This is a genomic window from Streptomyces sp. NPDC046379, assembly GCF_055587785.1.
In genome coordinates this window covers 115344-172612 of record NZ_JBVJFP010000002.1, presented here as the reverse complement: position 1 = coordinate 172612, position 57269 = coordinate 115344, and the positions used below count along the sequence as shown (strand labels likewise).

At 71.6% G+C, this 57269-nt stretch carries 50 protein-coding genes (2 of these 50 cut by a window edge); 13 read left to right on the top strand and 37 right to left on the bottom strand.

Features of this window, described 5'->3' with window-relative positions; translation table 11 throughout:
- The 14 genes from ACZ6KF_RS04765 to ACZ6KF_RS04700 all read right to left on the bottom strand — a co-directional run.
- Window positions 1–219, bottom strand: the 5' portion of a protein-coding gene (locus ACZ6KF_RS04765) for a nucleotide pyrophosphohydrolase (RefSeq protein WP_356637006.1). It extends 126 nt beyond the left edge of the window; the window shows 219 of its 345 coding nt (coding positions 1–219); the start codon lies at window positions 217–219; its stop codon lies beyond the left edge, outside the window.
- A gap of 438 nt (window positions 220–657) precedes the next feature.
- Window positions 658–1053 carry a cell division protein SepF gene (locus tag ACZ6KF_RS04760; protein ID WP_356637008.1) on the bottom strand — a complete coding sequence of 132 codons (396 nt, stop codon included), beginning with the start codon at window positions 1051–1053 and terminating at the stop codon, window positions 658–660.
- 326 nt (window positions 1054–1379) lie between these two features.
- Window positions 1380–1799, bottom strand: coding sequence for a nuclear transport factor 2 family protein (locus tag ACZ6KF_RS04755; RefSeq protein WP_469237294.1), 420 nt, complete (start codon window positions 1797–1799; stop codon window positions 1380–1382).
- A 474-nt stretch (window positions 1800–2273) separates the two neighbouring features.
- Window positions 2274–3911, bottom strand: coding sequence for a serine/threonine-protein kinase (locus ACZ6KF_RS04750; protein ID WP_469237292.1), 1638 nt, complete (start codon window positions 3909–3911; stop codon window positions 2274–2276).
- Between the two features lie 195 nt (window positions 3912–4106).
- The gene (locus tag ACZ6KF_RS04745) at window positions 4107–4454 is read right to left on the bottom strand and encodes a MerR family transcriptional regulator (RefSeq protein ID WP_356633291.1); all 348 of its coding nucleotides are present in this window, start codon (window positions 4452–4454) and stop codon (window positions 4107–4109) included.
- 23 nt (window positions 4455–4477) lie between these two features.
- Entirely contained in the window at window positions 4478–5416 is a 939-nt protein-coding gene (locus ACZ6KF_RS04740; protein ID WP_469158320.1) for an aldo/keto reductase, read from the bottom strand.
- 118 nt (window positions 5417–5534) lie between these two features.
- On the bottom strand, window positions 5535–6284 hold the full coding sequence (locus tag ACZ6KF_RS04735) for a class I SAM-dependent methyltransferase (protein WP_356633287.1): 750 nt from the start codon (window positions 6282–6284) through the stop codon (window positions 5535–5537).
- The gene (locus tag ACZ6KF_RS04730; protein ID WP_469158322.1) at window positions 6253–7575 is read right to left on the bottom strand and encodes an MFS transporter; all 1323 of its coding nucleotides are present in this window, start codon (window positions 7573–7575) and stop codon (window positions 6253–6255) included. The genes ACZ6KF_RS04735 and ACZ6KF_RS04730 overlap by 32 nt, the downstream gene beginning before the upstream one ends.
- The gene (locus tag ACZ6KF_RS04725) at window positions 7568–8812 is read right to left on the bottom strand and encodes an ATP-grasp domain-containing protein (RefSeq protein ID WP_469237290.1); all 1245 of its coding nucleotides are present in this window, start codon (window positions 8810–8812) and stop codon (window positions 7568–7570) included. Before ACZ6KF_RS04725 ends, ACZ6KF_RS04730 begins: the two co-directional genes overlap by 8 nt.
- A gap of 37 nt (window positions 8813–8849) precedes the next feature.
- Window positions 8850–9872, bottom strand: coding sequence for a cysteine synthase family protein (locus ACZ6KF_RS04720; protein WP_469158324.1), 1023 nt, complete (start codon window positions 9870–9872; stop codon window positions 8850–8852).
- Window positions 9869–10768 carry a GHMP family kinase ATP-binding protein gene (locus ACZ6KF_RS04715; RefSeq protein WP_356633279.1) on the bottom strand — a complete coding sequence of 300 codons (900 nt, stop codon included), beginning with the start codon at window positions 10766–10768 and terminating at the stop codon, window positions 9869–9871. The genes ACZ6KF_RS04720 and ACZ6KF_RS04715 overlap by 4 nt, the downstream gene beginning before the upstream one ends.
- 118 nt (window positions 10769–10886) lie before the next feature.
- Window positions 10887–11957, bottom strand: coding sequence for an ABC transporter substrate-binding protein (locus tag ACZ6KF_RS04710; RefSeq protein ID WP_469237289.1), 1071 nt, complete (start codon window positions 11955–11957; stop codon window positions 10887–10889).
- Window positions 11954–12799, bottom strand: coding sequence for an ABC transporter ATP-binding protein (locus ACZ6KF_RS04705; protein ID WP_469158325.1), 846 nt, complete (start codon window positions 12797–12799; stop codon window positions 11954–11956). Before ACZ6KF_RS04705 ends, ACZ6KF_RS04710 begins: the two co-directional genes overlap by 4 nt.
- On the bottom strand, window positions 12800–13993 hold the full coding sequence (locus ACZ6KF_RS04700; RefSeq protein ID WP_469237287.1) for a FecCD family ABC transporter permease: 1194 nt from the start codon (window positions 13991–13993) through the stop codon (window positions 12800–12802).
- A 245-nt stretch (window positions 13994–14238) separates the two neighbouring features.
- Here ACZ6KF_RS04700 and ACZ6KF_RS04695 point away from each other — a divergent pair, with 245 nt between their 5' ends.
- Window positions 14239–14955 (top strand): hypothetical protein, encoded by a 717-nt coding sequence (locus tag ACZ6KF_RS04695; RefSeq protein WP_469158326.1) that lies wholly within the window; start codon window positions 14239–14241, stop codon window positions 14953–14955.
- A gap of 196 nt (window positions 14956–15151) precedes the next feature.
- Complete coding sequence (locus ACZ6KF_RS04690) at window positions 15152–15757, top strand: sigma-70 family RNA polymerase sigma factor (RefSeq protein ID WP_469237285.1); 606 nt, start codon at window positions 15152–15154, stop codon at window positions 15755–15757.
- 164 nt (window positions 15758–15921) lie between these two features.
- Here the strand turns inward: ACZ6KF_RS04690 and ACZ6KF_RS04685 are convergent, their stop codons facing one another.
- The 4 genes from ACZ6KF_RS04685 to ACZ6KF_RS04670 form a co-directional block, all read right to left on the bottom strand.
- The gene (locus ACZ6KF_RS04685; protein WP_356633267.1) at window positions 15922–16944 is read right to left on the bottom strand and encodes a LacI family DNA-binding transcriptional regulator; all 1023 of its coding nucleotides are present in this window, start codon (window positions 16942–16944) and stop codon (window positions 15922–15924) included.
- A gap of 79 nt (window positions 16945–17023) precedes the next feature.
- Entirely contained in the window at window positions 17024–17857 is an 834-nt protein-coding gene (locus ACZ6KF_RS04680) for an ATP-binding cassette domain-containing protein (RefSeq protein ID WP_469237283.1), read from the bottom strand.
- A complete protein-coding gene (locus ACZ6KF_RS04675) occupies window positions 17854–18855 on the bottom strand; it encodes an ABC transporter permease (protein WP_469237281.1) in 1002 nt (333 codons plus the stop codon). Before ACZ6KF_RS04675 ends, ACZ6KF_RS04680 begins: the two co-directional genes overlap by 4 nt.
- Before the next feature lie 180 nt (window positions 18856–19035).
- The gene (locus ACZ6KF_RS04670) at window positions 19036–20058 is read right to left on the bottom strand and encodes a substrate-binding domain-containing protein (RefSeq protein ID WP_469158328.1); all 1023 of its coding nucleotides are present in this window, start codon (window positions 20056–20058) and stop codon (window positions 19036–19038) included.
- 234 nt (window positions 20059–20292) lie between these two features.
- Between ACZ6KF_RS04670 and ACZ6KF_RS04665 the strand changes: the two genes are divergently transcribed.
- Window positions 20293–21255 (top strand): carbohydrate kinase family protein, encoded by a 963-nt coding sequence (locus tag ACZ6KF_RS04665; protein WP_469237279.1) that lies wholly within the window; start codon window positions 20293–20295, stop codon window positions 21253–21255.
- A gap of 229 nt (window positions 21256–21484) precedes the next feature.
- Window positions 21485–24049, top strand: a complete 2565-nt coding sequence (locus ACZ6KF_RS04660; protein ID WP_469237277.1) for a GH32 C-terminal domain-containing protein — start codon at window positions 21485–21487, stop codon at window positions 24047–24049.
- A gap of 368 nt (window positions 24050–24417) precedes the next feature.
- On the opposite strand, the gene ACZ6KF_RS04655 is transcribed toward ACZ6KF_RS04660, so the two are convergent.
- The gene (locus tag ACZ6KF_RS04655; RefSeq protein WP_356633255.1) at window positions 24418–25143 is read right to left on the bottom strand and encodes a glycoside hydrolase family 11 protein; all 726 of its coding nucleotides are present in this window, start codon (window positions 25141–25143) and stop codon (window positions 24418–24420) included.
- Window positions 25144–26898: 1755 nt separating this feature from the next.
- Here ACZ6KF_RS04655 and ACZ6KF_RS04650 point away from each other — a divergent pair.
- Complete coding sequence (locus ACZ6KF_RS04650) at window positions 26899–27654, top strand: PIN domain-containing protein (protein WP_469237274.1); 756 nt, start codon at window positions 26899–26901, stop codon at window positions 27652–27654.
- Between the two features lie 206 nt (window positions 27655–27860).
- Here the strand turns inward: ACZ6KF_RS04650 and ACZ6KF_RS04645 are convergent, their stop codons facing one another.
- From ACZ6KF_RS04645 to ACZ6KF_RS04630, 4 genes are all read right to left on the bottom strand, one after another.
- Window positions 27861–30359: a S8 family peptidase gene (locus ACZ6KF_RS04645; RefSeq protein ID WP_469237581.1), complete on the bottom strand. Its 2499-nt coding sequence runs from the start codon at window positions 30357–30359 to the stop codon at window positions 27861–27863.
- Between the two features lie 133 nt (window positions 30360–30492).
- Window positions 30493–31479, bottom strand: a complete 987-nt coding sequence (locus ACZ6KF_RS04640; RefSeq protein WP_469237273.1) for an AAA family ATPase — start codon at window positions 31477–31479, stop codon at window positions 30493–30495.
- A gap of 331 nt (window positions 31480–31810) precedes the next feature.
- Window positions 31811–33184 (bottom strand): class I SAM-dependent RNA methyltransferase, encoded by a 1374-nt coding sequence (locus tag ACZ6KF_RS04635; RefSeq protein ID WP_469237271.1) that lies wholly within the window; start codon window positions 33182–33184, stop codon window positions 31811–31813.
- Window positions 33185–33377: 193 nt separating this feature from the next.
- Window positions 33378–35411, bottom strand: a complete 2034-nt coding sequence (locus ACZ6KF_RS04630; RefSeq protein WP_469237270.1) for an APC family permease — start codon at window positions 35409–35411, stop codon at window positions 33378–33380.
- Between the two features lie 499 nt (window positions 35412–35910).
- On the opposite strand from ACZ6KF_RS04630, the gene ACZ6KF_RS04625 reads away from it, so the two are divergent.
- Together ACZ6KF_RS04625 and ACZ6KF_RS04620 are read left to right on the top strand one after the other, a co-directional pair.
- Complete coding sequence (locus ACZ6KF_RS04625; RefSeq protein WP_356633249.1) at window positions 35911–36582, top strand: potassium channel family protein; 672 nt, start codon at window positions 35911–35913, stop codon at window positions 36580–36582.
- Window positions 36582–37259: a potassium channel family protein gene (locus ACZ6KF_RS04620; RefSeq protein ID WP_356633247.1), complete on the top strand. Its 678-nt coding sequence runs from the start codon at window positions 36582–36584 to the stop codon at window positions 37257–37259. The genes ACZ6KF_RS04625 and ACZ6KF_RS04620 overlap by 1 nt, the downstream gene beginning before the upstream one ends.
- Window positions 37260–37444: 185 nt before the next feature.
- Here the strand turns inward: ACZ6KF_RS04620 and ACZ6KF_RS04615 are convergent, their stop codons facing one another.
- The 7 genes from ACZ6KF_RS04615 to ACZ6KF_RS04585 form a co-directional block, all read right to left on the bottom strand.
- A complete protein-coding gene (locus ACZ6KF_RS04615; protein ID WP_356633245.1) occupies window positions 37445–38239 on the bottom strand; it encodes a DUF3159 domain-containing protein in 795 nt (264 codons plus the stop codon).
- 3 nt (window positions 38240–38242) lie between these two features.
- Window positions 38243–38641 (bottom strand): OB-fold nucleic acid binding domain-containing protein, encoded by a 399-nt coding sequence (locus ACZ6KF_RS04610; RefSeq protein WP_356633243.1) that lies wholly within the window; start codon window positions 38639–38641, stop codon window positions 38243–38245.
- 191 nt (window positions 38642–38832) lie between these two features.
- A complete protein-coding gene (locus ACZ6KF_RS04605; RefSeq protein WP_469237269.1) occupies window positions 38833–39546 on the bottom strand; it encodes a response regulator in 714 nt (237 codons plus the stop codon).
- Complete coding sequence (locus ACZ6KF_RS04600; RefSeq protein WP_469237267.1) at window positions 39540–42083, bottom strand: sensor histidine kinase; 2544 nt, start codon at window positions 42081–42083, stop codon at window positions 39540–39542. The genes ACZ6KF_RS04605 and ACZ6KF_RS04600 overlap by 7 nt, the downstream gene beginning before the upstream one ends.
- 204 nt (window positions 42084–42287) lie before the next feature.
- Window positions 42288–43061, bottom strand: a complete 774-nt coding sequence (locus tag ACZ6KF_RS04595; RefSeq protein WP_356633237.1) for a DUF3710 domain-containing protein — start codon at window positions 43059–43061, stop codon at window positions 42288–42290.
- A 1-nt stretch (window position 43062) separates the two neighbouring features.
- Window positions 43063–43614, bottom strand: coding sequence for a dUTP diphosphatase (dut, locus tag ACZ6KF_RS04590; protein WP_356633235.1), 552 nt, complete (start codon window positions 43612–43614; stop codon window positions 43063–43065).
- Window positions 43611–44195: a PaaI family thioesterase gene (locus tag ACZ6KF_RS04585; RefSeq protein ID WP_356633233.1), complete on the bottom strand. Its 585-nt coding sequence runs from the start codon at window positions 44193–44195 to the stop codon at window positions 43611–43613. The genes dut and ACZ6KF_RS04585 overlap by 4 nt, the downstream gene beginning before the upstream one ends.
- 58 nt (window positions 44196–44253) lie before the next feature.
- Between ACZ6KF_RS04585 and ACZ6KF_RS04580 the strand changes: the two genes are divergently transcribed.
- On the top strand, window positions 44254–44721 hold the full coding sequence (locus ACZ6KF_RS04580; RefSeq protein WP_356633231.1) for a DUF3093 domain-containing protein: 468 nt from the start codon (window positions 44254–44256) through the stop codon (window positions 44719–44721).
- An 87-nt stretch (window positions 44722–44808) separates the two neighbouring features.
- Here ACZ6KF_RS04580 and ACZ6KF_RS04575 read toward each other — a convergent pair whose 3' ends face one another.
- The 4 genes from ACZ6KF_RS04575 to ACZ6KF_RS04560 form a co-directional block, all read right to left on the bottom strand.
- On the bottom strand, window positions 44809–45756 hold the full coding sequence (locus tag ACZ6KF_RS04575; protein ID WP_356633229.1) for a hypothetical protein: 948 nt from the start codon (window positions 45754–45756) through the stop codon (window positions 44809–44811).
- Window positions 45757–45769: 13 nt separating this feature from the next.
- A complete protein-coding gene (locus tag ACZ6KF_RS04570; RefSeq protein ID WP_003993510.1) occupies window positions 45770–46066 on the bottom strand; it encodes a DUF4193 domain-containing protein in 297 nt (98 codons plus the stop codon).
- Window positions 46067–46461: 395 nt separating this feature from the next.
- Window positions 46462–47694, bottom strand: coding sequence for a sensor histidine kinase (locus ACZ6KF_RS04565; protein ID WP_356633227.1), 1233 nt, complete (start codon window positions 47692–47694; stop codon window positions 46462–46464).
- A 4-nt stretch (window positions 47695–47698) separates the two neighbouring features.
- Complete coding sequence (locus ACZ6KF_RS04560; protein ID WP_356633225.1) at window positions 47699–48352, bottom strand: response regulator transcription factor; 654 nt, start codon at window positions 48350–48352, stop codon at window positions 47699–47701.
- 414 nt (window positions 48353–48766) lie between these two features.
- Between ACZ6KF_RS04560 and ACZ6KF_RS04555 the strand changes: the two genes are divergently transcribed.
- Window positions 48767–48940, top strand: coding sequence for a hypothetical protein (locus ACZ6KF_RS04555; RefSeq protein ID WP_356633223.1), 174 nt, complete (start codon window positions 48767–48769; stop codon window positions 48938–48940).
- Between the two features lie 108 nt (window positions 48941–49048).
- On the opposite strand, the gene ACZ6KF_RS04550 is transcribed toward ACZ6KF_RS04555, so the two are convergent.
- Together ACZ6KF_RS04550 and ACZ6KF_RS04545 are read right to left on the bottom strand one after the other, a co-directional pair.
- A complete protein-coding gene (locus tag ACZ6KF_RS04550; protein WP_356633221.1) occupies window positions 49049–49864 on the bottom strand; it encodes an inositol monophosphatase family protein in 816 nt (271 codons plus the stop codon).
- A 121-nt stretch (window positions 49865–49985) separates the two neighbouring features.
- The gene (locus ACZ6KF_RS04545; protein WP_469237265.1) at window positions 49986–51122 is read right to left on the bottom strand and encodes a ferrochelatase; all 1137 of its coding nucleotides are present in this window, start codon (window positions 51120–51122) and stop codon (window positions 49986–49988) included.
- A 139-nt stretch (window positions 51123–51261) separates the two neighbouring features.
- On the opposite strand from ACZ6KF_RS04545, the gene ACZ6KF_RS04540 reads away from it, so the two are divergent.
- The 3 genes from ACZ6KF_RS04540 (at window position 51262) to sepH (ending at window position 55284) form a co-directional block, all read left to right on the top strand.
- Window positions 51262–52500 carry an MFS transporter gene (locus tag ACZ6KF_RS04540; protein WP_469237263.1) on the top strand — a complete coding sequence of 413 codons (1239 nt, stop codon included), beginning with the start codon at window positions 51262–51264 and terminating at the stop codon, window positions 52498–52500.
- On the top strand, window positions 52460–53779 hold the full coding sequence (locus tag ACZ6KF_RS04535) for a D-arabinono-1,4-lactone oxidase (RefSeq protein ID WP_469237261.1): 1320 nt from the start codon (window positions 52460–52462) through the stop codon (window positions 53777–53779). The genes ACZ6KF_RS04540 and ACZ6KF_RS04535 overlap by 41 nt, the downstream gene beginning before the upstream one ends.
- Window positions 53780–54240: 461 nt before the next feature.
- Window positions 54241–55284 (top strand): septation protein SepH, encoded by a 1044-nt coding sequence (sepH, locus tag ACZ6KF_RS04530; RefSeq protein WP_356633213.1) that lies wholly within the window; start codon window positions 54241–54243, stop codon window positions 55282–55284.
- Between the two features lie 100 nt (window positions 55285–55384).
- Here the strand turns inward: sepH and ACZ6KF_RS04525 are convergent, their stop codons facing one another.
- Window positions 55385–56236: a sulfurtransferase gene (locus ACZ6KF_RS04525; protein ID WP_469175224.1), complete on the bottom strand. Its 852-nt coding sequence runs from the start codon at window positions 56234–56236 to the stop codon at window positions 55385–55387.
- 373 nt (window positions 56237–56609) lie between these two features.
- On the opposite strand from ACZ6KF_RS04525, the gene ACZ6KF_RS04520 reads away from it, so the two are divergent.
- On the top strand, window positions 56610–57269 hold the 5' portion of the coding sequence (locus ACZ6KF_RS04520; RefSeq protein ID WP_356633209.1) for a VOC family protein. It continues 144 nt past the right edge of the window; 660 of the gene's 804 nt are visible here — the first part of the coding sequence; the start codon lies at window positions 56610–56612; the stop codon falls past the right edge of the window.

Genomic DNA, 57269 nt, shown 5'->3' with positions numbered 1-57269 from the left:
GGCGACCTCGTCCCGCACCCGGTGCGCCGTGCCGGGGTCGTCCATCACCCGCGCCGACTCCTCCGGCGTCAGCCACTGGAAGATCTCGACCAGTTCGGCGGCCTCCACACTCAGGGCGGAGACGAGGTTCTTGGGGGTGTGGTACGGCTGCCAGTCGCGCGCGGCGGCGAACTCGGCCAGTCGGCGCCGGAGTCGGTCCAGGTCGGAAGGTTCTGTCACGGCTTCAGGTGTACCACCGTCACGTCGACCTGCTCCGCGCACCGGGAGCCGTCGCTCACCGCGCCGACGCACCGGATGTGCCCCGCTCCCCCCGTCCGCGAGGACGTCGACGACGGGCCCGGCGCAGCCGGCGCGGACCCGGCGGTTGCCGGGCCGCCTGCACGGCCCCCCGCCCGGGGTCGCGCAGCGCCGTCGCCGGCAGCACCAGGCCGCCCGCCGACGGCCGCTCGCCGACGTTGCGCAGCTCGGGCTCCGCCTGTACGGCGGCGTCGAGCCGGACCGGCCCTCGGGGCCCGTCGGCCGTGCACCGATGCGGAACCCTCGCCGTCCGTGCACGTCGGGCGGGCACGGCGCCCTGGCGGACGCCTCGGCCGACGCACGGACCGCCGGAGCCTCCGCCCGCCGGGCCTCGGTCGCCGGGCCTCGGTCGCCGGCGTCTCAGTCGCCGGCGCCGGGGATCCCCGCGCCCTCCATGAGCCCCTGCACCTCGGTGCCGGGCGGGGTCAGCAGGAACACGTTCCGGTCCACCCGGTGCATCCCGCTGCCCAGTCCGAAGACGACGCCCGTGCTGAAGTCCAGCACCCGCTTGGCGACCTCGTTCTCGGCGCCGGTCAGGTCGAGCAGCACGGGGATGCCCGACATCAGTGTCTCGGCGACCTCGCGGGCGTCCGCGAACACGTTCACCCGGAGCACGACGAAACGCCGCCGCGTCTCGGTCTCCGCCTCCGGCAACGCGCGGTGGTTCACCGCCGACGGCCAGGCGTCCCGGCCGCGCAGCGGAACGACCTGGGCGAGCCCTTCCCACTGTTCATCGGTGACGTCGTGACCGTTCACCGGCTCCCCCGATCTGACTCGCTCATCGCCTGCACCGGCCAATTCTTACGCGACGTCACCCGTTCGGCCGAACAGCGACACGGTCCGCGACCGGAAGCGCCCGTTTCCTCCCGAAACATCGAGGGCAAGACCGTCGAATCTCGCTCGTCCGAGTGATTCCGCAAGGTGTCGGGTGATGAGGCCGGATGTCAGGTGATGACGCTGGGTGTCAGGTGATGGTGCCGAGTGTCAGGTGATGGTGCCGGGTATCAGGTGATGGCACTGCGTTCACCGGCATCCGCAGCTTCGGCAGAGGTCCGCGAGTACGGCCGGACGCGGCCCGCCGTTCACCAGTCCCTGGCGACGGCACGCAGGGCGATCCACGTGTCGCCCCTGTCGCCCGCGTCGCCCGCGTCGCCCGCGTCGCCCGCCTGCCGGTACTCCATGGTCAGTTGAAGACGCCGTTCCGCACGCGTGCCGTGCACGGTCGCGTCGGCGACGACGCGGCCGACGAGACGGGCCGTATCGCCGTCGATCCCGACGGTCACGGTCTTCTCCTCGACCCCGTGGTACGCGCACTCCCCGCCCCCCACCTGGGCCAGCCACACGGCTTTCGGCTGCTCCTCGCCCGTGGGGTGCGTGAGCGTGAAGCCCTCGTCCAGGAGGGCGTCGAGGGCGCCGGCATCGCCGTCGATCATGGCGCGCAGTTGGGCCCGGTAGGCCTCGATGACCTCCTGGCGCGTCTTCAGGGCGAGTGAGGCGTTCATGGGGTTACGCGGCTCCTGACGTGATGACGCCTGCTGGGACCCGGCGGGTGCCGGTCAGTTGATCATGCGGGGTACGCCGTCCCACCGCCGTCCGCCGCGCCGGACGCTCCGGAGCACCTCGCCGAATGCCGCGTCCCGCCCGAAGCCTGTCGTGGTTCAGGGACACGACACGCGCCTCCCTGAACCACGACGCGGATGCATCGCTCCCGATTACCAGGGACGCCACGGGTGAATACCGCCCACGGGACACCTCCTCACCAGCCGGTGACCGCCGTCGCGGTCGTCTCACCGTGAGCATCGGCCACCGGGGCGATGGTGAACGGCCCCGCAGCGCAGGCCGGTTGACGGATCGTGCACGCCTGCGGGCGCCACGGCCGGAACCGGGCGTCACGGCAGTGCGGCGGCCACCGGCAGGCGTCGCGGGCTCATGAGCGACGCCGTGCGGGCAACCCGCACGCCGCGCAGGGGACCTCGTCAAAGGCGTTCACCAGAGGCGGGCGCCGGATCGTCGTGGCCGGCCGCCGCCCTGGGGAGGGCCGGGGCGGTGGCCGGCCACGACGGCAGGGCGGGGGCCTCGGACCCGAAGCGGGTGCAGCGGCCCGACGGGCTGCTCGCCGGGGGGTGGCACTGGAGCACCGAGTCGGCGGGGTCCGTGGACAGATAGCGTCCGAAGCAGCTGTTGGCCGTGGTCCTGCCGCGCTCGGCGCAGAAGGCGAGCGCCGCCCTGCCGTCGCTGAACGGACCCGGCGCGTAGATCACCCAGTGGCCCCGGCGCAGCGAGGCGTAGTCGTCGCTGCGGAGGTACTCGGCCTCGGGGACGGTTTCGCGGATCTTGGCGAGCCGCCGGTCGCGGACGCCGGCGCCGGAGCCGACGGGCTCGGACAGGAGCTGGGCGATCCACCGCCCGGGGGCCGGCGGCGGGGCGGTGCTCGGGGTGACCGACCTGGTGACGGTCACCGTCGGCGTCGGCACCGGCGTGGGAGTGGGAGCGGGCGTCCGGGTCGGGGCGGGTGTGGGCTGCGCCGTGGGGGTGGCCGGGGCGCTCGTGCCCGTCCCGCCGCGGGTGCCGTCCGCGGTGTCCCGGCCCGCGTCGTACTGGGTGAGGGCGAGCGCGGTGGCGGCCACGACCGCGACGGCCAGGGCGATCACGGCGACGACGACGGCGGTGGTACTGCGCTGCCGTGCCGGTGCACCGCCCGGCGGCTGCGGAAGCGTCGGCCGTGGGCTGTCCAGTTGGGTGGGAACCACCGGCGCCGGCGTCGGCGCGACCGGGCCCGTCATCGTCGGCAGGGCCCAGTGCGGAGCCGTCCCCGCCTCCGCCTGCGCCAGCATCGCGTCCAGTCGCACCGCGTCGGGGCGCGCCGCGGGGTCCCGTACGAGCAGGGCCTGGAGCACGGGGGCGAGGGGCCCCGACCGCACCGGGGGCGGCACCGGGTCGTCGAGCACGGCGGCCAGCGTGGCCAGGGTCGACTCCCGGCGCAGTGGACTGACGCCCTCGGTGCACACGTACAGCACCAGCCCCAGTGACCACAGGTCGGACGAGGGACCGCTGTCCCGGCCGCGCGCCCTCTCCGGCGCGATGTACTCGGGGGAGCCGATCAGCTCGTTGGTGGCCGTCAGGGAGACGGATCCCTGGAGCGCCGCGATCCCGAAGTCGGTGAGCACCGCGGTTCCGTCGGGTCGCAGCAGGATGTTGGCCGGTTTGACGTCCCGGTGCAGGATGCCGACGGCGTGCGCGGCGGCCAGCGCGGAGAGCACCTGCCGGCCGATGCGAGCCGCCTCCGCCGGCGGCAGCGGCCCCTGGGCGGCGAGCCGGTCCTGGAGCGAGGAGCCGGGCACGAACTCCATCACGATCCACGGATGCGGCTGGGCGTCCACGATGTGATGGACCGTCACCACGTACGGATGGCTGAGGCGGGCAAGGGCCCGGGCCTCGCGCAGCACGCGCTCGCGCACGGCGTCGCTCGCCGCCGCGTCCGATCTGACCGCCTTGAGGGCGACATCGCGGTGGAGCACGGTGTCGCGGGCCCGCCACACCGTGCCCATGCCTCCGCTGCCGAGCCGCTCGACCAACTCGAACCGCTCGTCGACCAGCTCCCCCGGCACATTCATGGCGCCAGGTTAGGAGAAGCCGGGGCGCCGTGTCCGCCGTCTCCCCCTCGGCGCAGTCGCTGCGCCGCCGGCCCGACGACGCCCTGCGGGCCGCGGGCGTAGCGGAGCAGCTGGCCTTCCCCGAACCGGGGCACGGCGCCGACGAGTTCGGCGGCCGCCGTCGCCGGGACGGCACGGCGAACCTGCTCCCGGCGCTCAGCTGTAATAGGCGATCTTGTCGTCGAGCACGTCCATGGCCCGGCGCAGTGCCGTCACCCGCTGCTCCAGGGCGGCCCGGCGTTCGTGGAGGAAGGCGACCCGCTCCTGCGGAGAGTGCTCGGCGCGCAGGATCGCGACGAACTCCCGCAAGTCCGCGATGCCGAGGCCGGCTTCGCGGAAACACGTCACCAGGCCGATCCAGAAGACGTCGTCCTCCGTGTACTCCCTTCGCCCTCCGGCGGAGCGCCGGATCGGGCCGATGAGCCCCTCGCGTTCGTAGTAGCGCAGCGTGTCGATGGAGACGCCGGTGCGGTCGGCGGCCGCCGCGGGGGTCAGGATGGTCATGACGATTCCTCCGGTGAGGGCCGCTACCGCGCTTCGGCGAACCGCGTCAGATGCTCGTCGCCAAGTCGCACAGCGCGTGCGTCAAGTGCCTGTTCGACGTGCTCCACCCGGCTGGCGCCGACGATGGGATCGATCCCCTGTCGCATCAGCCATGCCAGGACGACCTGGTTCCTCGTGGCCGAGAGATCGCCGGCGACGTCGTCCAGGGCGTCGAGCACCCGCGTGGTTCCGGGATGATCATAGGTGGACGGCAGCGGCTTGTCCGCGCGCTCGTAGGAGCCCCACAGCAGCGAGCTGTACGACCACACGGCGAGCCCTTCCGAGCGCGCGAGGTCGAGGTCCTCGGCGGTGAGCATGCGGTGGCCGGCCTCGGCGAGGGGAGTGAGCGGGCGCGGCTGGACGAGCGAGTGGCGCAGTTGCAGGGCCGTCCACGGTTCCACGCCCCGCTCCCGCGCGAGTGACCGGGCGCGCTCGACCCGCCAGGCGGCATGGTTCGCCGCCCCGACCCGCAGGGCCGTCCCCTTCGCCACCAGCTCGCCGAAGGCGGCGACCGTCTCCTCCAGCGGCACGGCACGGTCCTCGGCGTGGGCCCACAGCAGATCGACGTGATCGACTCCCAGCCGTTCCAGACTCGCCTCGACACCGGCGTGGATCGCGCGCGCGGAGAGCCCTTCGGCGCTGTCCGGCCAGGAGTGGGCGACCAGCGGATTCTGCCGGACCTTCGTCGCGATCCGCACCGAGTCGCGCGCACCCGGACGGGCGCGAAGCCACGCCCCGATGACGCGCTCGCTGGCGCCGCCCACGCCACTGGGGTCGTTCCAGAAGGAGTAGCAGTTCGCGGTGTCGAGCCAGACACCGCCGCCGGCGACGAAGGAATCAAGGATCGCGAAGGCCTGGTCGGGTTCGACGCGGGTGCCGAAATCCATGGTGCCCAGGACGATTTGGGGTTCGGTGGTTTCCACGCCGCCATCCTGGGACCTGGAGCGCGCTCCAGGTCAAGCCCCGGCCTCGACCGGCTGGGCCCGGATGCGGGATCGGTCCCGCAGCCCGGATGACCGTGAGACCGTCCCGCGCTCCCCCTCACTCCCCCCGCATCCCCCGCAGCACCAGGCGCTCGGCGTTCTCGTCGTAGGGGCGGCCGTCGAAGCCGCCGAAGATCTCCACCCGGCCGAACCCCGCCTCGCGCGCCATGTGCCGCAGTTCCACCGCGCTGTACACGAACCACTCCAGCGTGGCCCGCGTCACCCGCTCGCCGCGCACCAGGACCCAGTCGCTGCGCAGCCGTGCCCAGTCGTCCAGGACGGTGTCGGTCTGCACCACGAGGTCGTCGCCGCGGTGCACCACCTTGGGCGGGGTGACCCTGCGGGCCAGCAGTTCCTTGCCTGCCAGGTCCAGGATCAGGGTGCCGCCGGGGGCCAGGCAGTCGTGCATGGTGCGCAGCACGCGGGCGTTGTCGGCGGGGTCCTCGAAGTATCCGAACGAGGTGAACATGTTGAGGACGACGTCGAAGCGGCCCGGCGCCTCGTAGTCGCGGGCGTCGGCCCGCACGTACGTGACCCGGGCGCCGAGGCCGGCCGCCCGTTCGCGTGCCCGGTCCAGCATGGCCTCACTCAGGTCCACCCCCGTCACGTCGTACCCGCGGCGGGCGAGCGGCACGGTGAACACGCCGGGTCCGCAGCACAGGTCCAGCACCCGTGAGCCGGGCGGGAAGGACAGCAGGGGCGAGCCGTCCAGGAGTTCTTCGGCCTGGTCGTGGCGCTGCTCGGAGAAGAGGAAGTCGTGGAACTCGGTCCAGAAGTCATCGTCCTGGAATCCGCCCGTCCGTGTCATGCGGTCTCAGTGCTCCTTCGTCGTCGAGGGGAGGTGGTTTCGTCGCGCGACCGCGCAGTACCGGCAGCAGCAGGGGGAGCAGCAGGCACTGCGCGGCGGCCAGCAGCCAGAACCGGCCGGTGTTCCCGGCCCCTTCGGCAAGGCCGTAGAACTGCCCGCCCACGAGCCCGCTCAGGCCGGCGCCGAGTCCCGCGGCCAGCCGCTGCCGGCCGAAGACGACGGCGTCGGAACGCGCACTGCGGCGCAGCGCTTCCAGGTCGTTCTTGAGGAACAGCACGATGTCGCCGAGAGTGATCAGCGCTCCGCCGGCCAGCAGGGCCGGCCGGTTGCCGACCGCGAGCACGGCCAGGCCGGCCGCGAGGCCGGTGAAGCCGACGGCGAGGGCGGTGGCGTAGGGCATGCGCCGGATCAGGCCGGACGCGAGCGGCTGCACGACGATCACCAGGGTGAAGCAGAGCAGCAGGACCAGGCTGTAGAAGGCGCTGGAGGCCCGCTCGACGGCGTACACCGCCAGATAGTGCTGGAAGTGGAAGTACAGGTAGAAGGCAAGGGCGTTGGCGGCGAAGGGCAGCACCGCCACCCCGGCGAACAGGCCCCCGCCCCGACCGTCCGTCCCCGGCCGCCCCGGCGGCGTGGACCGCCCGTCCGCGGCGGCCGGCCGCGACGCCTGCTGCGGGTCCGGCTCGTGCGCGGCCCCGGCGTCGGGGAGCCGGGCGTGGCCCGCGGTGACCACGACGAACAGCGCGGTGACGGCGACGAACAGCCCGCCCGGTGCGGACAGCACGAACGGCCCGGCGATCAGCGGGCCCACCGCCATGCCGGCGTTGAGGGCCGCGTTGCCCGCCGACAGGAAGGCCGGACGGCGTTCGTCGTCGACTCCGTGGATCAGATACGCCTTGTTGGCGGGCAGGTACAACGCGGCGCCGCAGCAGGTGAGGATCAGCGCGCCGACGGCCAGGGGCGGCCAGCGCAGCGCCAGGAGCAGTCCGACGAACCCGGCCGTGCGGACGACCAGCGCCCACAGCATGGTGCGGCGCAGTCCGATCCGGTCCGCGAGGGCGCCGCCCACGATCCCGCCGGAGAACTGCACGAAGGACGCCGCGGCCAGCACGACACCGACCGTGCCCAGCCCCATGCCGAGCCGTTCGTGCAGGAACACCGACATGAACGGCAGGACCATGAAGCTGCCGAGCGGGATCAGGAACGAGCTGAGCAGCAGGAAGCGCAGCGGTCCGTCGACCGTGGCCAGCGCCGCCCGCAGCCTCGCGCCCACCGCGGCGCGTTCACCCACCGGGCGCCTCGGGGGCCGGGAACGGCTCGGTGAGCACGCGAACGGCGTTGGCGGCGGCCACTGCCCGGTGCGTGGCGAGTTCGGCCGTCTCGGCCTCGGCGTAGACGATGCCGGCGTAACCGCGGCTGTCGTCCAAGTGCTCGACGGGGGCGCCGAGTTGTTTGACCGGGTACCAGGCCGGCGCTCCCGGCATGTCCGCCAGCCGGTCGAGCCCGGCCACCCCGGCGTACAGGCCGGGGGCGGCCGGGTAGCCGAGGACGAAGGCGACGGCGGGGCCGCCGGGCAGGTCCGCGTCCATGAGGCCGGGGCGGCGGCCCAGCGCCGTCTCGATCATCGCCTCGTACACGTTGACGCCGAGTGCCCGGCACAGTCCCTCGCCCACCAGGGCGCCCCCGATCCGGGGGTTGATCTCCACCACCTCGGGGCCGCCGGAGGTGAGGACGAACTCCACGTGCGCGAAGCGGTCCGTGTAGCCGACGGCCGCGAGCACCTGCCCGAGCCACTGCTCCAGTGCGGCCCTGCGGGGTGCGGGGAACGCCACGGGGAAGGCGGTGATCTCCTCCCGGAAGTGCGGCTCGGGCGACATCAGCCGGCTGGAGACGCCGAGCAGTCGGGTGTCGCCCGCCCAGGTGAGGGTCTCGGCGCTGTACACCGGGCCGCTGAAGTAGGGCTCGGCGAACAGCCGTCCCTTCAGGTCCCGGCCGGCCGCTTCCGCCAGCGCCGCGTCCAGTTCGGTCTCGTCGCGGACCAGCCAGACGTTCTGGCTGCCGGTGCCCGCGGTGTCCTTCAGGATCGCGGGCAGGCCGGTCTCCTTGAGCAGCAGCTCCCGCATTCCGGCCCCACCGGGCGTGGGCTCGGCGGCCCGGCCGCGCGTGAGCCCGGCCCGGTGCAGCAGATTGCGTACGGCCGCCTTGTCGCGGGTCAGCCGCAGCACGGCCGGGTCGAGGCCGGGCAGCCCGAAGCGGGCGGTGAGGTCGGCGCCGACCAGCGTCCAGGTGTCCGTCGAGCTGATCAGTCCGCGCAGGTCCGGCGTGCGGTGCAGGGCCTGTGCGACCTGCTCGGTGTCGAAGGTGTCCGTCACGACGACGTCGAGGGCGTCCGGGGCCAGCCGCTCCAGCTCGTAGGCGTAGTAGCCGGGGTCGCGGGTCAGCAGGATCAGGCGTTCACCGAGCGCGTCGGCGGCGCGGACCAGGTGACCGAGTCCGAAGGTCAGGGACTCCAGGCAGACGACGCTCATGCCGCTCGTTCCTTCCGGTGCGCCGGGCAGGTGGTGCTCATGCCGCCTGCTCCTTCCAGTGCGCCGGGCAGGCGGCGCGTCGCCAGGCCATCGTCGACCAGGGCATGGTCATCTCCTCGGGTGCGGCGATCTCGACGGGCTTGAGCGCCGCCGGGTCGAGGGCCTCCCCGTGCCGGGCGAAGACGCGCTCGACGTAGCGGTGGCCGGTGTCGGCGCCGATCACCAGGTGCAGCCGGTCGGGGTGGCGGCGGGCCTCGTGCGTCGCGGCCAGGTAGGCGGCGCCGGTGGACAGGCCGGCGAAGACGGCGTGGTGGCGCAGCAGGGCGACCGTGCCGGCCATGGCGTGGGTGAAGTCCAGCCAGTGCACGGCGTCGTAGAGGTGGTGGCGGACGTTGTCGAAGACGATCGACGACCCGATGCCGGCGATGATCGCCTCGGGGTCGTGGTGGTCCTGGCTGCCGAAGGTGACGCTGCCGAAGGGCTGCACGCCCACCAGCCGCACCGAGGGGTCGGTGGCCCTCATGCGCTGCGCGAGGCCCCCGGTGGAGGCTCCCGAGCCCAGGCCGCCCACCACGGTCAGCGGCCGGCCGGGGAACGCGGCGGTGACGCGGTCGGCGACCTCGTGGTAGCCGAGATAGTGCACGTCGTCGTGGTACTGCCGCATCCAGTGGCAGTCGGGGTGCCGGCCGAGGATCTCCTTCACCCGCCGCACCCGCAACTGCTGGTCGAGTTTGAGGCTCTGCGACGGTGCGACCTGTTCGACGGTGGCGCCGAGGATCTCCAGCTGGGCGCGTGTGGTGGTGTCGACGGTGGTGGACGCCACGATGTGACACCGCATGCCGTAGCGGTGGCAGGCGAGCGCCAGGGCGTAGGCGTAGATGCCGCTGGAACTGTCGACCAGGGTCTGCCCCGGGCGGATCGTGCCCCGGTCCAGCAGGTGCCGCACGGCGGCGAGCGCCGAATATATCTTCATCGACTCGAACCGGAGCAGCACCAGGCCGTCGGTGAGCCGGACCAGGTCGGGAACCTTCAGGGCGTCGGCGATGTGGGGGTGGATCACCCGTAGCCTCCTTGGGCGAATGAGCACTGGTGGCCGAGCGAGTGGAAGAACGCGGACAGTTCGGACTTGACCTCGGCGCCGGGCCGGCGCCGGAAGAGGTAGCCGATCAGGGAGCCGGTGTGGGCGACGAAGATCCCGTCGGCGCCGAAGCGCTCGCGGTGCGCCAGCACGTCGTCGAACGTCGACTTGGGCAGGACGCGCTGGGACAGTGCGGCGCTGGTGGTCGCCGCCCGGGCGACGACGGCCGGGTCGGCGGAGGCGAAGCCTTTCAGCAGGTCCGCCAGGCAGTGCTCGTACTCCTCGCCGTGGCGCCGGTAGTGGGCGAGCAGCAGGCCGGTGACGGCCGCGGTGTCCACCGTGCCGGGCTCGACGATGTAGGCGGTGTGGAAGCCGATGCCGGTGCCCAGCCGCCGGACCACGCGGTGCCGGCCGCTGAGGTGAAGCGCCCATTCGTCCAGGAACACGCTGTCGGCCCGCTCGATCGCCGCCAGCACGCCGAGCACCACCTCCGGGTCGTACGGCAGGTCGAAGAGGCGGAACAGGCAGCGCAGCGTCGCCACGATGTCGGCGGTGGAACTGGCCATGCCCACCCCCACCCGCAGATCGGAGTGGGCGGTCCAGCGGCCCGGCGGCAGGGTCAGCCCGAAGTGCTCGAGGAACAGCCGGGCCGCCGTCGCCGACTTCTCCCCGGTCGGCGGCGGCGTCGGCGCGTGCGGGCCCCGCGTGAAATGCACCCACGTGTGGCGGTCCACGGGGAAGGACACCAGCGCGATGTCCGGGTCCGGCCCCGCCCGCAGGGGGCCCTGGTACAGCTCGCCCAGCGTGCCGTGGCAGACCCCGGACACGCTGGGGGCCGCCCGGTGCGGTGGCGGGGAGCCTTCGGCGAGGGTCAGCATGGGGAGCCCCGTTCGTGCCGGTGGACAGGGGTGGCGGGTGCGGGTGCAGTGACTGCGGCTGCGGCTGCGGCTGCGGCTGCGGCTGCGGCAGGGGCAGGGGCGCATGGGGAGGCCACCGTCACCGCCCGATCGATCGCAGGTAACGGCCGAGGTTCTCGGCGCCCGTGACGTTGCGCGGGCCGCTGACGGCGTCGCCGTAGGACATGACCAGGAAGCGGTCGTTCTTCACGGCCGGTACGGCTCTGAGGCTCGGCAGCGACTTGAGGTGGGCGATCTTGTCCTTGGCGGGCTGGTCGGCGTAGTCGATGATGACGATGACCTCGGGCTTGGCCCGGATCACCGGCTCCCAGCCGACCGTCGTCCAGCCCTTGTCGAGGTCGCCGAAGATGTTGGTTCCGCCGGCGGCCTTGATGATGTCGTTCGGCGCGGCGTGACGGCCCGCGGTGTAGGGCTGGTCGGTGCCCGAGTCGTAGACGAACACCCTGGCGGGGTCGCCCTCGGCGGGCCAGGTCTTCTTCAGCGCGGCGATGCGGTCCTTGAGGTCGGCGACGAGTTCGGCGGCCCGCTTCTCGACGCCGAATATCCGCCCCAGGTTGTCCAGGTCGGTGTAGAGGGCCTCCAGCGGTGCCACGTCGACGCCGCGGTCGTCGTAGCTCCAGCAGGTCTCGGTGTGGAGGTAACTGGCGATGCCGACGTCCTCGAGGAGGGCCGGGGTGATGCCGCGTTCCTCGCTGAAGCCGGAGTTCCAGCCGGCCAGCACCCAGTCGGCCCTGGCGTCGACGACGATCTCCCGGGTGATGCGCTCGGTGCCGAGCCGCTCGACCGAGGCGTAGTCCTCACGCCAGGGGGAGCCCTTGATGGCGGGGTCGCCGAGCTTGTTCATGACGTAGCCGCGCATCCGGTCGGCCAGCCCGAGGGCGAACATCTTCTCCGCGCCGCTGACGTCGTAGGCCACCGCCCGCTCGGGGACGGTGTACGTGACCTCCTGCCCGCAGTTGGAGACGGTGACCGTGCCGGACGGGCCGCCCGCAACGGGTTCGACCTCGGCGCCGCAGCCGGTGGTCAGCAGCAGCGCGGCGGTCAGCAGCCCGGCGGCGAGGACGCGGGGGGAACGGGGGCGGGTCCGGGAGGATCCGGGTGCGCTCGCGGGCGAGCGGGGTGTGGTCTGGGGAGAGCGGGATCCGGTCACGAGTGGGGTCCTTCGGCGAGTGCGGGAGCGTCGGCGGATGCGGGAGCGTCGGACGGGGACGGAGCGAAGTCGTAGAGCAGCTGGGGAACGCCGGTGCGCGGATGGGGCACGACCGTGGCGTCGACGCCGAACACCTTGCGGACCAGCTCGGGGGTGAGGATCTCGGCCGGCGCACCGCAGGCGACCAGGCGGCCGGAGCTGAGGACGGCGACCCGGCCGCAGACCTGGGCGGCCAGGTTCAGGTCGTGCAGGGCGGTCAGCACGGTCAGCCCCGACCCGTGCAGGAAGGACAGCAGCTCCACCTGGTGCCGTACGTCGAGGTGGTTGGTGGGCTCGTCCAGGACCAGGACGCGGGGCTCCTGGACCAGCGCGCGTGCGACGAGGACCCGCTGGCGCTCGCCGCCGGAGAGGGTGAGCACGCTGCGGTCCGCGAGGTGGGCGACGTCCAGCCGGTCCATCGCCCGCCGGCACAGCTCGCGCTCCCGAGCCGTCAGGGGGTGGTTGCCGCGGGCGTGCGGCGCCCGGCCCAGGGCCACCACCTCCTCGACGGTGAAGTCGAGTTCGGTGTGACTCTCCTGGGTCAGGGCGGCGATCGACCGGGCGCTGTCGCGCAGTTTCAGGGAGGTCAGATCGGCGCCGTCGAGCAGGACGGCGCCCGAGGTGGGCCGCAGCGCCCGGTAGACGCATCGCAGCGCGGTCGACTTGCCGCTGCCGTTGGGGCCGACGAGCCCGACCACCCGCCCGGCGGGCACGTCGAGGTGCAGCCGGTCGACCAGGGCGCGCCCGGCTGCCACGACCGACAGGCCGCGCAGGGAGAGAACCGTGGAGTCCGTCCCGACCATTCACCGACCTCCGAAGAGATAACCGCGGCGCCGCATCAGCACCACGAAGACGGGGACGCCGATCAGCGCCGTGATGACCCCGAGCGGCAGTTCCTCGGGTGCGAAGGCGGTACGGGCCACCAGATCGACCCACACCATGAACAAGGCCCCGGCCAGCGGGGCGACCGCGAGCACCCGCCGGTGCGTGGAGCCCACCCAGATCCGCACGACGTGCGGCAGGACCAGTCCGACGAAGCCGATCGCGCCGCTGACCGCCACGATCAGCCCGGTGACGGCCGCCGTGAGCACGAACAGCCCGCGCCGCAGCGCGTCCGCGTCCACACCCAGGCTCGCCGCGGTCTCGTCCCCCAGGGACAGCACGTCCAGGGACCGGCTCTGCCGCAGCAGCACCACCACCGCGGCCAGGACCGCGCCCGCCACCAGCGGCAGCGACTCCCAGGACGCGGACCCCAGACTGCCCAGCAGCCAGAACAGCATGGTCCGGGCGGCCTGCCCGTTCGGCGCGAGGAAGACCAGGACGCTCATCAGCGCCTGGAAGCCGTACGCCAGCGCCACCCCGGTCAGCACCAGCCTCAGCGGCGTCAGCCCCAGGGGTCCGCGCGCGGCCATATACACCAGCACCGTCGCGCCGAGGGCGCCCAGGAACGCGGCGGCCGACAGGGCGAAGACCCCCAGGCCCGCGAAGATCCCGAACACCACGACCGCGGTCGCCCCGACCGAGGCGCCGGAGGAGATTCCCAGCACGAACGGGTCCGCGAGGGCGTTGCGCACCAGCGCCTGGATGGCGACGCCCACGACGGAGAGCCCTGCCCCCACGACCGCCGCCAGCAGCACCCGGGGGGTGCGCACGTGCCAGACGATGGAGTACCCGGTCACCTCGTCCGCTCCGATGGCGCCCCCGGTGAGCGCCGCGTACAGAAAACGCACGACGTCGCCCGGCGGGACGACCGTCGGCCCCAGCGCGATGCCGGCCAGGACGGAGACGACCAGCGTCACGGACAACGCCACCAGCGTGACCGGCAGCCGACCGCGACCGGCGGCACGCGTTCGCGGCTCCCGGCCGGGCGGGGACGCGCCCGCCGGCCCGGACGAGGACGCGCCCGCCGGCCCGGACGAGAACACGCCCGCCGCTCCGGGCGAGGAGACGACGACGGCGGGACCTGTCGGCGGCGGTGTCGGTGCGGCCTCGGCCATGAGGTCTCCTGCTTCGGGGTCGGTCGGTCCACGGTGCTTCAGGGCGGTTGGTCCACGGGATGCCCGAGCGCCGCCTGCTGCCCAGTAGTCGGCCACGACGGCCCGATAGTTCCCGCGGGTTCGGGGAAGTTCCGGGCCGACGGCGGAACTCCCGCACGATGAGGGGACGTTGGGAAGGCTGCGCGGTTTCTGTCGCCGCACGAGCCCTGTGACGGAGGGGGTTCCGGTGCGAGGATGAGGCCGCCATGACGGTTGGACGGAGTTCCCGCGCGCTGAGGGCCGCCGTGTTCGCGGTCATCAGCGTGCTGTTCGCTGTCCAGGGGCACGTGATGATGTCCCATGCCGCGGTGCCCCGTTGGGCCTTGATCGCCGGTGCGGTGGTGACGGGCGGGGCGGCCTGGCGCCTGGCCGGCCGCGAACGCGGACCCGTCGTGGTGGGCTCGCTCGCGGTCGCCGGACAGGCGGTCCTCCACGCGTTGTTCTCACTCGCCCAGGCGGGCGCGGCCGTGTTACCGGGGGAATCGGCCGGGGCCACCGCTGCTCATGCCGCGGGCCACGGCAGGGCGGGCACGTCCGCCGCGCACTCCATGACGCCCACGGGCTCCACGTGGTCCATCGTCGCGAGCACCGGCGTGGACGGCGGTACGTCCCCGGACGCACCGGCGCCCGCGGGCCACGCCATGGACGGCATGTCCCCGACCGGCATGGTCGCGGTCCACCTGGTGAGCGCCCTGCTCTGCGCCCTGTGGCTCGCCCACGGCGAACGCGCCGCCTTCCGCATCCTGCGCGTCCTGACCGGCTGGCTCGTCGCACCCCTGGGCCTGCTGCTCCGACTGCCCGCTCCGCCGTACCGCCCCCGCGTCCGCGCCCGCCGGCGGGGTGCGCAACGCGCCCTGCGCAGGCTGCTCCTCGTCCACGCCGTCACCTCTCGGGGCCCGCCCGCCGGGCCCGCTGTCGCCTGACGACAGCCGGTTCCCCGAGGCCCGTCACGAAGCGCCGCCAACGGCCCTTCCCGCCTCGGGCATCGGCCGCGCCCTCCCGTGCGCGCGCCGTACGCCATGTCACTCGACACGTCACTCGACATGTCGCTCGACACTCACCGGAACCGCCGGTTCGCGCCGCGCCCGCGCGGTTCCAGGACCCCGAGAAGGACATCAGGTGCCCACTTCCACCCCGCGCGTTTCGCCGCGCCCGACCGACGAGTCGATCACGTTATGGGCGCTCGCCGCCCGCGGCGGCGACACCGAGGCCGCCGAGAAGCTCGTCCGCGCCCTGCACAGGGACGTCAGCCGTTACATCACCTACCTCGGCGCCGACCCGCAGTCCGCCGACGACCTGACCCAGGAGACCTTCCTGCGCGCCCTCGGCAGCCTCCACCGCTTCCAGGGCCGCTCCTCGGCGCGCAGCTGGCTGCTGTCCATCGCACGCCGTACGGTGATCGACAACTTCCGGCACGCCGCCGCCCGGCCCCGCCTGTCCCCCACCGCGGACTGGCAGTCGGCGGTCGAACGCGCCCAGCCGCGCGGCCTCCCGGGATTCGACGACGGCATCGCCCTCGCCGAGCTGCTGGCCGCACTCCCCGTCGGACGCCGCGAGGCGTTCGTCCTGACCCAGCTGCTGGGACTGTCCTACGCGGAGGCGGCCCTGGTCAGCGGCTGCCCGGTCGGCACCGTACGCTCCCGCGTGGCCCGCGCGCGGACCTCCCTGCTGGAGTCCCTGCACGAGGCCGAGGGACACCGGATGACGGCAGCGGCGGCTGCTTGACCGGTTGCCCGTCCGCGCGCCGCCCGGCGTCCTCACCGGGCGGCAGTCGGCATGGGCAGCCGAGTCCCGATCGGTCCCGGCCCGCGGACACCGACGACCGGCCCGCTCCCGGCCGGCCCGGTCCGCGAATCCCTCGCGGGCCGGGCCGGCGGCACCGGGCTTCCCTACCGCCCCGGCGCCGGCTGTTCCCCCGATCCGCGGGCGATCAGGCGGGTGGGGACGGTGATGCTGCGGGCACGGGAGCGGTCGCCGTCCAGGCGGGCCAGTGCGGTGGTCGCCGCAGCCCGGCCGATCTCCCCGGGGTTCTGGGCGACGACCGTCAGCGCCGGCTCCAGCGCCTCGGCGAGCTCCACGTCGTCGAAGACGACGACGGCGACGTCCTTCCGCCCGCGGCGGGCGAGTTCGGTGACGATGCCCAGGCCGACGATGTTGTTGCCGGCGAACAGCGCGGTCGGCGGATCCGCCAGGTTCAGCAGCCGGGAGGTCACGGCGGACGCCTCGCCGAGGCCGTGGGCGTCGACGACGAGGGACCGGTCGTACGCGATGCCGGCGTCCTGGAGGGCCGTGCGGTACCCGGCCAGACGCTCGCGGCGGGTGTACAGCTTGGCGGGGAGGTCGCCGACGAAGCCGATGCGCCGGTGTCCGTGGGCGATCAGGTGGGCGACGCCGTCCTGAGCGCCGGTGCGGTTGGAGCTGACGACGCTGTCCGTGGTCAGGCCCGCGCCCGGCCGGTCGAGGAAGACGACGGGCAGACCCCCGGCGCGGTGGGTCTTCAGAGCGGAGTGGTCGGCGCCCACGGACGGCACCACCATCAGGACGCTGACGCGGCGGGCCAGGAACTTGTCCGTCAGGGCGCGTTCGCGGTCGGGGTCGTCCGCGGACGAGCCCATCAGCAGGGTCAGGCCGCGGTCGCGGACGGTGTCCTCGATGCTCTGGGCCACGGCTCCGAAGAAGGGGTTGCCCAGGTCGGGGACGACCAGCCCGATGGTGGTGTCGGGCCCGCCGACCCGGATGTTGCGGGCCATCAGGTTCGGCTGGAAGCCGAGCTTGGCCACTGCGGCCAGCACCTGTTCCCTGGTGCGGGCCGAGGCGGGCCCGTCCTCGTTGAGGACACGGGAGACGGTCTTGGCGCTGACGCCCACTTCTCGGGCGACGTCGGCCAGGGTGGGGCGGCGGTTCGCTGCCATGGACGGTCTCCTGTGCCGGGCGGATCCGGCCGCGGCCCCGGCCGGAATCCGTCGAGTGTCGAGTTGTCGGGTGATGCGGTCAGGTGGCGCGGACGCCTGCGGCCTTGGCCGCCTCGGAATCCGCCACGACAGTATCCCCGCCCGCGTCGACGGTGAGCGCCCCGGTCATGATGGCGACGACTTCGGCCATGGAGTAGTCGGAGGGCTTGATCACGGCGGCGCGCCGGCCGAGCCGGTGGACGTGGATCCGGTCGGCGATCTCGAAGACGTGCGGCATGTTGTGGCTGATCAGGACGACCGGCATGCCCTTGTCGCGGACGCGGCGGATGAGTTCGAGGACCTGGCCGGACTCCTTGACGCCGAGGGCGGCGGTGGGTTCGTCCATGACGACGACGCTGCGGGCCCAGGCGACCGAGCGGGCGACGGCCACGGCCTGCCGCTGGCCGCCGGAGAGGGTCTCGACGGCCTGGGTGAGCGAGCGCAGGCCGATCTTGAGGTCGGCCATGTGCTCGGCGGCCTCCCGGCGCATGCGCTTCTTGTCGAGCATGCGCAGGACGCTGCCCAGGACGCCGGGGCGGCGCAGTTCGCGGCCGAGGAACATGTTGGAGGCGATGTCCATGGAGGCGGCGACGGCGAGGTCCTGGTAGACCGTCTCGATGCCGTGGGCGCGGGCGCTCTGCGGTCCGGAGAAGTGGACGGGTTCGCCGTTGAGGCGGATCTCGCCCGCGTCCGGGACGAGTGCTCCGGTGAGCGCCTTGATCAGGCTGGTCTTGCCGGCGCCGTTGTCGCCGATGACGGCGAGCACCTCGCCGGGCAGCAGGTCGAAGTCGGCGCCGTCGATCGCGGTGACCTGGCCGTACCGCTTGACCAGGCCGCGGGCCTGCAGGACGGGGGTGGGGGCGGGGGTGGTCATCGGGCCTTCCTCCGGGAGATCTGGTCGACGGTCACCGCGAGGATGACCAGGATTCCGGTGATCAGGGTCTGGTAGATGGAGGCGACGCCCATCAGCTGCAGGCCGTTGCGGAAGACGCCGACGATGAGGACGCCGATGAAGGTGCCCAGGACCGATCCGCGTCCGCCGAAGAGGCTGGTGCCGCCGAGGACCACGGCGGTGATGCTGTCGAGGTTGTCGGTCTGGCCCGCCTGCGGGTCGCCCACTCCGGTGCGGGAGATGAGCAGGAGGGCCGCGACGCCGTAGAGGAGGCCGGCGACGGTGTAGACGCCGATGGTCAGGCGGGAGGTGCGGATGCCGTTCAGGCGTGCCGCTTCCGGGCTGTTGCCCAGGGCGTAGACGTGCCGGCCCCAGCCGGTGCTGCTCAGGGCGTAGGCGAACAGGAGGAAGAGGGCGATGGTGACCAGGGAGCCGTAGGTGATGTCGGTGTTGCCGAGCGGGAAGGTCTGCCCCAGGGCCGTCAGCGGGCCGGGCAGGTCGGTGACGGTCTGTTCCTCGGAGTAGATGTGGGTCAGGGCGAACGCCACGTTGAGCATGCCGAGGGTGACGATGAACGGCGGCAGCGGGATCTTCTGCACCAGGAGCCCGTTGAGCAGGCCGAAGCCGCCGCAGACGACCAGGCCCAGGGCGATGGCCGCGAGCGGCGGCAGGGAGCCCTCGGCGGCCATTCTGGCGATCACGATGCTGCCGAAGGCCATCACGGCGCCGCACGACAGGTCGATGCCCGCCGTGAGGATGATCAGGGTCTGTCCGATGGCGAGCGTGCCGACGACCATGACCTGCTGCACGATCAGGGAGAAGTTCCCGCCCGTGAGGAACCGGTCGGTGGAGAGGGAGAAGAACGCGCAGGCCAGAAGGAGAGCGGCCAGCGGTCCGGTGGTCGGTGCCGTGAGCAGTCTGCGGGCCGCGGACGGAGCTTTCAGCCCGGCGTAGGGCGAGGGCGTGGACGTGGCGGTCATGCGAAGTCCTTGTCGGAAGACAGAAGTCCTTGTCGGCCTTGTCCGCCCTCGGCCGGACCGGGCAAAGGAGCGCCGGGCCCGGGTCGAGGGCGGAAGGAGGCGGCCGTCCCCGGTCGGGGAGGAGGAGCCGGCCGCCCCACCAAGGAGGTCGAACGGTGGTCGGGATCGGCGGGCGGCGGCTCAGCCCCAGCAGTTCTCCAGGCCGAAGGCGGTGTCCTTGGAGGTGACGCCCGTCTGCGCCTTGTCGGTGATCAGGGTGACGCCGGTGTCGGTGTAGCCGGACGCCTTCTTGCCGTCCTTCGCGTACGCCACCACGGCCTTGACGCCCTCGGCGGCCATCTTGAGCGGGTACTGCTGGGACGTGGCGGCGATCTTGCCTTCCTGGACCGCCCGGGTGCCGGTGCAGCCGCCGTCGACGGAGACGATCAGCACGTCCTTCTCCCTGCCCTTCGCCTTCAGCGCGGTGTACGCGCCCAGCGCCGCCGGCTCGTTGATGGTGTAGACGACGTTGATGCCCGGCTCCTTCTGCAGGCAGTTCTCCATCGCCGTCTGGCCCTTGGCCTGGTCGCCGCCGGTGTCCTGGGAGCAGACGACGGCAGGGCTGCCGCCGTCGACGCCGAAGCCCTTGAGGAAGCCGTCGTGCCGCTGGACGCCGACGGAGACGCCGGGGGCGAGGTCGAGGGTGGCGATCCTGGCCTCCTTGCCCTTCATGGCGGCCTTGGCGTACTGGCCGATCAGCTCGCCGGCCTTGAAGTTGTCGGTGGCGAAGAGGGCGTCGGAGGCGCTCTGCGGGTCGGTCGGGGTGTCCAGGGCGATCACCATCACGCCCTTCGCCCTGGCCTTCTCGATCGCGGGCACGATCGCCTTGGAGTCGCTGGGCGTGATCAGGATGCCCTTCACCCCGGCGGCCACCATGTTCTCGATGGCGGTGACCTGACCGGCGTTGTCGCCGTCGAACTTGCCGGCGGCGGTCGACAGCTGGACGCCCTCTTCCTCGGCGGCCTTCTCCGCCCCCTCCTTCATCTTCACGAAGAACGGGTTGGTGTCGGTCTTGGTGATCAGGCCGACCTTGACGGCTTCCGAGCCGGATCCGGAGCCGTCCGTGCCGGCGCCGGAGCCGCAGGCCGTCAGGGTGAGGGCTGCCAGGCCGGTGCACGCGGCGGCCCGCAGGAGGGCCGAGGGCAGGCGAGAGGTGCGAGACATGAACGACTCCAGCGGGATCGTGGGGTGGTGCGGCGGCATCGGATATTGCCGTCCCGGAGTGTCATCGATGACTTATGTCATCGTTGACACTCGCTTGCCGAGGATGATGGACTCCCCGTCCCGGCAACGTCAATGCCTTGCCTCCGACACAAGTTCGTAACGGCCCGGCGAGCGCCCGGTCCGTGCACGGTGCGCGCCCGCAGCCGCCCGTGCCTTCGCAGAGAAGAGCAGCCCATGAGCCCGAGCCAGATCACCGTCCTGGGGGAATGCATCGCGGACGCGTTCACCGAACCCGCCGGCGCCTCGAACGAGCTCGCCCTGCGCGTGCTGCCGGGCGGCGGACCTGCGAACACGGCGGTCGCGCTGGCCCGCCTCGGCACCCCGGCCCGTTTCCTGGCGCGACTGTCGGGCGACGTGTTCGGCCGCCTGTTCCGGACGCGTCTGGAGGCGTCCGGGGTGGATCTGTCGAGCGCCGTCGAGGCGGCGGAGCCCAGCACCCTGGCCGTCGCGGAACTGGACGGACAGGGACAGGCCGCCTTCTCCTTCCACGCCCAGAACACGGCCGACTGGCAGTGGACGGCCGGGGAACTGGCCCGGGTGGACCTGACCGGAGCGGTCTGCCTGCACACCGGATCGCTGGCCCTCGTCCGGGAGCCCGGGTCGGCGGCGGTGGAGGACTTCCTGGCCGCCGCGGCCCCTCGGGCGACCGTCAGCATCGACCCCAACGTCCGGCCGCTGCTGGTGGACCCGGAGGTCTACCGTGCGCGGATGGCCCACTGGTGCTCCCTCGCCGATGTGCTCCGGATGAGCGAGGACGACCTGCAACTGCTGCTGCCGGGCACGCCCCCCGAGCAGGCGTGCGACATCTGGCACCGGGCAGGGGCGCGGCTGGTGGTGATCACGCGCGGCTCCGGCGGCGTCCTGGCCTCGCTGGACGGCGAACGGGTCGAGGTGCCGGCCGTGCGTGCGCGGGTCGTCGACACGGTGGGGGCCGGGGACTCCTTCACCGCCGGACTGCTGCACCACCTCGGGGACCGCGGCCTCCTCGGCGGCCGGCTGACGCGGCTGCGGCTCGACGACGTCGCCGAAGCCTGCCGGTTCGCGGTCCGGGTCGCGGCGCTGACCTGCTCGGTCTCCGGCCCCAACCCGCCGTGGCGGACCGAGGTGGAGCGGCTCGCGACGGGCGGGAACGGCTGAGCAGGTGGACGGTTCGCGCGGTGATTCGATGCCGGGCCGTTGACGTGACGGCCGAAGAGCCCCCATCATCGGGCCCTCGATGTCATCGATGACACAAGTCGTCGACCACATTCCCTCACCGTCTCGACGGGCGCCGTGGACGACGGCGCCCGTCAAGGCATCACCCCTCCGTCCGTGCCGGGCAGCAGGCCCCGCAGTGTGGACGGCCGCAGCAACCCACGGAGATCCCATGAGCTCAGGACGTGTATCCCGTCATGCCCGCATGCGGCTGATCGCGGCGGTGGCGACCGTCTGCGCTCTGTCCTCGGCCTCGCTCGCCCCTCAGGCCGCCGGCGCCGAGACCCCGCCGTACTCCGAGACCCACCGGCCCCGGTTCCACTTCACCCCGGAGAAGAACTGGATGAACGATCCCAACGGTCTCGTGTACTACCAGGGCGAGTACCACCTCTTCTACCAGTACAACCCGAACGGCGACTCCTGGGGCGACATCTCCTGGGGCCACGCGGTGAGCAAGGACCTCGTGCACTGGGAGGAACTTCCGGTCGCCATCTCGCACGACGACGAGGAGATGGCGTTCTCCGGCAGTGCGGTCGTCGACTGGAAGAACACCACCGGCTTCGGCACGGAGAAGAACCCGCCCATGGTGGCGGTCTACACCAGCGCCTCCAAGAAGGACGGCACACAGGCCCAGTCGCTCGCCTACAGCACCGACCGCGGGCGCACCTGGACGAAGTACCAGGACAACCCGGTGATCGACATCGGCTCCAAGGAGTTCCGCGATCCCAAGGTCCAGTGGCACGAGCCGACCGGGAGCTGGCTGATGACGGTGTCGCTGTCCACCGAGCGCAAGGTGCGGTTCTACTCGTCCAAGAACCTCAAGGACTGGGAGCTGCTCAGCGAGTTCGGCCCGGCCGGCGCCACCGGCGGCGTGTGGGAGTGCCCCGACCTCTTCCCGCTCGCGGTCGACGGGGACGAGAACAACATCAAGTGGGTCCTGGTCGTCAACATCAACCCCGGCGGCATCGCCGGAGGCTCGGCCGCCCAGTACTTCATCGGCGACTTCGACGGCACCACCTTCACCGCCGAGGACAAGGGGACCTACACGCCGCCCGCCGGCACGGTCCTTGAGGACTTCGAGAGCGGCGACTTCGGCGGGTGGACGACCACCGGCACGGCCTTCGGCGGCGGACCGTCGGCCGGGTCCCTGTCCGGTCAGCTCCCCGTCGAGGGCTTCGAGGGCAAGGGCCTCGCCAACAGCTTCCACGGCGGGGACGGCGCCACCGGCACCCTCACCTCGCCCGAGTTCACCGTCGACAGCCCCTACCTGAACTTCAAGGTGGGCGGCGGACGCCACCCGCACGAGCCCGGCACCGTCATGGAGCAGGGGCCGCCGCCCGCCGGCACGGTCCTCGCCGACTTCGAGGGCGGCGCCTACGGCGACTGGACGAAGACCGGGGACGCCTTCGGCGACGCGCCGGCCCCCGGAACCCTCCCCGACCAGCAGGAGGTCTCCGGTTTCCTCGGCAGCGGCCTGGTCAACAGCTTCCTGAACGGCGACGCGACGACCGGCACCCTCACCTCGCCGGCGTTCACCATCGACAGGAAGCACATCAACTTCCTCATCGGCGGCGGCAACCACCCCTCCGGCTCCTCCGATCCCACCGCCCTCGAACTCCTCGTCGACGGCAAGGTCGTCCGCAGCGCCACCGGCAGGGACGGCGAGGCGCTCAACTGGGCGTCGTGGGACGTCGGCGACCTCGCCGGCAAGGAGGCGCGGATCAGGATCGTCGACCAGCACACCGGCGGCTGGGGTCACATCAACGTCGACCACATCATGCTGTCCGACACCGCCGCCCGGCGGGTCTCCCAGGAGACCTCCGTCAACCTGATCGTCGACGGCAAGGTCGTCCGCAGCGCCACCGGCGCCAACAGCGAGACCCTCGACTGGGCCTCCTTCGACACGCGCGCCTACGCCGGGAAGAAGGCGCGTCTCCAGGTCGTCGACATGAACACCGCCGGCTGGGGCCACATCCTCGTCGACCGGTTCACCGCCGCCGACGCACCCGCCCGCTCCGTCGTGGAGCGCGCCGACTGGGCGGACTACGGCAAGGACTACTACGCGGCCGTGTCCTGGGAGAACACCCCCGGCGGCAAGCGGCACATGATCGGCTGGATGAGCAACTGGGAGTACAGCGGCGCCGTCCCCACCTCCCCCTGGCGCGGCGCGCAGAGCGTCCCCCGCGAGATGGCCCTGCGCACCGTCGACGGCCGGATCCGGCTGACCAGCGAGCCGGTGGGCGCCCTGAGATCCCTCAGACGGCAGAGCGGACCGGCGACGGCTGCCGGCGTCACCGTCACGGACGGCGTCAAGCCCTTGATCGGCCCGGCCGCCGAGGGCGAGACCCTCGACATCGAGGCCAGGTTCTCCCTGAAGGACGCCGAACGCTTCGGCCTGAAGGTCCGCACCGGCGCCGACGGCGAGGAGACGGTCATCGGCTACGACGCCACGACCGAGGAGTTGTACGTCGACCGGACCCGCTCGGGCACGGCGGACTTCAGCACCACCTTCCCGGGCGTCCAGCGGGCGCCGCTGAAGGCGAAGGACGGCAAGGTGAGACTGCGGATCCTCGTCGACCGGTCGTCCGTCGAGGTCTTCGGCGGCAGCGGTGAAGCGGTGATCACCGACCTGATCTTCCCGGACCCCGACAGCCGGGGGGTGAAGGTCTTCGCCGAGCACGGCTCGGTGAAGCTGGACCATGCCCGCGTCTGGCACCTCGGCTCCTACCGCGACTGACAGGGGACTTCGTCGCGGTCGCGGCGATCGCGGAGCACATCGTTCGGGGCCGGCCCGCCTCCGCGGGCCGGCCTCGGCCCACCGTTGCGGCGCAGCCGACACGTGACGCCGTCGCCTGCGTCGCCGCCGAAGTCGGCGTGCCCCCGGCCGTGGTCTGCGCGGCGCTCGTGCACGACAGGCGGGCCGCCCACTCTCGGTGTCCGGCCGACGGCGCCCCCTGGGTTCACCGGCCAGGTCCTGGCGGTCGGCACGGCGTGCCGACCATGCCATGGGCGACCGGAAGACTCCCACGACGGTGCCGGGAGTGTCATGGCTGCGGGCCCCGCCACGAGGACGGAGCCCGCAACCGGTCGTTCGCCGGCCCTACGTCAGCCGCTGACCGTGATGCTCGAGCTTCCGCTGCTCTGGTAGCCCTCGGTGGCCATGATCATGTAGTACCTGAACTGTCCCAGGTTCATGCCCGCGCGCGCCCAGGCGTCGAAGTGGTTGCCGGTGGTGATGGTGCCGGAGCCACTGGTCACCTTCGTCTGCCGGACGCTCCAGTACTGGTCGAAGGTGCGGGTGCCCTCGACGGAGGGGGCGTTGTACCGCGTCGTCCGGTAGATGTCGTACGTGCCGCCGTCGCTGTAGACCGTGCCCCTGTGCTGGCCGGTGGGCCGGTAGCTGCCCCAGTTGTCGACGATGTAGTACTCCACCAGCGGGTTCGACGTCCAGCCGTAGAGGCAGCCGTAGCCGTTGCCCGACGGGTTGAACCAGCCGGTGTAGCGGACCGTCCTGCGCCCGCCGGTGTTCCAGCCCTTGCCGGCGACGAAGTTGCCGCAGTTGGTCCACCGGGTGCTGTAACTGCCGCCGCCGTTGAGCGTCATGGAGACGGAGCCGCCGCCGTCGGTCCAGAACGAGTAGTACATGCCGTCGTACCCGGTCTGGTTGGTGGTGATGGTGGTGGCGGCGTGGGCGGTGCCGGGCAGCAGCAGTCCCGACGCGGTGGCGATCGCGACGGTGCCGGCGCCGCCGAGGAAGCCACGTCGGCTCAAGCCGCTGAAGGGAGCGGGGTTCTGCTGGATCTGGTGCTGCTGCGTGCCGTCCTGGTGCATGCGTCCTCCCGATGAAGGCTGGTGGGGGCGGGCGACTCCTGCTGCCCGCCGGCCTTGCATGGAACACGGCGGGGGTCGCCCGTCGTCGTGCCGCAACGACCGACCGCCATCCCCGGTACAGGGGAGAGGGGACGACGGTCTCCTGTCGTTCGGTGGCGACAGTTTTCGTAGAGCGCCATGAGCCTGTCAACAGTTTCGACAGGCTTTCGGAAACAACTACGCAATCAGGAGAGGACTCGGCGAATGCATCGCCGCTGGTCAGACCTTTCTTCGCGCGGACCGCCACGGGGGATTGAATGAGATGAGGAGTGGCGGCAACGCAAGCATGAGCGCCCTGTTCGAAAGTTTCGAACCGGGGTGGCGGGACTACGGCGCCCTCACTGGAGCGACCGTGCGCGAACGGCCGGGCATGAGACACCAACGCCTCGGCGGCGTCCGGCGGTGCGAGCGCACCATCCGGAGCACAACGGCCTCGCGTCGACGCCGCTCGGAGGCACGGGCGTACCCACCGGCGCCAGAGTGTCCAGCCCTCGCCGTACCGCGGAGGGGACCTCCTCATGGAGCAGATACGAGCGGGACAGGGCCGTTTTCCTGTTCGCCCTGCTTTCCTTCACCGGACCCGGACAACAGTCGAAACTCTGGCCCGCTTACGCCGTAATGACCGATCAATACAACCGGCTTCAGGGAACAACCCATCGACAGAGGGGGAAGATCCAGGCAGAGAATCACTATCCCCACCCGCCGCGACCGTAATAATCAAGTCAAGGGAGGACGTTACGAAATCTCGTCACGAAGCCGCCGACAGCCGCACCCGACACCCCGCTGACCTCGACCTTCGACGCGACCGCACGGCCGCCACGACTACAGCAGCCGACACCCGAACCAGCACTCCCGAGGTCTCTTTTCGGTCATTCCTCGGCGCGTACGTCACCTCTCAGCGAAGCCGACTCGCACTGCGATCGTAGTGGTCCACGGAGCCAATCCGGCGCGCTCGACTAACCCCTGATTGACAGTGACGAGTTGCTGATTGGTCTCACCAGCGGAAGCCGGCTGTCCTTCGACACCCGCTCGACCGAACGGGGAAAGCGTAGTGCGACCCCAGGGAAATCCGCTCGTGCGGCATATCTCCATCGCCTCCGCGCGACGTCCGCCTCTCCAGCCAGCCCTGTTGATTTCGGTGATTTCCAGCTCGCTCGCGCCGAGGGACTGAGGTCGCAGGCGCTGCGTCGACCAGGTGCGGACGGGGCGTGGGTCGAACAAGGGGCAGTAGACCTCGATGCTGCGTCTGGCGCGATCGATGTCCCAGCGCGACCACTGCCTTCGGTAGGTAAGACCCCGATCGCTTGCTCGCCTGGGGTGCCCCATTTTTTTCCTACGTGCCCGCCCCTAGACAAGTCCCATCGTTGCAGGTCAGGCGCACTCTATGCCTTTCCGGTCGCTCATCGGGCCCTCACGCAGGATCGGGCTAGTTGTCGTCCCAAACCACATGCGACGGCCGTCATCGAGATGCCACAGTATGGCTATGCTCGTAAGCCCCCTGCCCGGCGTCGACCGGAAGCACCTGCACCAGACACTCGACGCTGTGCGGGTAAACGTCTCGAACCTCTTCACCAACGGCCCTCGTGAGTATTACGAGCGGCTCTTGGCATACCTCGACTGGGCGGCCGACGCCGTTGGTCAGCTGACACGCTCATCAGCAGCGCCGACCTTGACCGGCTCGTCCTCACGAAACGGCACGACCAGTTGCTAGCTGGGTTGGACAACTTCACCATCGGGACGACCCAACGGCTCGTCAACCAATTGGTGTACACCGAACTGCGGCAGCGGATGGAAGCGTTCGGGGCCGCCGTCGAAACGCTGGCGCAGGAATTGCAGCGCTGGCAACTGCGCGGGGTGCCGGTGGTGGCCGACAGCAGTTTCTACATCAAGCACCCCGAGAAGTTGGAACAGGTCGACTTCGGCATGCTGCTGGATGTGACACAGCACCCCGTTCATCTTGTGGTGCCGATGGTCGTGGTGGACGAGCTCGACCAGCTCAAGGAGAGCAAGGACAAGCACGTACGTTGGCGGGCGGGGTACACACTGGCTGTACTCGACCGGTTGTTCCAGCAGAACACCGAGCACGCAGTACTGCGCGAGGCGAACGCCCTGGTACAGCGACATACCGGCCTACGACGCGGCGAAGTAACCGTTCAGCTCATGTTCGACCCACCCAGGCACACGCGGCTGCCGATTAACGATGACGAGATCGTCGACAGGGCACTTGCGCTAGAGCCGCTGTCGGGTCGAGAGGTGACCGTACTCACCTACGACACCGGCCAGGCAACGCGTGCGCGCGTTGCGGGCCTGCGTGACGTCAAGCTGAGCATCCCGGTGGGCGACGAGCCAGAGGAGCAGACGCCCACCACGAAAAAGCCCCAGGCGAAAGACCGAGCACTTCAGGTGCCAGTCAGCCGTAAGAATGAGCGGGCAGATTCAAGCGCGAACGGTACGGGGCGCAGAGCGCGCTAACCTCGCCCGATAGTCCTCTTCGCCTGGAATGCGCCTCTGGAGCGTACGGGAAAAAGAACCTAGATAATCCTCATTCGCACTGGTCAGAGGCACTTGCACAGTCGTGCCAATCCAGCCGCGCATTGGTGCTGCCCGAACGGACAGCACCGCTGTGTCTTGTAGGCGGGTCCCAGTGAGACCGAGCCTGGGGCGGCCTGCCTGGTCACCTACCAGCCGAATTCCATCTGGATGGGGATGCCGTCCACGATCTCGGTCTGCGTGTGTGGAGTGACCTCGACCGGCACACCAAGCTGGGTTGCGATGGGGGTGTACAGGTCGGTGGAGAGCTCTGGGGTGCGCAGGGAAATCAGGAGAGCGTAGCTGACAGGGAGACCGATCCGGTCATTGCGCTTGTTCGCCTTCCACCAACCGCCGACCGGGTAAACCGCGAGCGTGCCGCAGTCGGCGAGTTCGGCCGCTGATCCGCGCCAGATGTCTGCGTGAAGGGAGCCCAGATTGCGGAATCGTGGGCCGACGAGCCAGCGGCTGTGGGACTCGAACGCCTTCGAGTTGCCGATCCCATCACTTTCGTGCTCTGCCTGTTCAGCCAACCGTCTCTGGAAGGCGTCACCTGATTCGGTGGAGCCCTTGATGGCGAAGCGCAGACCGTGCGATGCGTAGCTGTAACGACCGAGCATGCCACGTCGGCCGGGGTTGGGTTCGATCATGTAGGCGAGCGTCACGCGCAGGTCCACAGTGGTCTCGGCCAGCTCCCGAAGTTGCTCCAGCGGCCACGGCAGTTCGTGCAGCTTGAGTTCCGCCATCCGGACCTGCCCGCCCTTTACCCTCTTGAACGGCACCAGGGTGTTTTGAATGATCATCGTGACGGCGTTGGAGGCGCTGCTGCGGATGCGCTCAGCGGTCGGCACGCCCCAGCCGTAGCGGCGGATCACCTGCCGCATGACCTCACCCTTGGCCAGTTTGGGAGTCCCGGTCTTCTTGAAGAGGCCCTGTTCCACCATGGCCGGCGTCCACTGGGCTTCGTGGACGAGCAGGGCGCGAACCGCCTCCGGCCGTAGTCCGGGATAGGTGCTCATCGCCGTCGCAGCCAGTGCTGCCGCCTGTGCGGTGGCAGCACTGGTGGCGTTCGTCCACGTCAGCTGACGGGCGGGGTCGTGGTGGGTCGTTGCGATGCTCACCAGCTCGTGCTCGTCCAGGAAACTGTCGTCTGGCGCGACGAGCATATTGCCGCCTTCCAGGACGATGTCGGGCTTAGTAATGGCTGCGTTTGTCAGCGCCACCGAGGTTCGGCTGAACGGCGATAGGCCGCCTTGGACGACAAGCGGCCGATACCCACGGAACAAGGGGGTGTCCGGGACTCTATCCAGGTGCGTGCAGGCCCCCACGGTGAGCACGTTGTGCGCCTGGGCAGGTTCCTCGATACGCGACAGGTCAGAGAGCAGCAGGGGATCCAGCGTGCCTTCCTCGGTGCGCATCTGATGGGGAACGGCACCGCGGACGTTGCCTGCGCTGACGATGATCAGCCGTGACGCCTCTGCATCCGGTGCGCCGATCAATTCGATGCGGTCGTCTCGCACGGTCACATCCGTACCCGCCGCCAGAGCATCCAGGGTGGCCGACCACAGGGTCGCTGTGCCATCGACACCGTTCTCGCCTGCGCCAGACTGCCGGGTGACGGCCATCGAGAAGACCCGGGCGGACGGCATGGGTCCACCATTGCCTATTTCGGCGGTCGCTACAGCGTTCGCAGTAGTCTCGGCGCAGGTCCGCGGCGACGTTGCCGGCGCGTAGCTGTCGTCGAGGATCTTCACGGACTCCAGACCGTGGCTGAGAACCACTGGACCCTGCGACTCAAGAGCGGCAGCGAAGTCCCCGAACAGGGCGAGCCCGGCCATCTGCGTGCCGTGTCCGCTGCGGTCGGCCGGCGTGCTGCCCGGCAGGACGCTGTACGCGCGCTCGTGCAGTGCGGGCTTGAGGAGTGAGTGCTCTTGGGCTATGCCCGTGTCCAGGATGCACACCGCGGGAGCCTGCGGGTCGGCCGGCTCGATGCGCTCCGCCAGATCTTCGACGAGGTCCACGCGGAAGGCGCGGTCGACGGCGTACAGGCCCTCAGCAAAGGCCGGCCTGCGGATTTCGGCCGGGCAGGCGTTCGTGGCCAGCAGGACCGTCAGCTCCTCGCCGGTCGTCGCAACGTGCGCGACAAGGCGCTCGCCCACATGAATCGCCCGGTCGCTCATGCGCCACTGTCGCTCGCCAGCCAGGGCACGCAGGGTGTCAACCGGATCTGTCGGCGAAATCCCCGGATCAAACCACAGCTCCCACCAACACTCCTCGTCCATAGGTGGCAGGTCCTGCCGCTCCTGCCAGAGGTGTTCCAGAAGCGCTCGGTGAATTCGCTCCATGTTGGCCACCAACGGGGCCTGCTTGGGGTTGCCCCCGTCGGTGTCCTCGGTGAAGGCGTGAATCCGCTGCGTGAACGAGGCGACTTTGTCGAATGGGATCCAAACCAGCGCATCCTGCGGACCGTCGTCGGTCTGCGGATGGCTGCTCATGAGGGTCAGGCCCGAGCCGTCGAGACGCTCCAGCGACAGGGGGTGGTCACGCGCTGCCTCGATCCGCACGGCGAAGCCGTCAGGTTGAAACGCGTCGGGGGTCTCGTTGATGAGCTGGGCCGACTCCCGTTTGGCCGTCTCAAGGCCGTCCACCAAGGCAGCAGCGTGCGCGTGACGGTCTTCACGCTGGATCAGGTCCGGTCCACCTCCGCTCGAGGGTTCCGAGCGCGGGGTCAGCGTGGCAGCCCGCCAGGGCACCACCAAGTGTGGGGTCGCTCTTGCTGGCTTAGGCATGGTGGGAGGCGTGTCGCTCGCGCAGCGCTTCCAGCAGCAGCTGCTCGTCCACCACGTCTCGGTCAGCCAGGATGGCACGCTTGGCTGCTGCTTCCGCTGCTTTGACAAGCTCGGCATGGCTCAGACCGAATGCACTGTCTGTCACGGCGTCCCACCGTACTGTGCCTGTATCGATTCCGGCTAGCCGTCGGCGCATGACCTGCACGGCCTGCTCGGGCGTGGGTGGGCCGTACGTAGCGATCATGTCGAAGCGGCGGAAGAGCGCCCGGTCCAGAAGCTGGTTATGGTTGGTGCCGGCGACGACCAGGCTCTCAGAGGGAGCCTCGTCCAGGAACAGCAGGAACGAGTTCAGGATCCTGCGGGCCTCGCCGACGTCGTTGCCTGCCGCTCGCTCAGCGCCAAGTGCATCGAATTCGTCGAACAAATAGACGGCGCGGGTCTGAGCAACAGCATCGAAAACAAGACGCAGCTTGGCAGCGGTCTCCCCCATAAATCGGCTGATCAGACCGTCCAGGCGAATGGTGAACAACGGAAGCTTCAGCTCGCCGGCCAATGCCGCGGCGGTCATGCTCTTCCCGGTTCCTGGAGGGCCAGACAGCAGGATTCGGTGGACTGGAGTGAAGCCGAAACGCTCCAGTCGGGCGCGCTGACGCTGCTCGTGCAGCACGCGATCCAGAGACGCTCGTAGCCCCGCGTCCAAGGTCATGTCGTCGAGTTGGGTGTCCGGGTAGCCCGCTGTCAGAAGACTGGTGAGCTCGCCACGTGGCTGCACTACGGGGGTTGCCGCACTCCGGCTGCCAGCTCTGCTCTGCCTCTGCTGCGCAGTCTCCACCAGCTCGCGCAGTTCTATAGCGAACCTTCCTTGCCCCTGGCGAGCAGACTTCGCCGCTACCTGCAGGGCGACGCTATAGAAGAGGTCGTCGTTGGCTTCGGCGTGCGCTCGCACGAGAGCTTTCAGGTGCTCGGCGTTCGCCGCCATACGCCTGTCACCCTTCCGATGCCAGCTATCTGTGAGAGAGGTCTACCCAGGAGCCGATGGGCACCTGCGCCGCCTGCATCGTACGGCTCGCGACGGCAGGGTGTGGTCTGGACGTTCCCGCGCACCGCCCATAACAGCGCGCGCTCGAGCAGACCCATGCGGCCAGACCGGTCCCAACGGTATGGCCACCAGAGTGCCTGAGCAGCGACGCAAGTGACCCTGACACCCCATCAGAACGAGCGTCAAAGGAGCGTCACGAGCGTCATTTCAGCATCAAGATATCGCCCGTAACGCCCACACCGCACATAATCCGCACACACAAAACCGCAGGTCAGGAGCCCTTCCCCGCCGGTTCGAGGATCGCCACGCACTCCACGTGATGGGTCATCGGAAACAGATCGAACACCCGCAGCATCCGCACCCGATACCCCCCGTCCCGGAAGTACCCCAGATCCCGGGCCAGTGCCGCCGGATCGCACGCCACGTACGCGATCCGGCGGGCTCCCAGGGAGGCCAGATGTTCGACCGTCCTGCGGCCGGCGCCCGCTCGCGGTGGGTCGAGGACGATGAGGTCGACCTCCGTGATCCCCGTGCGCGGCAGCACGCTCTCGACCTTGCCCTGCTCGATGCGGACGCGGTCGAAGTCGGCCAGGTTGTGCCGGGCGTCCTCCACCGCGCGCTTGCCGGACTCGATGCCGAGGACCGCGCCCGCCTCGCCGACCCGGTCCGCCAGGGCGCCCGCGAAGAGGCCGACGCCGCAGTACAGGTCGAGCGCCATGTCGCCCTTGCGCGGCAGCAGGCCCTGCATGACCGCCGTGACCAGGGTGTCGGCGGCCTTCGGGTGGACCTGCCAGAAGCCGCCGCTGCCGACGCGGTAGGTACGGCCGTCCGCGCGCTCCCGGACGAAGGGCCGACCGTGGACGCGGTGGACGCCGCCGTCCTTCTCGCCGACCCGCATCACGGAGACCGGGCGGTCCAGCTCGACGATCGGCAGGCGGGCGCCCGGCCTCGGGGTGAGGATGACCTGCCGGTCCTGCGAGCCCGTCGCCGCGATCGCCTCGACCGACTCCATGCCGGTCCAGTCCCGCTTCTCGACGCCCAGCTCGCTGACCCCCTCGGCGGCGATCATGCAGTGGTCGATGTGCTCCACCTCGTGCGAGCGGTGCCGGCGCAGTCCCGCCCGCCCCTCCGCGTCGACGGCGTACTGCACTCGCGTCCGCCACTGCGGTACCTGACCCGCAGGCAGCTTGTCGCCCTCGGCCGGCATCACCGTGCCGTCCCAGCCGGCCTCCTCCGGCGTGAGACCCGCCAGCCGCCTGAGCTGCTCGGCGACGACCTCGCCCTTGAGCCGGCGCTGGGCCCCCGGCTTGGCGTGCTGCCAGTCGCAGCCGCCGCAGCGGCCGGGGCCGGCGTAGGGGCAGGGGGCCTCGATGCGGTCCTTGGACGCGTCCAGTACCCGTACCGCGTCCGCGCGCAGGAACCGGGCGCCCTCCTCTCCCTCGGTCACCCGGGCCACGACCCGCTCGCCGGGCAGCGTGTGCCGGACGAACAGCACCTGGCCGGCGTCGGTGCGGGCGATGCAGTGGCCGCCGTGCGCGACGGGGCCCACCTCCACCTCGTACTCCTCGCCGACCAGCGAGCGACCGGCCGGCGCCTGCCCGGCCCGTACGTGCCCCGACTGCGGATTCTTCGGTTCTGCCTGCATGGCGGGGTGGCTCCAGAGATGAGAGGGAGGGTACGGCCGTCCGGCCCCAGGGCTGTAACGGCTGTACGGCCGGACAACAGCCCACCAGTCTACGTCGGCGCCGCCCGGCCGTTCACCAGCCGGCAGCCGCCGCGCCCGCGTCCGCGCGTCTGCCCCAGCCCCAAGCCCCAAGCCCCAAGCCCGAGCCCCGGCCTCAGCCCTTCGGCCGCTCCTGTGCAGGCCCCCGCCGCACCGAGCCCGGCGCGACCCACTCCGCCTGCTTGCGGGCCCGCTTCTTCGCGATCTCCGACGAGGCCAGCTGGTACGGCACCGACGTCACCATCACCCCCGGCGTGAACAGCAGCCGGCCCTTCAGGCGCAGGGCGCTCTGGTTGTGCAGCAGCTGCTCGTACCAGTGGCCCACGACGTACTCGGGGATGATCACCGACACCGCGTCGCGCGGCGATTCCCGGCGCAGGTTCTTGACGTACTCGATGACCGGCCGCGTGACCTCGCGGTACGGCGAGTCCAGCACCTTCAGCGGTACGTCGATCCCACGCCGTTCCCACTCCTCGCGCAGCGCCTTGGTCTCGGCCGGGTCCACGTTGACGCTGAGCGCCTCCAGGGTGTCCGAGCGCATCAGCTTGGCGTAGGCCAGGGCCCGCAGGGTGGGGCGGTGGATCTTGGAGATGAGGACGACGGAGTGGACTCGGGAGGGGCGCACGCTGTCGTCGCTCGGGCCCTCGGGGGCGGCGAGTTCCTTGGCGACGTGGTCGTAGTGGCGGCGGATCGCGGTCATCACGCCGTAGAAGATGACCATGCCGAGCAGGGCGACCCAGGCGCCGTGGGTGAACTTGGTGCCGAGGACGACGACCAGGACCAGGCCGGTGAAGAAGGCGCCGAACGCGTTGATCGCGCGGGAGCGGACCATGTGGCGGCGCTTGGCGGGGTCCCGCTCGGTGGCCAGGTGCCGGTTCCAGTGCCGGACCATGCCGGTCTGGCTGAGCGTGAAGGAGACGAACACGCCGACGATGTACAGCTGGATCAGCCGCGTCGAGTCGGCGCCGTAGATCCACACCAGCAGTCCGGCGGCGCCGGCCAGCAGCACGATGCCGTTGGAGAAGGCGAGGCGGTCGCCGCGGGTGTGCAGCTGGCGCGGGAGGTAGCGGTCCTGGGCGAGGATCGAGCCGAGGACGGGGAAGCCGTTGTACGCGGTGTTCGCGGCGAGGAACAGCACCAGCGCGGTGGCCGCGGCCAGCACGATGAACAGGAGGCTGTCCTTGCCGAAGACGGCCTGGGCGACCTGGGAGATCACCGGGTTCTGGACGTAGTGCGCGCCGACCGGGACGCCGTTGTCGAGCAGGTCGTGGGCCGGGTTCTCGGCCATCCGGACCTTGGAGACCATGGCCAGGCCGATGATGCCGCAGAACATGGTGACGGCCAGCAGGCCCATCAGCGCCAGGGTGGTGGCCGCGTTGCGGGACTTGGGCTTGCGGAAGGCCGGCACGCCGTTGGAGATCGCCTCCACGCCGGTGAGCGCGGCGCAGCCCGAGGAGAACGCGCGCAGCAGGAGGAAGAGGAGCGCGAATCCGGCGAGGCCCTCGTGCTCGGCCTTGATCTCGTACCCGGCCGTGGGCGCCCGCATCGTGTCGTCCAGCACCAGCCCCCGGAACGCCCCCCACGCGATCATGAGGAAGACGCCCGAGACGAACACGTACGTCGGGATGGCGAAGAGCGAACCGGACTCCTTGACGCCGCGCAGGTTCATCACCGTCAGCAGCGCGATCACGGCGATCGCGCACATCACCTTGTGCTCGACCACGAAGGGGATCGCGGAGCCGAGGTTCTCGATGCCGGAGGAGATGGAGACGGCGACGGTCAGGACGTAGTCGACCAGCAGGGCGCTGGCGACGGTGAGGCCGGCCTTGGGACCGAGGTTGGTGTTGGCCACCTCGTAGTCGCCGCCGCCGCTCGGGTAGGCGTGGACGTTCTGCCGGTAGGAGGCGACGACCGTGAACATCAGCACGACCACCGCGGCGGCGATCCAGGGGCTGAAGTGGTACGCCGAGACGCCCGCGACGGACAGGACCAGCAGCACCTCGCCGGGCGCGTAGGCCACGGAGGACAGCGGGTCGGAGGCGAAGACGGGGAGTGCGACGCGCTTCGGCAGGAGCGTTTCGCCCAGCCGGTCACTGCGCAGTGCGCGCCCGATCAGGATCCGTTTGGGCACGTCGGTCAGTTTGGACACAACTGAGGATCGTAAGCCTTCGAACTGAGGGGCGCCTCCGCGCCACCCGACCTATACGCGACCTTGACGCGGACCCATACGCGACCTTGACGCGGGCCTCTACGCGACCTCGACGCGGTGAGGCTCCGGGGGCGCACGGACATCTGCTCCCCGAGTGAAATAGCGCACGGCTCGCGCAGCGGTTTCGCCGCCGCGGCCGGCCCTCATGCCTAGATGAACAACCCCCGTCCACCTCCCTCCCCCGACCCGTCACCCCCGTCCACCAGGGCCCCTCCGGAGGCACCATGCCCGCCACCGCAGAGCTGATCGGCGCCGCCGCCGCCCTCGCGGGACTCGCCGTGCTCACCTTCCTCAGCGTCTGGAGCATCAGCCGCCGCTGATCCGGCCGGCCGCGCACGGTGCACGGGGGTCCCCCCGCGGACCGTGCGTGTGTAGCTTGGTCGGCGGTCTGAGACCCTGTTCAAGCCAAGTCACCACACTTGATCTCGGAAGGACGGTCGTGCACATCGTCATCATGGGCTGCGGCAGAGTGGGTTCCGCTCTCGCGCAGAACTTGGAGCAACAGGGGCACACGGTCGCCGTGATCGACCAGGACCCCACCGCCTTCCGACGACTGGGCTCCTCTTTCGGCGGCCGCAGGGTCACCGGGGTCGGTTTCGACCAGGACACCCTGCGCGAGGCCGGCATCGAGGAGGCGGGGGCGTTCGCCGCCGTCTCCAGCGGCGACAACTCCAACATCATCGCGGCCCGGGTGGCCCGGGAGATGTTCGGCGTGGAGAACGTCGCGGCCCGCATCTACGACCCCCGCCGCGCCGAGGTCTACCAGCGCCTCGGCATCCCGACCGTGGCCACGGTCCGCTGGACGGCCGACCAGATGCTGCGCCGGCTGCTGCCGTCCGGCTCGGAGCCGCTGTGGCGCGACCCCACCGGCGGCGTCCAGCTCGCCGAGGTGCACGCCTCCGCCGCCTGGGTCGGTCACAGGATCAGCACGATGCAGGAGGAGACCGGCGTCCGCGTCGCGTTCCTCACCCGGCTCGGCGAGGCCATACTGCCCACCTCGCAGACCGTGCTGCAGGAGGGCGACCTGGTGCATGTGATGATGCGCTCGGACGACGTCGAGAAGGTCGAGGCGGCGTTCGCCGAGGGACCTGAGAGGGAGGCCGGTCACTGATGCGGGTCGCCATTGCCGGAGCCGGCGCGGTCGGCCGGTCGATCGCCGGCGAACTGCTGGAGAACGGCCACGAGGTCCTGCTCGTCGACAAGGCGCCGACCGCCATCTCGGTCGAGCGCGTCCCGCAGGCGGAGTGGCTGCTCGCCGACGCCTGTGAGATCACGTCCCTGGACGAAGCGGCGCTCCAGCGCTGCAACGTCGTGATCGCCGCGACGGGCGACGACAAGGTCAACCTGGTCGTCTCGCTCCTCGCCAAGACGGAGTACGGCGTCCCGCGCGTCGTCGCCCGCGTCAACAACCCCAAGAACGAGTGGCTGTTCAACGAGGCCTGGGGCGTGGACGTCGCCGTCTCCACCCCGCGCCTGATGTCGGCCCTGGTGGAGGAGGCGGTGAGCGTCGGCGACCTGGTCCGGCTGCTGCGCTTCAGCCACGGCGACGCCAACCTGGTGGAGCTGACCCTGCCGGAGGAGTCGGCGCTGGCCGGCACGCAGGTGGGCGACGTGGAGTGGCCGGAGGACACCTCCCTGGTCACGATCATCCGCGGCACCCGGGTCCTGACCCCGTCCCGCGAGGACTCCCTGGAGGCGGGCGACGAACTTCTCTTCGTCGCCGCCCAGGCCAGGGAGGAGCAGCTGGAGGACCTGCTGTCGGTGCGCCGGGAGGGGTCTGCGGAGTAGCGGGCCGTCGCAACGGACGGCTGGCGGACCGTCGGCACGGACGGCTGGCGGGCCGTCGTAGCCGACGCTCGGCGGGCCGTCGTGGCGGACGACGAGAAGGGCGCCCCGGGAGTCCCGGGGCGCCCTTCTCTCATGGTCCTGCTGTGACGGGGCGTCGCCCACGCCGCCTTGCACGCCCGTGCGGTCTACTCCCCCGCCCGAGCCGGAGCCTCCCGCTCCCCGCTTTCGCGCTCCTCGCGCTCCCGCTCCTCGCGTTCCTCCCGCGCCCTCTCCTCCGCCTCCATCTCCGCGAAGACGTCGATCGGCGCGGGCGCCTTGGCCAGGAAGACCCAGGTCAGCCACACCGCGAGCAGGAAGGGCGGGATCTTCAGCGCCACCAGGACCCAGCCCAGCTGGGTGGTGTCCGCCCACCAGTACAGCGGGAAGAGGATGGCGCACTTGCCGAGCAGGATCAGCCCCCAGGCCCAGCTGGCCTTGGCGTACGCCTTCTTGCGGCCGGGGTTGCGGGTGCGCCAGGAGAGGTTCTCCTTGAAGACCGGGCCGAGCATCAGGCCGATCAGCGGCACGCCGCACAGGGTGGTGATGATGTAGGCGAGCGCCAGGCCCAGCGTGTAGAGCATGCCGGGCAGGTAGAAGTCCTTGGCGTTGCCGGTCATCATCGCGAAGACGACGCCGAAGGCCACGCCGAAGACGCCGCTGAACGCGTGCTTGACGGTGTCCCGGCGGACCAGGCGGACCACCACGAGCAGCAAGGACACGCCCAGCGCGGCGATGGCCGACAGGTGCAGGTCCTTGTTGATCGTGTAGATGGTCACGAAGAGCAGACCCGGCAGGACCGTCTCGATCATGCCCCGCAGCCCGCCGAACGCCTCGAAAAGCGCGGCCTCGGTGACCGCGCGGGCATCCCGGTCGGCGGCCCCGTCGGCGTCGGCGGTTTCGATGGCTTCGGTGTCTTCGGTCGGCTTGTCGAGCGACGTCACCGGCTACTCCCGTCCGAGGGGTCTCAGTTCGTACTTGGGATTGAACAGCACCCGGCGGCCCCGGCTCATCGAGACCCTCCCGGACGCGATCAGCTTGCGTCCCGGCTCTATGCCGACGATGGAGCGTCTGCCGAGCCACACCACGTCCAGCGCCGCGGAGCCGTCGAACAGCTCGGCCTCCAGGGCCGGTACCCCGGCCCTGGGGCGCAGCGTCACCGTGCGCAAGGTACCAGTGACCGTGACGATCTGCCGGTCGTGGCAGTCGCCGATCCGGGTGCAGCCGGCGGTCTCGGCGTCCTCCCGCAGTTCCTCCGACTCCAGGTCCTCCTGCGAGGAGGAGAGCCGGTCGAGCATGCGCCGGAACCGGCCCACCGGCTTTTCGGAACGAGGAACAGCACTCATACCTGAAGCGTACCGGGGTGCACCGACAGCCCGGTAACCCCCGTATCGGCCCTTGTCCGCGCGCTGCCGCACCACCACCCGGACCGCCGGCCCGGCCACCACCGGACCGGGAGCCCGCGCCCACCGCCGGACCGCCGGCCCGGCCACCGCCCGAGCCGACAGCCCTGCCTCCGCCCCAGCCGGCGGCCCGGCTACCGCTCGAACCGGTAGCCCATGCCGGGCTCGGTGACGAAGTGCTTGGGGTGCGAGGGGTCCGCCTCCAGCTTGCGGCGCAGCTGGGCCATGTAGACCCGCAGGTAGTTGGTCTCCGTCCCGTACGACGGCCCCCAGACCTCCTGAAGCAGCTGCTTCTGGCCGACCAGCCGGCCGGCGTTGCGGACCAGCACCTCCAGCAGATGCCATTCGGTCGGGGTCAGCCGTACGTCCCGGCCGCCGCGGTTGACCTTCTTCGCGGCGAGGTCGACGGTGAACTCGTCGGTCTCCACGACCGTCTCGTCCTCGCCGGGGCCGACGGGCTCGGCACGGCGGACGGCAGCCCGCAGCCGGGCGAGGAACTCGTCCATGCCGAAGGGTTTGGTCACGTAGTCGTCGGCGCCGGCGTCCAGCGCCTCGACCTTCTCGTCGGAGGAGTGCCGGGCGGACAGGACGATGATCGGCACGCGGGTCCGGCCGCGCAGGGTGCGGATCACCTCGACGCCCTCCATGTCGGGCAGTCCGAGGTCCAGGACGACGACGTCGGGGTGGCGGGCCGTGGCGAGCCGGAGGGCGGTGGCGCCGTCGTGGGCCGCGTCGACCTCGTACGCGCGCGCCCGGAGGTTGATCACGAGCGCGCGCACGATCTGCGGCTCGTCGTCGACCACGAGCACCCTGGGGGTCCTGGGCGTCCCCGCGGCACTGCTCACCATCGGACCTGCCTTTCCGCTTGTGCGAGGGACAGGGTACGGGGGTGGCCGGCCGCGCGGAGGGTGAGGACCATGGTCAGGCCGCCGCCGGGGGTGTCCTCGGCGTCGAGGGTGCCGTGCATGGCCTCGGCGAAACCACGGGCGACGGCGAGGCCGAGGCCGACCCCGGCGCCGCGCGGGGCGTCGCCGTGCCGCTGGAAGGGTTCGAATATGCGTTCCTTCGCCTCGTCGGGGACGCCGGGCCCGCGGTCCACGACCCGGACCTCGACGCGGTCGGCGAGCGCGCTGGCCGAGACCAGCACGGGCGTTCCGGGCGGGCTGTACTTGACGGCGTTCTCCACGACGTTGGCGACGGCCCGCTCCAGCAGCCCGCCGTCGACGTCGACCATGGGCAGCGTCTCGGGGATGTCGAGGTGGACGCTGTCCTCCGGGACCCCGCCGAGTGCCCTCGGCACGATCTCGTCGAGGTCGACCTCGCGGATGATCGGCGTGACGGTGCCGGTCTGGAGGCGGGACATGTCGAGCAGGTTGCCGACCAGGTGGTCGAGGCGGTCGGCGCCCTCCTCGATGCCCTGGAGCAGTTCCGCCAGGTCCTCCTCGGACCATTGCACGTCGTCGGAGCGGAGGCTGGAGACGGCCGCCTTGATACCGGCGAGGGGGGTGCGCAGGTCGTGGCTGACGGCGGCCAGCAGGGCCGTGCGGATGCGGTTGCCCTCGGCCAGCGCCCGCGCGCGGTCCGCCTCTTCCTGCAGGCGCCTGCGGTCCAGTACGACGACGGCCTGGGCGGCGAACGCGGCGAGCACCCGGCGGTCCTCGGCGGGCAGCACGCGTCCGGTCAGCGCGAGCGCGAGCTGGTCGCCGACCGGCATGTCGACGTCGGCGTCCTCGGGCCGTTCCACGGGGGCGCCGTGGCCGACGCGGCCGACGCAGGCCCACGGTTCGACGTCGCTGGCCCGCTCCAGCAGGGCGGCGGACTCCATGCCGAAGGTCTCGCGGACGCGTTCCAGCAGCGCCTCGACGCTGGTCTCGCCGCGCAGCACGTTCCCGGCGAGGACGGAGAGGATCTCCGACTCGGCGCGCAGCCGGGCCGCCTGGTGGGTGCGCCGGGCGGCGAGGTCCACGACCGACGCCACGGACACGGCGACGGCCACGAAGATCACCAGGGCGACGATGTTGCGGGGGTCGGCGATGGTCAGGCGGTGGAGTGGGGGCGCGTGGAAGTAGTTCAGCAGGAAGGTGCCGAAGGCCGCCGCGGCGAGCGCCGGGAAGAGGCCGCCGAGCAGCGCCGCCGCCACCGTCAGCGCGAGGAACAGCAGCATGTCGTTGGCGAGGCCGAGGTGGACGGCGTTCAGCAGCAGCGCGAGCAGCGGCGGGCCGGCGAGGCCGACGAGCCAGCCGGAGACGATGCGGGCCCGCCCGAGCCTCGCCCCGCGCGCCACCGGCAGTCCGCGGCCCTTGGCGGCCTCCTCGTGCGTGACGATGTGCACGTCCAGGTCGGGGCCGGACTCGCGGGCGACGGTGGCGCCGACGCCGGGTCCGAAGACGTACTGCCAGGTCTTGCGCCGGGACGAGCCGAGCACTATCTGGGTGGCGTTGACGCCGCGGGCGAAGTCCAGCAGCGCGGCCGGCACGTCGTCGCCGACGACGTGGTGGAAGGTGCCGCCGAGGTCCTCCACCAGGGTGCGCTGGACCGCGAGTTCCTCGGGGGAGGCGGAGGTGAGGCCGTCGCTTCGGGCGACGTGGGCGGCCAGTACCTCGCCGCCGGCGCCCTTCTCGGCGAGCCGCGCGGCCCGCCGTATCAGCGTGCGTCCTTCGGGGCCGCCGGTCAGGCCGACCACGATGCGCTCCCGGGAGCCCCAGATCCGGGAGACCCGGTGGTCGCTGCGGTACCGCTTGAGGTACTCGTCGACCCGGTCGGCCACCCACAGGAGCGCCAGCTCGCGCAGGGCGGTGAGGTTGCCGGGCCGGAAGTAGTTGGACAGGGCGGCGTCCACCTCGTCGGGCCGGTAGACGTTGCCGTGCGCCAGCCGCCGGCGCAGCGCCTCGGGAGACATGTCGACCAGCTCGATTTGGTCGGCGCGGCGCACCACCTCGTCCGGCACGGTCTCCCGCTGCCGTACGCCGGTGATCGACTCGACGACGTCGCCGAGGGACTCCAGGTCCTGGATGTTGACGGTGGAGATCACGTCGATGCCGGCCGCGAGCAGTTCCTCGACGTCCTGCCAGCGCTTGGCGTTGCGTGAGCCGGGGTCGTTGGTGTGCGCGAGTTCGTCCACCAGGGCCACGCGCGGGCGGCGGGCGAGGACGGCGTCGACGTCCATCTCGAAGGCGGCCGCCCCCGGGTGTTCCAGGCGGCGGCGCGGGACGATCTCCAGGCCGCGGAGCAGCGCCTCGGTGCGCGGCCGGTCGTGGTGCTCGGCGTACGCCACCACGCAGTCCGTGCCCCGCTCGGTCCTGCGCCGGGCCTCGGAGAGCATGGCGTAGGTCTTGCCCACGCCGGGCGCCGCGCCGAGGTAGATCCTGAGCTTGCCGCGTGCCATGGCCTCATTGTCCGTCCTGCCCGAAGTGCGCGACGGCGAGGGCCACGCCCCGGCCGGCCCCGGACCTCTGGCACGGGGACGGGGCGACGAAGCCCTCCCCCCACGACGACGAGAGCCCCGCTCCCAGCCACCGCCCCGCCCCCACACACGACGGGGGCCGCGGCCCCCGTGGGGGGCGCGGCCCTCGACGTCCGGATACGTTCGTCAGCGGACCTCGGTGATCTCCGGTCCGCGCTGGAGCTGGCCCATGCCGCCGGAGAAGCGGGAGCCGGCCTGTTCGTCCTGCTGGACGCCCTCGGGCACCATCTGGGCGTCGTTGGGCAGCTTGAGGACGATCGGGTCGCGGGGCGCCATGGGGCCGTCGCCGCGGACGACGACGGTGTCCCGGAAGATCTGCTCCAGCAGCCCGGCGGCCTGCGGCTGGACCGCGCCCTGGCCGGAGATCACACCGCGCAGGAACCAGCGGGGGCCGTCCACGCCGACGAACCGCACGACCTGGAAGCCGCCGGTGCCGTCGGGCAGCTGCACCGGCACCTGGGCCCGCAGCTCCCAGCCGAGGGGGCCCTCGACCTCGTCGACGATGCCGCCCTGCTGGGTGATGCCGGTGGCGATCTCCTCGCGCACCTCGCCCCAGATGCCCTCGCGCTTGGGGGCGGCGAAGGCCTGGAGCTGGATGGCGCTGTCGCGCAGCACCACGGTCGCCGCGACGATCGCGTCGCCCGCGACCTCCACGCGCAGTTCCATGCCGTCGACGCCCGGCACGAACAGGCCGCCCAGGTCCACCCGGCCCTCGCCCGGGTCGCGCACCTCGGTACTGTCCCAGGGCCCGTCGGGACGCGGCTCCGGCTCCAGCCGCACGCGCGCGCGTGCGCCCTCGCCGTCCGCCTCAGCGTCGTCGGTGTCGACGGTGTCGACGACCTGCTCGGCCTCGCCGGCCGCGTCCTCGGCGGCACCCTTCTTCTTGCGACGTCCGAACACGTCACTGTCCTTCCCGGTCGGATACGACCGAAGCGTATCGATTCCCACCCGTGTCGCCGCCCATGGCGGCACGACCGTTTGTGCCTGCCCCGTCGCCCACCGCGGCGTGCCCGCCGGTGGACCCGAAGCCCCCCTCGGCCCGCGCGGAGCCGGGAAGCTCCGCGACTTCCCGAAAGCGGACCTTCTCGACCTGCTGGACGACCAGTTGGGCAATCCGGTCGAAGCGCTCGAACCGCACCGGCTCGTACGGGTCGAGATTCACCACGATCACCTTGATCTCCCCACGGTACCCGGCATCAACCGTCCCCGGGGCATTCACCAGGGCCACACCGCAGCGGGCGGCGAGGCCGGACCGGGGGTGCACGAAGGCCGCGTACCCCTCGGGCAGGGCCACGGACACCCCCGTGGGCAGCACGGCCCGCTCTCCGGGCAGCAGCTTTGCGGCGACGGTGGTGCGCAGGTCGGCGCCCGCGTCGCCGGGGTGCGCGTACGACGGGAGCGGCACGTCCGGGTCCACCCGGCGGATCAGCACGTCCAGGGGGTCACGGCTCACGGGTTCACCTCGAAGGCGCGGGCCCGCCTGATCTGGTCGGGGTCGTTCATGGCCGCCCGGATCTCCTCCTCGCGGCCGTGGTCGATGAAGTGGTCGACCTTGACCTCGATGAAGAGGGCGTCGGCGCGCACGGCGACGGGCCCGTCGGGGCCGCCGACGCGTCCGGTGGCGGTCGAGTAGATCTTGCGTCCGGCGACCGCGGTCACCTCGGCGGCCAGGTGAAGGGTGGTGCCGACCGGCACGGGCCGTACGAAGTCGGTCTCCAGCCGTCCGGTCACGGCGATGGTGCGCAGCAGCCAGTTCAGCGAGCCGAGGGTCTCGTCCAGCGCGGAGGTGAGCACACCGCCGTGGGCGAGGCCGGGGGCGCCCTGGTGCTCGGGGCGCACCGTGAACTCGGCGGTGATCGTCACGCCGTCGCCGGCCCGCGCCTCCAGGTGCAGTCCGTGGGGCTGCTCGCCGCCGCAGCCGAAGCACTGGGCGTAGTGCGGGCCGAGGAGTTCGCCGGGCGCGGGCGCGTCGGGGTGCCGTACGGGCTTGGCCGCGTCGGCGGGGGGCTGCAGGGCCGGGGATGTACCACTCACAGGCGCAGACCTTACCCGCGCGTCGGCTTCTTGCGGACACCGTGCCAAGCTTGACTTCATGCAGCTCTCCGCCGCCCCCTACGAAGAACGCCTCACCGCGCCCCGGACCTGGTGGCTGATCAGCTTCCTGGTCGGGGTCTCGATGGCGCTGATCCTGCTGCCGTTCGGCGTGCTGCCGATGCTGGCCGGGCTGGCCGGGGGCACCGCCGCGGCGGCCGTGGCGGCGAGTTCGTACGGTTCGGTGCGCATCCGCGTGGTGGGCGACTCGCTGATCGCGGGCGAGGCGAAGATCCCGGTGTCGGCACTGGGCGAGGCGGAGGTGCTGGACGCCGAGGAGGCCCGCGCCTGGCGCACGCACAAGGCGGACACCCGCGCCTTCCTGCTGCTGCGGGCCTACATCCCGACCGCGCTGCGCGTGGAGGTGGTGGATCCGGCGGACCCGACGCCGTACCTGTATCTGTCGACGCGGGAGCCGGAGCGGCTGGCCGAGGCGCTGCGGGCGGCGAAGGCGGCGACCGCCGCATAGCCGCACCACCGCACGTTCCATCGCACCACCCCATGACGCAGGGACGCACCACCGCACGGCCCGCCGCGGCGGGCCGTCAGGCCGGGGTCAGAGCTTGTGCTCGGTGCTGCCGGGGCCCTCGTCCAAAGCCAGGGGGTCGGCGGGGCGCTCCAGCGGGGGCAGTTCCGGGAGCTTCTCCCAGGGCACCTGCATCCTGCGGAGGTCCTCGCGGACGCGGGCGGCGAGCTTTCTGGTGTCGCGGCGGTTCATGGCCGCGCCGACCGCGGCTCCCACCATGAACGGCATGAGGTTCGGCAGGTTGCGCACCATGCGCTTCATGATCTGCTGCCGCAGTTCCCGCTTCATGTGGCCGCCGAGGGCGGAGTTGAGCGAGGCGGGCTTGAGCGGATCGACGCCGCGCTCCTCGGTCCAGGCCTTCAGGTAGGCGCTGCTGCGGTCCTTCAGGCCGCCGGGCGGGCGCACGCCGTACACCTCGTGCAGCTCGGCGATGAGCTTCAGTTCGACCGCGGCGACGCCGGTGACCTCCGCGGCCAGTTCGGCGGGCATGGCGGGGGGCACGGGCAGCATCGCCGCCGCGCCGACGCCGGCTCCGACCGTCGCCGACGCCTTGGCGGCGCCCGCGACGAGCTTGTCCGCGAGTTCCTCGGGCCCCAGGCCCGGGAACTGCAGACGCAGCGTCGCGAGGTCCCGTACGGGCACTCGCGGAGCCAGCTCGATGACCCGGTCGGCGAGGTACCCGAGACCCGCTCTGGCGCGGTCCGAGCCCTTGCGGACCCCTTCTCTGGCCAGTTCCCCGGCCTTCTCCCGCAGCACCGCCGCGCGCCGTCGGGCGGCGGGTGCGGGAACGGGAACGGGCGCCGGTACCGGGTGGTCGGCCCGGTCACCGGCCGGTTCGAGCGAGGCCGGCCCCGGAGGAACCGGTCCCGTGCCGGAGGAGCCCCGCTCGTCGTCACGCACGCCGTGAGGGCCGTCGGACGGCCCCGAGTCCGCTCCCCGGGGGAAGCGGCGCTTCCAGGGTGGGGTCGAGCCAGTCACGGCCGACCCCGCCTCAGTCGCAGTCGCGGCAGATCGGCTGGCCGTTCTTCTCGCGGGCCAGCTGGCTGCGGTGGTGGACCAGGAAGCAGCTCATGCAGGTGAACTCGTCCTGCTGCTTCGGCAGCACGCGGACTGCCAGTTCCTCGTTCGAGAGGTCGGCGCCGGGCAGTTCGAGGCCTTCCGCGGCCTCGAACTCGTCGACGTCGACCGCAGAGGCCGACTTGTCGTTCCGCCGTGCCTTCAGCTCTTCGAGGCTGTCCGAGTCGACGTCGTCGTCGGTCTTGCGTGGAGTGTCGTAATCGGTGGCCATGGTCGCTCTCCCCCTCCGGGTGTCTGCGGTGTCTCCAGCGCACGTAACGCGTGAGAGGCCGGACTTGTGCCCGACCCGAGGCGGAGATTTTGCCTCACATCAAGGTCTGTTACTCAATCGACACCCAACCGGACTCCGCAGGAGCGATCGGCTTGGATGGCGATCGGGACCGTACACGGTCCGAATGTCGCACTACAAAGGGGTCCCATCCGGTACTTCCCGTGATCGGACCGCTGGAAAACCCGGAGTTTACGGGCTTTCCGTCCGGTCACATGATCACGGAGAGTAGATGGCCGGAAAATCATCCCTGTGATCGATCACACATGAAGCAACTTGAAGAGTGCCCCGAAAATTCCGCGCAAAGCGAACATCCTCGAGTGTGTCGCGACATGATCTCAGACAGGGAAGGTCACCCGCATCACGAGACCACCCCCCTCGCGCGGCTGCGCCGTGATGTGCCCGCCGTGCGCCCGGGTCACCGACCGCACGATGGACAGGCCGAGGCCGACGCCCTTGTCGCTGCCCGTGCGCTCGGTGCGCAGCCGCCGGAACGGCTCGAAGAGGTTGTCGATCTCGTACGCCGGCACCACCGGCCCCGTGTTGGCGACGACCAGGACGGCCTGGCCCGGCCGGCTCTCGGTGGTGACCTCGACCCAGCCGCCCTCGGGGATGTTGTAGCGCACGGCGTTCTGCACCAGGTTCAGGGCGATGCGCTCCAGCAGGACGCCGTTGCCCTGGACGATCACGGGCTCGCGCGCGCCGCGGATCTCCACGCCCTTGGCCTCGGCCTCGCCGTGCACCTGGTCGACGGCCCGTGAGGCCACCTCGGCCAGGTCGACCGGCTTGCGCTCCACGATCTGGTTGTCGCTGCGGGCGAGCAGCAGCAGACCCTCCACGAGCTGTTCGCTGCGCTCGTTGGTGGCCAGCAGCGTCCTGCCCAGCTGCTGGAGTTCCACCGGGGCGTCCGGGTCGGACAGGTGCACCTCCAGGAGCGTGCGGTTGATCGCCAGAGGGGTGCGCAGCTCGTGGGAGGCGTTGCCGACGAAGCGCTGCTGGGCGGTGAACGCCCGCTGGAGCCGCTCCAGCATGTCGTCGAAGGTGTCGGCCAGCTCCTTCAGCTCGTCGTCGGGGCCGTCCAGCTCGATCCGCCGGGACAGGTCCGAGCCGGCCACCGCGCGCGCGGTGCGCAGGATCCGGCCGAGCGGGGAGAGCACCCGGCCGGCCATGGCGTAACCGAACGCGAAGGCGATGACCGCGAGCCCGAGCAGGGCCAGCAGGGAGCGGCTGAGCAGGTCGTCCAGGGCGTGCTGGCGCTGCTCGTTGACGCACTCGTTCAGGGCCCGGTTGAGCTCGACCGCCTCCAGCTCGCTGCTGCGCAGGTTGCACACGTCGCTGGAGACCGCGCCGGAGACGATCTTGAAGGGCAGGTCGCTGCCGACGTTCAGCGCGTTCGCGGCCAGCAGGTAGATGATCGACAGCAGCAGGATGCCGGCGATCAGGAACATCCCGCCGTACAGCAGCGTGAGCCTTATCCGGATGGTCGGGCGCAGCAGCGGGAAGGGGGGCGGCTTCCTCGGGTCCCAGGTGGGCTTGGGAGGCGCCTGGGGAGGTACGGGGGTGGTCGCCATCGAATCAGATCCGGTAACCGGAGCCGGGGACGGTGACGATGACGGGCGGCTCGCCCAGCTTGCGGCGCAGGGTCATCACGGTGACCCGGACGACGTTGGTGAACGGGTCGGTGTTCTCGTCCCACGCCTTCTCCAGGAGCTGCTCGGCGGAGACGACGGCGCCCTCGCTGCGCATCAGCACCTCCAGGACGGCGAACTCCTTGGGGGCGAGCTGGACCTCCCTGCCGTCGCGGAAGACCTCGCGGCGGTTGGGGTCGAGCTTGATCCCGGCACGCTCCAGGACCGGCGGCAGCGGCACGCTGGTGCGCCGGCCGAGGGCACGCACGCGTGCCGTCAGCTCGCTGAAGGCGAAGGGCTTGGGGAGGTAGTCGTCGGCGCCCAGCTCCAGCCCCTCGACGCGGTCGCTGACGTCGCCGGAGGCCGTGAGCATCAGCACGCGCGTGGGCATCCCCAGCTCCACGATCCTGCGGCAGACGTCGTCGCCGTGCACCAGCGGGAGGTCGCGGTCGAGGACGACCACGTCGTAGTCGTTGACGCCGATGCGCTCCAGGGCGGCCGCACCGTCGTACACGACGTCGACGGCCATGGCCTCCCGGCGCAGTCCGGTGGCCACCGCATCGGCGAGCAGCTGCTCGTCCTCGACGACGAGTACGCGCACGTCGGTTGTCCTTCCTCTGTGGTCTGTTGCCTCCATCCTGCCTTTTTCGGCCATAAGTCGGCGGTAAGGCGGCCGGGCGGCCCCGCGCCGGGACGGCGGCGGGACGGTGGCGGGACTGCGACCGGAGGGCGACTGGAGGGCGGCGGGTCCGGGAATGCGAGATTTTCTCCCCGAGTGGAGGTTTCCGCGAAGGACGGCGGGGGGAGGACGGTTTACACCCCGCGATCACGCTCTGCTTGTGCCGCGCCACCATGCGGTACATCGGGTCCGCTTTCCGCAGAGTGGGCGTGGGTGTCCGGCACCGTCGCCGCCCGGCAGGGCTGCGCTGGGCACCCATGGGAGACGTGATCGCCCCTTCCAGTACGGCACACCCCCGTGCCGACGACCCACCGACCCAGGACGAGGGGGCGCAGCATGGACGCTTTCACCGCAGGACTTCTGCAGCGCATAAGGGCGACCGAGTCCGACCTGACGCGGGCCCGGGACGAGGGCGACGACTTCCTCGTCGAGGTGGAGCAGGGCGAGCTCGACGACCTGCGCCGCCTCGCGGCCGAACACGGCGTGGAAGTCGGCATGTCCGGCGTCTGACCGGCCGAGCGACCAACCGGCCGACCGATCCGTGCGCCACTGCCCCGGCGAATCCATCGCCGGGGCAGTGGTGTGTCCACCGCAGGCACCGAAGGCAGGCCCCCGCGATCAGTCGTGCCAGGCGCCGAAGTCCTCCAGGAGGCGCTGGAGGGGCTCGAAGACGCCGGGGGTGGCCGCGACCGTCAGGTCGCGTGAGGGGCGCTCTCCGGGGCGTCCACCGGTCAGCGCGCCCGCTTCCCGGGCGATCAGGTCGCCCGCGGCGTAGTCCCAGGCGTTGAGGCCGCGCTCGTAGTAGCCGTCCAGGCGGCCGGCGGCCAGGTCGCACAGGTCGACCGCGGCCGAGCCGCCTCGGCGGATGTCGCGCAGCAGCGGGATCAGCCGGTGGGCCACCTCGGCCTGGTGGATCTTGACCTCGGTGACGTAGTTGAACCCGGTGGAGACCAGGGCCTGGTCCAGGGGCGGCGCCGGGCGGCAGGAGAGCCGGCGTTCGCCGTCCCAGGCGCCGGTGGCCCAGGCCCCGCCGCCGCGCACCGCGTGGTACGTCTCGCCGCGCATGGGCGCCGCGACCACGCCGACGACGGTCTCGCCGTCCTGCTCGGCCGCGATGGACACGGCCCAGGTGGGCAGGCCGTAGAGGTAGTTGACGGTGCCGTCGAGCGGGTCGATGACCCAGCGGACGCCGCTGGTGCCCTCGGTGGCGGCGCCCTCCTCGCCGAGGAAGCCGTCGTCGGGGCGGTGCTCGGCGATCAGGCCGGTGATCAGTTTCTCCGCCGCGATGTCCATCTCGGTCACCACGTCGATGGGGCTCGACTTGGTGGCGGCCACCGCGAGGTCGGCCGGGCGGCCGTCCCGCAGCAGCTCGCCCGCGCGCCGGGCGGCCTCCCGGGCGAGCCGCAGCAGTTCGGTGGGCAGGGCGTCGGTCACGGTGCTCCTTGTTCGCGCTTCGGCTTCGGATTCCGGGTGGGGAGCCGCAATCCCGGATTCGGGAGTCGGGATTCCGGCTTCGGGATTCCGGCTTCGGTTCCGGATGCGGGGACTCGGGGATTCAGGCGACGGGGCTGTCGGCGCCCGCGGCGGCGGGGCGCGGGGCGCGGGCCGGGCAGCAGCCCACGGGGCAGAGCTGGTGGCTCGGGCCGAGGGCGCCGAGCGCGCAGGGCGTGACGTCCTGGCCGCGTTCCAGGGCGGCGCGCTCCAGGACGAGGTCGCGCACGGCGGCGGCGAACCGGGGGTCCGCGCCGACGGTGGCCGAACGGCGCACCGGCAGGCCCAGTTCCTCGGCCTTGGCCTTCGCCTCCGTGTCGAGGTCGTAGAGGACCTCCATGTGGTCGGAGACGAAACCGATCGGGGCCATCACGACGGCCGGGACGCCGGCCGCGTGCCGCTCCTCGAGGTGGTCGCAGATGTCGGGCTCCAGCCAGGGGATGTGCGGGGCGCCGGAGCGGGACTGGTAGACGAGCTGCCACGGGTGGTCGACGCCGGTGCGCTCGCGGACGGCGTCGGCGATCAGCCGGGCCACGTCCAGGTGCTGCCTGACGTAGGCGCCGCCGTCGCCGTGGCCCTCCACCGGACCGGAGGTGTCCGCCGCGGAGACCGGGATGGAGTGGGTGGTGAACGCGATGTGCGCCTGGTCGCGTACGTGCCCGGGGAGGTCGGCGAGGGACTCGAGGACGCCGTCGATCATGGGCTCCAGGAAGCCGGGGTGGTTGAAGTAGTGCCGCAGCTTGTCGATCCGCGGCGGCTCGAGGCCCTCGGCCTTCAGCGCCTCCAGCGACTCGGCGAGGTTCTCGCGGTACTGGCGGCAGCCCGAGTAGGAGGCGTACGCGCTGGTGGCGAGGACCAGGACGCGCCGGCGGCCGTCCCGGACCATGTCGCGCAGGGTGTCGGTCAGGTAGGGGGCCCAGTTGCGGTTGCCCCAGTAGACCGGCAGGTCGAGGCCGTGGTCGGCGAAGTCCTCGCGCAGGGCCTGGAGCAGGGCGCGGTTCTGGTCGTTGATCGGGCTGACCCCGCCGAACAGGAAGTAGTGCTTGCCGACCTCCTTGAGGCGTTCGGTCGGGATGCCGCGTCCGCGCGTCACGTTCTCCAGGAACGGGACGACGTCGTCCGGCCCCTCCGGGCCGCCGAACGAGAGCAGGAGCAGGGCGTCGTAAGGGGTGGAAGGGGCGGAATCGAGCGCGTCTGGCATGAGGTCGATCCTGCCACCCGGCACTGACGGCCGGGAAACGGTGGGGTGCCGATCGGGACGCGCACGAGGTGCGTTAGGGTCACCTAACTCGTAAGCTGTATCCGCAGCGTTCACGCCTTACCCTGCCGTCGGAGACCCCGTGCCCAGCCCTTACAGCGCCCTGTTCGCCGCCCCCGGCTCCAAGGCCTTCTCCGCGGCGGGTCTCCTCGGCCGGATGCCGCTGTCGATGATGGGCATCGGCGTGGTCACGATGGTCTCCCAGCTGACCGGCCGCTACGGCCTCGCGGGCGCGCTGTCGGCCACCATCGCCCTGTCGGCGGCGGTGGCCGGTCCGCAGGTGTCCCGGCTGGTGGACCGGCACGGGCAGCGGCGGGTGCTGCGCCCCGCGACGCTGGTGTCGCTGGTCGCCGCGGGCGTGCTGCTGCTGGCCGCGCACTACCGGTGGCCGGACTGGACGCTGTTCGTCGCGTGCGTCGGCGTCGGCTGCGTGCCCAGCGTGGGTGCGATGGTCCGGGCCCGCTGGGCGGCCCTGTACCGGGGCACCCCGCAGCTGCACACCGCGTACTCCTTCGAGTCCGTGGTGGACGAGGTCTGCTTCATCTTCGGGCCGATCATCTCCATCGGTCTGTCCACCGCGTGGTTCCCCGAGGCCGGGCCGCTGCTGGCGGCCTGCTTCCTGGCGGCCGGCGTCTTCTGGCTGACCGCGCAGCGCTCGACCGAACCCGAGCCTCATCCGCGCGAGCGCCACGGCGGCGGCAGCGCCCTGCGCGCCCCGGGCCTCCAGGTGCTGGTCATGACGTTCGTCGCCACCGGCGCGGTCTTCGGCGCGGTCGACGTGGTCACCGTGGCCTTCGCCGAGGAGCAGGGCCACAAGGCCGCGGCCAGCATCGTCCTCGCGCTGTACGCGGCGGGCTCCTGTGTGGCGGGCGCCGTGTTCGGGCTGCTGCACTTCAAGGGGGTGCCCGAACCTCGCTGGCTGCTGGGCGTGTGTGCGATGGGCGTGAGTATGATCCCCCTCCTACTGGTCGGGAACCTGCCGTTTCTGGCCGTGGCGCTCTTCGTCGCGGGTCTGGCCATCGCTCCCACGATGATCACGACGATGTCCCTGATCGAGGAGCACGTACCACGCGCGCAGCTGACCGAGGGCATGACCTGGGTGAGCACCGGGCTCGCGGTGGGGGTCGCGCTGGGCTCCGCCGTGGCCGGCTGGGTGATCGACGCCGCCGGGGCGCGCGCCGGGTACGGGGTTCCGGCGGTGTCCGGAGCCGTCGCGGTCGCGGTCGGTTTCCTCGGGTACCGCCGGCTCAAGCGGCCGGTTCCGGGTCGGGGAGGCACCGTTGGGCAGCACAGCGAACGGAAAGAACGGCACCTGGCGTAACTGGGCCGGCAACGTCTCGGCCCGGCCGGCGCGGGAGGTCGCGCCCGCCTCCGTGGAGGAGCTGTGCGCCGCGGTGCGGCGGGCCGCGGAGGACGGCCTGCGCGTGAAGGCCGTCGGCACCGGGCACTCGTTCACGTCCATAGCGGCGACGGACGGCATGTTGATCCGCCCTCAACTGCTGACCGGCATACGTGACATCGACCGGGAGGCCGGGACGGTCACCGTGGAGGCCGGCACTCCGCTCAAGAGACTCAACATCGCCCTGGCCCGCGAGGGTCTGTCGCTGACCAACATGGGCGACATCATGGAGCAGACGGTCGCCGGGGCCGTCGGCACGGGCACGCACGGCACGGGCCGCGACTCCGCCTCCCTCGCCGCCCAGATCAGGGCGCTGGAACTGGTCACCGCCGACGGCTCGGTCCTCACCTGCTCCGCGCGGGAGAACCCGGACGTCTTCGCCGCCGCCCGGATCGGCCTGGGCGCCCTGGGCGTCGTCAGCGCGATCACGTTCGCCGTGGAGCCGATCTTCCTGCTCACGGCCCGCGAGGAGCCGATGAGCCTCGACCGGGTCACCGGCGCGTTCGACGAGCTGTGGGCCGAGAACGAGCACTTCGAGTTCTACTGGTTCCCGCACACCGGCAACACCAACACCAAGCGCAACAACCGCAGCGGGGGCCCGGCACGGCCGGTGAGCCCGGTCAGGGGCTGGCTGGAGGACGAGTTCCTCTCCAACGGCGTCTTCCGGGCGGCCAACTGGCTCGGCCGCGCGGCGCCCGCCGCCGTCCCGGCGATCGCCCGCGTCTCCAGCCGGGCGCTGTCCGCGCGGACCTACACCGACATCCCCTACAAGGTCTTCACCTCTCCGCGCCGCGTGCGCTTCGTGGAGATGGAGTACGCCGTTCCGCGTGCGGCGGTCGTGGACGCGCTGCGCGAGCTGAAGGCGATGGTGGACCGGTCCCGGCTGCGGATCAGCTTCCCCGTCGAGGTGCGCACCGCACCGGCCGACGACATCGCGCTGTCCACCGCGTCGGGCCGGGACAGCGCGTACATCGCCGTGCACATGTTCCGCGGCACCCCCTATCGGGCGTACTTCACCGAGGCCGAGCGGATCTTCGTCGCGCACGAGGGCCGGCCGCACTGGGGCAAGGTGCACACCCGTGACGCGGAGTACTTCGCGCGGGTGTATCCGCGTTTCGGTGAGTTCACGGCCCTGCGCGACCGACTCGATCCCGAACGGCTGTTCCAGAACGACTACTTGCGGAGGGTTCTTGGGCCGTAGTCCGCGAACGCGGCGTCACCCGATGGCGTGATCCGGGGACCGTCCGCCGGGCCCGGGAAACCGTCGCTTCCGCTTCCGGTGATTCCGTGAAGTTCGCCACGTTCATGATCCGGGAAACCCCCGCGTGACGGCGAAGTCCCGTCGTCCCGAGCAAGTTGGGCGGCGCGGCGACCCACGCTCTTGGCCCGAATGGAGTACTGTTGCGAGCCCTGGGTCCGGTCTCCCACCTGGGCGTCCGGGACCGCGAAGGACCGCCGGGAGGGGGCTTGTTGCACAGGGTGACGGAGTTGGTCACTTAGCGTTGCGAATAGGTAACCGTGCCATAACGGCGTTCCAGGGCCCGTGCCCGACACGCCGGGCAACTCGGCAAGGTTGTGGCAGGCTGCACCCGGGCAGGCCACACTCGACTAGCGGAAGCAGCGACGCACGTGACGTCGGCAGGCACCACCCGGGAGGTCCCCATGCCCGAACTGCGTGTCGTGGCCGTCTCCAATGACGGCACACGGCTGGTGCTGAAGGCTGCGGACAGCACGGAGTACACGCTTCCGATCGACGAACGGCTCCGCGCCGCCGTGCGCGGCGACCGTCCTCGCCTCGGCCAGATCGAGATCGAGGTGGAGAGCCATCTCCGCCCCCGCGACATCCAGGCGCGGATACGCGCGGGTGCGACCGCGGAAGAGGTCGCCCAGATGGCGGGCATCCCCGTCGACCGGGTCCGCCGCTTCGAGGGCCCCGTGCTGGCCGAGCGCGCCTTCATGGCCGAGCGTGCCCGCAAGACCCCCGTCCGCCGCCCCGGCGAGAACTCCGGCCCGCTGCTCGGCGAGGCCGTCCAGGAGCGACTGCTGCTGCGCGGCGCCGAGAAGGACACCGTCCAGTGGGACTCCTGGCGGCGCGACGACGGCACCTGGGAAGTGCTGCTGGTCTACCGCGTCGCGGGCGAGCCGCACTCGGCGAGCTGGACCTACGACCCGCCCCGGCGGCTCGTCCAGGCCGTGGACGACGAGGCGCGCTCGCTGATCGGCGAGACCGACGACCTCGGCGCCCCCGAGCCCAGTTTCCCGTTCGTGCCGCGCATCGCCCGGCTGCCGCGCGACCGCCCGCTGGACCGCGGCGGCGACCGCGAGCGCCCGAGCCTGCCCGGTCCGCCGGAGCCGGCCGAGGAGAGCGCGAGCGAGCGCGACTCGCTGACCAGCCTGCTGGAGGCGGTGCCGAGCTTCCGGGGCGACCTCGTGGTGCCCGAGCGTCCCACGGACCCGGAGGAGGAGCCGGCGGCGTCGGCGCCCGTCCCCGTGGAGGAGGAGCCGCCCGCGCCCGCCGCCTCGGCCGGGGCCGGCTCGGCCTACGCCGACGTCCTCATGCCCCGCTCGGTCGGCGCCCACCGCGACCGCCTCGTCGGCGCGACCGACCGCCAGGCCGAGGCCGACGGCGTCCGCCCGGGCCGCCGCGCGGCGGTCCCGAGCTGGGACGAGATCGTGTTCGGGACTCGGCGCAAGAAGCAGGAGTAATCGGCCGTACGACCATGGCGGTCGTACGACCATGAGGCCCGCGCCGTCGAAAGGGCGCGGGCCTCGTCGCGTACGGGGCCCGTGAGGGCCCCACGGCGAGCTACTGCGGGTCGGGGCCGACCGCGACCGGGCGCTCCGGGTCCGAGGACCACTCCGACCACGAACCGACGTACAGCGCGGCCGGGATGCCCGCCACCGCGAGCGCCAGCACCTCGTGCGCTCCCGAGACACCCGACCCGCAGTACACGCCGACCTCCGTGCCGCCGGAGGCGCCCAGCGACGCGAACCGCGCCGCCAGTTCATCCGCCGGCCGGAACCGGCCGTCCGCCGCCACGTTCCCGGTCGTCGGCGCGGACACCGCGCCCGGGATGTGCCCGCCGACCCGGTCGATCGGCTCCACCTCCCCGCGGTACCGCTCCCCCGCGCGGGCGTCGAACAGCACGCCGGTGCGGGCCAGCGCCGCGGCCCCGTCGGCGTCCAGCAGCCCCGTCGCGCCGGGCGCCGGCCGGAAGTCGCCCGCCTCGGGCGACGGCGCCTCCACCGACAGCGGTCCCTCCCAGGCGGTCAATCCTCCGTCGAGGACGCTCACTTCCGGGTGACCCGTCCAGCGCAGCAGCCACCACGCGCGGGCGGCGGCCCAGCCCTGCCCGCCGTCGTACACGACGACCGGCCGCCCGGCCGACACCCCGGCCCGGCGCATGGCCGCGCCGAACACCTCCAGGTCCGGCAGCGGATGCCGGCCGCCGGCGCCCGGCGGGCCGGCCAGCTCACGGTCCAGATCGACGAAGACCGCACCGGGGATGTGGCCGGCCGCGTACTCGGCCCGCCCGTCGAAGGACGGCTCGCCGGCCGCCTTGGCCACGCTCAACTGCCAGCGCACGTCGAGCAGTACGGGCGGCGCCTCGCCCGCCAGCGCGGTCGCGAGGTCGGATGCGGAGATGATGGCGTTCATGGCCCCATCCTGGCGCACAGGGTGGCCGCGTCGTCCAGGTCCGGCTACTCTGCTCGGCCTGACAGGCTGCATCACCGCCCGTACTCGACCGAGTACCTGCTGTGCAGCCGATCAATGAGACGCAATCACCCCGCATCCACCCGCATCAAGCTGTAGCGAGCCACAGCAAGCCGCATCAAGTCACTCGGTCAACCATCGATCAACCCACTCACCGAACGGACGTAAGCCGCGCTTCGGACACCCTTCGGACACGGTCCGGTAGCGGCGGCGCGCCGGAGCGCGTGACGCCGGGGCCGGTGCGAGCATCGGCCCCCGGGGGGCCGGAGTGCGGACACGACGCGGCCACCACGAGGGGCCGAGGAGAGAGTTGACGATGACCGAGGCACGGGGGCCGGACGGCCGACGCGGCGCAGCACACGCCCGGTACACGCCCGGCGCGCCCTGCTGGGTGAGCCTGATGGTGCACGGCATGGCCGCGACCCAGGACTTCTACGGAGCACTGTTCGGCTGGGAGTTCCGGCCCGGCCCGCGCCAACTCGGCCCGTACGTGCGGGCCCTGCTCGACGGCCACGACGTCGCGGGCATCGGACTGCTGCCGCCGGACCGGCATCTGCCGGTCGCGTGGACGCCGTACTTCGCCTCCGACGACGCCGACCGGACGGCCGAGCGGGTGCGGCTGTGCGGCGGCACGGTCGGCGTGGGCCCGCTCGACGCCGACGACGCCGGGCGGCTCGCCATCTGCTCGGACCCGGCGGGCGCGGTCTTCGGCGTGTGGCAGGCGGCGGCGCACCGCGGCACGGACGTCGCCGGCGTCCCCGGCGCCCCGGCGTGGCACGAGCTGCTGACGTACGAGACCACGAACGTCGCCAAGTTCTACGGCACCCTCTTCGGCCACGAGGTCAAGACGGTGGAGTCCGCCGGCCTCGACCGGGTGATGCTCCACCTCGACGGCCGCCCGGTCGCCGGGGTGCACGGCCTCGGCAGAGCCCTGCCCCGCGACCGGGGCCCGCACTGGCTGACGTACTTCGAGACC

Bases quoted from the DNA above. Each gene is read 5' to 3' on its own strand.
- ACZ6KF_RS04755 (WP_469237294.1), bottom strand. From the start codon at position 1,799: ATGAACGCCTCACTCGCCCTGAAGACGCGCCAGGAGGTCATCGAGGCC.
- ACZ6KF_RS04750 (WP_469237292.1), bottom strand. From the start codon at position 3,911: ATGAATGTGCCGGGGGAGCTGGTCGACGAGCGGTTCGAGTTGGTCGAG.
- ACZ6KF_RS04745 (WP_356633291.1), bottom strand. From the start codon at position 4,454: ATGACCATCCTGACCCCCGCGGCGGCCGCCGACCGCACCGGCGTCTCC.
- ACZ6KF_RS04735 (WP_356633287.1), bottom strand. From the start codon at position 6,284: ATGACACGGACGGGCGGATTCCAGGACGATGACTTCTGGACCGAGTTC.
- ACZ6KF_RS04725 (WP_469237290.1), bottom strand. From the start codon at position 8,812: ATGAGCGTCGTCTGCCTGGAGTCCCTGACCTTCGGACTCGGTCACCTG.
- ACZ6KF_RS04715 (WP_356633279.1), bottom strand. From the start codon at position 10,768: ATGCTGACCCTCGCCGAAGGCTCCCCGCCACCGCACCGGGCGGCCCCC.
- ACZ6KF_RS04705 (WP_469158325.1), bottom strand. From the start codon at position 12,799: ATGGTCGGGACGGACTCCACGGTTCTCTCCCTGCGCGGCCTGTCGGTC.
- ACZ6KF_RS04700 (WP_469237287.1), bottom strand. From the start codon at position 13,993: ATGGCCGAGGCCGCACCGACACCGCCGCCGACAGGTCCCGCCGTCGTC.
- ACZ6KF_RS04695 (WP_469158326.1), top strand. From the start codon at position 14,239: ATGACGGTTGGACGGAGTTCCCGCGCGCTGAGGGCCGCCGTGTTCGCG.
- ACZ6KF_RS04685 (WP_356633267.1), bottom strand. From the start codon at position 16,944: ATGGCAGCGAACCGCCGCCCCACCCTGGCCGACGTCGCCCGAGAAGTG.
- ACZ6KF_RS04680 (WP_469237283.1), bottom strand. From the start codon at position 17,857: ATGACCACCCCCGCCCCCACCCCCGTCCTGCAGGCCCGCGGCCTGGTC.
- ACZ6KF_RS04675 (WP_469237281.1), bottom strand. From the start codon at position 18,855: ATGACCGCCACGTCCACGCCCTCGCCCTACGCCGGGCTGAAAGCTCCG.
- ACZ6KF_RS04670 (WP_469158328.1), bottom strand. From the start codon at position 20,058: ATGTCTCGCACCTCTCGCCTGCCCTCGGCCCTCCTGCGGGCCGCCGCG.
- ACZ6KF_RS04665 (WP_469237279.1), top strand. From the start codon at position 20,293: ATGAGCCCGAGCCAGATCACCGTCCTGGGGGAATGCATCGCGGACGCG.
- ACZ6KF_RS04660 (WP_469237277.1), top strand. From the start codon at position 21,485: ATGAGCTCAGGACGTGTATCCCGTCATGCCCGCATGCGGCTGATCGCG.
- ACZ6KF_RS04655 (WP_356633255.1), bottom strand. From the start codon at position 25,143: ATGCACCAGGACGGCACGCAGCAGCACCAGATCCAGCAGAACCCCGCT.
- ACZ6KF_RS04640 (WP_469237273.1), bottom strand. From the start codon at position 31,479: ATGGCGGCGAACGCCGAGCACCTGAAAGCTCTCGTGCGAGCGCACGCC.
- ACZ6KF_RS04635 (WP_469237271.1), bottom strand. From the start codon at position 33,184: ATGCAGGCAGAACCGAAGAATCCGCAGTCGGGGCACGTACGGGCCGGG.
- ACZ6KF_RS04620 (WP_356633247.1), top strand. From the start codon at position 36,582: ATGCGGGTCGCCATTGCCGGAGCCGGCGCGGTCGGCCGGTCGATCGCC.
- ACZ6KF_RS04610 (WP_356633243.1), bottom strand. From the start codon at position 38,641: ATGAGTGCTGTTCCTCGTTCCGAAAAGCCGGTGGGCCGGTTCCGGCGC.
- ACZ6KF_RS04605 (WP_469237269.1), bottom strand. From the start codon at position 39,546: ATGGTGAGCAGTGCCGCGGGGACGCCCAGGACCCCCAGGGTGCTCGTG.
- ACZ6KF_RS04600 (WP_469237267.1), bottom strand. From the start codon at position 42,083: ATGGCACGCGGCAAGCTCAGGATCTACCTCGGCGCGGCGCCCGGCGTG.
- ACZ6KF_RS04580 (WP_356633231.1), top strand. From the start codon at position 44,254: ATGCAGCTCTCCGCCGCCCCCTACGAAGAACGCCTCACCGCGCCCCGG.
- ACZ6KF_RS04570 (WP_003993510.1), bottom strand. From the start codon at position 46,066: ATGGCCACCGATTACGACACTCCACGCAAGACCGACGACGACGTCGAC.
- ACZ6KF_RS04565 (WP_356633227.1), bottom strand. From the start codon at position 47,694: ATGGCGACCACCCCCGTACCTCCCCAGGCGCCTCCCAAGCCCACCTGG.
- ACZ6KF_RS04555 (WP_356633223.1), top strand. From the start codon at position 48,767: ATGGACGCTTTCACCGCAGGACTTCTGCAGCGCATAAGGGCGACCGAG.
- ACZ6KF_RS04545 (WP_469237265.1), bottom strand. From the start codon at position 51,122: ATGCCAGACGCGCTCGATTCCGCCCCTTCCACCCCTTACGACGCCCTG.
- sepH (WP_356633213.1), top strand. From the start codon at position 54,241: ATGCCCGAACTGCGTGTCGTGGCCGTCTCCAATGACGGCACACGGCTG.
- ACZ6KF_RS04525 (WP_469175224.1), bottom strand. From the start codon at position 56,236: ATGAACGCCATCATCTCCGCATCCGACCTCGCGACCGCGCTGGCGGGC.